Raw genomic sequence first — 52,874 nt, forward strand, 5'->3', positions numbered from 1 at the left:
TGTGGCCGATCTCCCAGACCAGATGTGCGACGGCCGAGAACAGCACGTATCTCCGGAGAACCAGGAGCCAGTCTGGTGCGGATGCTCCGTGAGTGGCCGCGCTCGTCATCTGACCAGCCCCAGGACACGATCCAGAAGACCCGGCTCGGGCGGGCGGACGTTGCTCAAGCCATTGATGTAGAGGACCATGTTCACATAGCCGAACTCCTCACCGTGGAAGATGCCGGCGTGACGCCCGCCGCGGTCGAGAACATGGGCCTCGGGGCTGATCTCTTCGCGCGAGGAAAGCTCGGCAAAGCGTGTCGCCAGGGAAGCGGCTGTGGCGCCGTTGGACGGGTCTACGGTGATGAGGTTTGACGCGGCCGGCTTCTCGCCGCCGTCGCCGCCCTCGGTAACCGCAACGAACGAAACCATGTCGCGCATCGGTGTGACGTTCACCGCCTCCCGGACCCGAGCGAGCAGCGCCTGCTGCGCGGCGCAGGGATCCCCGCAGCCTTCGGGCACGAAGCTCAGGACCACGATCTGATCCGAGAGACCGCCGAGATCGAACGGTTCGCCGGAACCATCCACGACGTCGAGTTCCGGCGGACGCCGGACATCCGTGGCTTCGAAAGCAGGCTCCTTCTCCGCCACGGCTTCGTCGAGCCGGTCTTCTGGATGGTTGGCCAGGGCCGGCCCGGCAAAAAGCAGCACCACGAGGAAGATTACTGATTTCATGGCCGTTCCTCCGTGGGGCCCATCGCACCGGGGCCGAGGACCGGAACGTCCACCGTCACATCGCCTGTGCCTTCGAAGACCAGCGTCATGGGGAAGCTCTCCCCCTCCTCGAGCTTCCGCGAAAGGTCCATCAGCATCAGGTGCGAGTCGCCTGGGGCAAGCGTCACTGGTGTACCGGGAGAAACGTCCAGTTCTTCGATGTGCACCATGCGGGTGACGCCCGCAGAATCGGTCGCGACTCCGTGGAGCATCACGTGTCCGGCCACCGGGCTCGTCACTTCGAGCAACCGATCGGGCGCATCGCTGGTCAAGGTGAGGTACGCGGCGCTTGGCCGCGAGGCGAGAACGCTGGCGCGGGCCCAAGGGTCGGTGACAATGATCTCGGCCTGCGCTGCCAGCGGCCAGGCGAAGGTAAGGAGGGATGCGGTGAGCAACTTCATTCCTGCTGTTCTTCCTTTGCGATCTGCATGAGGATTTCCTCGGCGACGGCTTCAGGCGGCTGGTCGCGTTCCTGAAAGACAGCCTCGAACCGCCCGTCTGGATCCATCAAGTAGATGTGGCCGGCATGCGCCATCATGTAGCCGTCGGGCGCGGTCTTCTCCTCGACCCGCTCGTACCAGGTTCGGAAGGCTTGCGCCGCCTCGGCCACCTGCGCCTCGGTCCCGGTCAGGCCGACAAGGCGGGGATGGAAGGCGGAGACGTATTCGGCCATCACCGGAACCGTGTCGCGCACCGGATCGACGGTGATGAAGAGCTGCGCCACACGGTCTGCCTGAGGGCCAAGCAGATCAAGCACGCTTGCCATGTAGGCCAGCGTCGTCGGGCAAATGTCCGGGCAGTGGGTGAAGCCGAAGAATACAAGCTGCCATCTTCCGGCGAAGTCGGCCTCCGTCACGGCACGGCCGGTATGTTCCATCAGCGCGAACTCCGAGCGGATGTCCGCTTCTCCGACAGAAGTCGCTCGGGGTGCTGGCGGCGCCATGTACGTGCGCACCGTCAGCGCGCCGCCTGCCAGGAGCAGGAGAGCAGCCGCGCCGGCCCAGAGCGCCAGCCGGACGTGCCGGAGAGTTTGCGTGGTGGGTTTTGAAATCATTGTCCAACTCGGGATGGTCCGCCCGGGCCGGAACCCGGGCGGAGTGGTGTCAGCCGTCCTGCGGCTCGGCTTCCGGGGCCTGCATCTGGTCGGTCTTGGCCTGCATCATCTCGGTGCAGGCCTCCATCATCGGTCCCATTTTCTGCATCATCTCCATCATCGGCATCATGCCCTCCATACCGGACATATTCCCGCCCATCATGTTTCCGGGCATGCCGTCCTGGTTCTGCATCGTCTGACCCGATGGCTGGTCCCCGGCCTCCTGAGCGAGGGCGGCCGTGGTCAGGAGCGCCGCCAGAGCGGTCGCGGCAAAGCCGAGCTTGCGTGTGGTATTCATTGTCGTCTCCTTCAGGGTTTTGGGTTCAGTTCTTCGTCGGGTCCGGCTCTCCGGCCGGATTGCTCTTGCTCGCGCAAGATTTCGAGCCGCCCATCATGCAGAGCCCCAGCCCGCACATCACGGCGCAAGGTGCGAGGCTCAGGATCAGCGGCGCCGCACCCACGGCGGTGAGCCAGCCCCAGTTGAAGGCGATACCTGCGCCGATCAGCGCCATCGCGGCGAGCATCAGGCCTCGACGGCCTAGCGGCAGTCGCAGCGGGACGGCCCGTCGCGTTGCCGGCATGGTTGTCGTCTCGGTCATGGCCTATTGGCTCCTTTCGTCGATGAGGGACTGGATTTGGGCGACGGCTTCAGGGCTGTCCCATTGGGCCGGGCCGGCAAGGCGACCGCGCTCGTGCCCCGCGCGGTCGATCAGGATCGTCGTCGGCAGCCCCACCACGGCGAAGGCAAGCATCGCGCGAATGTTCTCGGCGAAGTACATGTCGAGGTGACGAACGCCTATCTCTTCGTAGAAGCGGCGCACGGGCTCGAGTCCCGCCCGATCGATCGATAGCGGCACGACGTGGAAGTCCGGCCCCCCAAGGCGTGCTTGAAGCGCGTCGAGCGTCGGCATCTCCTCGCGGCAGGGTGCGCACCAGGTGGCCCAGATGTTCAGGAGCACGACGCGCCCTTCGAAGTCAGCAAGCGTCAGCTCGTGCCCGTCTCCGTCCACGAAAGGCGGCGACAGGAGATCGCGCGGAGCTCCATGCAGGGGCATCGTTGGCCGTGCGGCCGCGGGAGTCGCCGCGAGGGCCATCATTCCAGCGAGGAGTTCGCGACGCCTCATGAGCCGCGCTCCGACTGCAACCGGCGCACGACCGGCAGGATGTCGTTCTCAAACACGCGCCTGTCGAAGGGGCCGACGTGCTTGTAGGCGATGCGTCCTTCGGCATCGATCACGAAGGTCTCCGGCAGTCCGTAGACGCCCCAGTCGATGGCTACGCGTCCCGATCTGTCCGCTCCGATGCGCGTGAAGGGATCGCCGAGCTCTTCGAGAAAGGCCAGCGCCTCTTCGGGATCGTCCTTGTAGTTGATCCCGTAGATCGGGACGGTGCCTGCTTCGGCCAGTTCCACGAGAAGCGGGTTCTCCGTGCGGCAGGGAACGCACCACGATGCCCACACATTGACGAGGGAAACCCGGCCCTGCAGGTCAGCCGAGGACAGGCCATCCTGCCGCCCTTCGATTGGCGAGAGCGCGAACTCCGGGACCTGCTTTCCGATCAGCGTCGAGGGCAATCGCTCGTCGTTGTTCCAGAGGCCCCAGTAGAAGGCCGCGGCCAGCACGCCGAACACCGCCAGCGGCAAAAGCAGAACCAGCCGGCTCCCCCGGCGTCGAGGCTCTTGCTCGACATCCTCGCTCATGATCCGCCCTCGTCGTTTGCGGTGACGTCCGCCTGAAAGGCACGCTGGCGGTCCGGCCATGTGCTCTTGATGAAAGCGAGCACCGCCCGGATCTCCGCGTCCGTCAGCACGCCCTCGAAGGCGGGCATGTCGCTCTCGTAGCCCGGCACGACGCCGCCGACCCCGAGCTTCGTGATGGTGAAGAGCTGCCGGTCGGCATGGTGCCAGGTATGCCCGGTCTCGTCGTGCGGCGGAGCCGGCATGCGGCCGCTGTCGAGCCGGCGCTTCCAGTCGGGTTGACCCTCGAGATCGGCGCCGTGGCACGACGCGCAGTTCGCAGCATAGAGGTCCTGCCCAAGGGCGAGTTCGTCCGCCGTCACGGGCTCGCCGAGGAAGGTCACGCCGTCCATGTGCGCCTCGCCACCCTGCTGTTGCGCAAGCGCGGCGATGGCCGCCAGGCCCGCAACAGCGGCGCCGAAAAGGACGGTCGCTTTGCGCTTCATCGCGGCCCTCGCAGGTATTGCACCAGCGCCACGAGGCTGAGGACGAGGACTACGACGACCAGAAGCAGCACCAGCCCGCCACCGATCATCATCGCGCCCATCATTGGCCCGTTCATCATTCCCATGCACTCACTCATCGGAATAGACGGTGACCCCGTCCTCGCCGAAGGCGTAGGTCTTCAGAGTGCCGGTCTTCTCGGGCGCCATGCCGGGCGCGTTCGCCGGCATGCCGGGGAGCGTGATGCCGGCAATCTCCGGACGTTCCGTCACCAGCCGCTCGATGATCTCGGCGGGGACAAGGCCGCTGACGTAGTAGCCGTCGATCTCGGCCAAATGGCAGCCGAGTCCCTGCTCCGGCACGCCTGCCTCGACGGAGCGCCGGTCGAAATTTGGGTCGTCGATGCGCGTCACCTGATAGCCGTTGCCTTCGAGGTATTCGGCGTAGGCGTCACAGCATCCGCAGCTCGGGTCGCGCCAGATCGTGATCTGTTTCGAGGGCACCGCCTGTTCCGTGGCGGCAGCATCAGTGGTGGTCGTCCGACCCGAGTCCTGTGCCGAGGACAGCGTGGCGAAGGCGATGCCACCCGCGACCGCGACGGCTGCAATTGAGGTGAATGCAAGTGCGTTCTTCATGGTGAACTCCTTCAGGTGGCCGCGAGCGCGGACCAGGTGGCGCCGCCGTCGCGGCTCTGCTTCAGGCCGCCATCCAGCGCAGCGACGATGTGGTCGGGATCGACCGGGTGCACCGCCACCGCGACGGCGAACCCGACCGCGAGGTGCGACCAGACGACGCCGCCGTCGCGGGAGGTCCAGATGCCCGACGGCAGGGCGGCATAGAGCATTTCGGGCGCGGCCGGCGCGCTGGCCAGCGCATGGATCGGCTCGCCCGCCGGAAGCGGCGCCTCTGATGGCGGCGCATCGCCGGAAACCAGAGCGTCCATCGCGTCGCCCGGCTGGACATCCTGCCAGCGACAGAAGCAGTCGGGAACGCGGGTCAGGCCCGCTGGGGTGCCGGCATAGATCCAGATTCCACCCATGCCCGAAGCCAGATCCACCGAGGTGAGTGCGAGCAGGTCGCGTTCGGCGTCAGCGAGCCAGGGGCGGTCCATGGCAAGGCTCCAGTTTTGACCGGCGTCCTCGCTCTTCCAGAGCCCGTCGCCCTGGACCGAGGCATAGATCATGTCAGGCTGCCCGGCCGCGATGGCCACAGCGTCGACTTTGCCTTCGGCGAGACCGCGGGAGCGGCCTTCCCAGGTGCGTCCACCATCTTCAGACAGCGCGACGCCGCCAGATGCGAGACCGGCAATGATGCGGCCGGGCCGTTCGGGGTGCGTCGCGAGAGCCAGGACGACGGCAGGGACGGGCAGCGCCGTCCATGAGCTTCCGCCATCATCGCTGCGGAGCAGGTCTGAACCCGCCGCAAGCAGAGCGTCACCGTCGAAGGCGAGCGCCACCATTGCCGGCCTCAGCGGTTCAGCGGAATGCAGAACCTTCGGTAGCGCCAACACGCCGACCGCAGTGCCGGAATACAGAAGGAAACTGCGACGTGTCAGCCTCGGATAAGTTGGGCCGGGCATGGTAACTCCTGATCAAACCCTTGGTCCTCCGCCGCGGCCGGAAGGCACGCGACGCGGGAAAGGACTGCACTTCGGGGCGCATCCGCCGCCGAGGCGCTCGATGACGTGCCGGCTGCGCGCGTGCCGCCGGGCGTCAGATCAGATGAGGGTTCGAGGAGGGTGCTTGGCTGGGGGGCTAGAAAGGCCGCAGAAGTCCTGCGTCACCGCGGGCCCAAGCGCCTCACGTGGAGACGAAACGATGCCGTTTGCCAGCGGCGCAACCACAGCTGCGAAACTGCCGGCTCCGCAGACGAGTTCGCACGCGAGACCCATCTCGCCCGCGCCGGTGTCATCACAGGCGGCGCAGTCGGACATCGGCATCACAGCATCACCGGAGGCGATCATGGCGGCAGCCATATCTGCCGAGCCCGCAGCATGCGCAACCGGACTCACCGCGAACACCGCGAGGACGGCAACGAGAATCAGGCGGGCTACGAACTTCATCTGAGTACTCTATTCTGTATGGAGCCCGGTTTCCACTGCGCGGTGTTCGCAATCGGGTGAATGGCTGGACTTCATCGGTCTTCGGATATTTGGTCCATTCAGGCCGTTCCGGAACGTGCAAGGTCGTTCATGATGGGACAATCGGGACGGTCGTCGCCCTGACAGCGCGTGACCAGATCACGAAGCGTCGCGCTGAGTGCCTGCAACTCACCGATTTTTTGATCAATCCGCGCAAGGTGAGTCTTCGCGAGCCTCTTCACGTCTGAACTTGATCGATGGCGATCTTCGTAAAGGGATAAGAGCGTCCTGCATTCTTCTATGGTGAACCCGAGCGACCGGGCGCGGGCCAGGAAGGCCAGCTTGTGCAGGTCCTGAGATCCGAACTCCCGGTACCCGTTCTCGCTGCGCGAAGGCCGAACAAGCCCGATGTCTTCGTAGTACCGAATGGTCTTGGCCGGCAGGCCGCTCCGTTCCGACACATCTCCGATGTTCATGGCCGCGCCACCTTTCGCTCTGTCCTTGGGCGAGCACATAGGGCTTCCACTTACTGGAAGGTCAAGAGCGCAATTTGAATCTTTTGGCATTGACCTTCCATCCGCTGGAAGGCCTACCTGTCGATGCGATATCAACCGGAGGACCGAAGATGGATGTCGCGCACGCTTCAACGGGAGTGGCCAGAGACCCCGTCTGCGGCATGGTGGTCGAACCGAATGACAGCGCCCTTCATCATGAGCATGAGGGCCACGTCTACCACTTCTGCTCCGAGAAGTGCCGGTCCAGGTTCGCCGCCTCGCCCGACGACTTTATCGAGGCCGTCGATCCGGTCTGCGGCATGTCGGTTGATCGGTCGATGGCTGAGCACCTGTCGAAGCACGCGGGCGAGCGATTCTACTTTTGCTCGGCTCGGTGCAAGGACAAATTTGACGCCGCGCCGGAGATGTACCTGAAGGCAAAGCCGACGCCGGAGCCGATGCCGGCAGGCACGATCTACACCTGCCCGATGCATCCCGAGATTGAGCAGGTCGGACCCGGAGACTGCCCGATCTGCGGCATGGCGCTGGAGCCGAAGGGCGTTCCCACCGGCGAGGAGGGACCGAACCCCGAACTCGTCGATTTCACCCGCCGCTTCTGGATCGGCGCGGCGCTGACCATCCCGGTCGTGCTGCTGGCGATGGGCGGCTATGTCGGCATGCCCATCCGCGACTGGACGGGGGAGAGGCTTGCGCACTGGTTCGAGCTGATCCTGGCCACGCCGGTGATCCTTTGGGCGGGCTGGCCGTTCCTCGTGCGCGGCTGGAAGAGCTTTCGCACGCTGAACCTCAACATGTTCAGCCTGATCGCCATGGGCGTCTTCGCGGCCTGGGCCTTCAGCACGGTTGCGGTGATCGCGCCGGGCCTGTTCCCCGCGGGCTTCCGCGACGATCAGGGCAATGTCGGCATCTACTTCGAGGCCGGCGCGGTGATCGTCGTGCTGGTCCTGCTGGGCCAGCTCCTGGAGCTTCGGGCGCGGGAACGCACCGGCTCGGCGATCCGGGCGCTTCTGGACCTCGCGGCGAAGACCGCGCGTGTCATTCGCCCGGACGGGAGCGAGGAAGAAGTGCCGCTGGAGGACGTCCATATCGGCGACCGCCTGCGCGTCCGGCCGGGCGACAAGGTGCCGGTGGATGGCGAGGTGGTCGAGGGCCGCTCGTCTGTGGACGAATCCATGCTGACCGGAGAGCCGGTGCCGGTCGAGAAGGTCGCGGGCGATCCGGTCACGGGAGCGACGATCAACGGCACCGGCAGCCTGATCATCGAGGCGCGGCGCGTCGGCAAGGACACCATGCTCGCGCAGATCGTCGAGATGGTGGCCTCGGCCCAACGGTCGCGCGCACCGATCCAGAAGCTGGCGGATTCCGTGGCCGGCTATTTCGTGCCGGCGGTGATCGGCATCGCGGTCCTGTCCTTCATCGCCTGGGCCATCTGGGGCCCCGAACCCGCGCTTGCCTACGGGCTCGTCTCGGCCATCGCGGTCCTCATCATCGCCTGCCCCTGCGCACTGGGGCTAGCCACGCCCATGTCGATCATGACGGCCACGGGGCGTGGCGCGCAGGCCGGCGTGCTCATCAAGAACGCCGAGGCGCTGGAGGCGTTCGAGAGGGTGGACACGCTGATTGTAGACAAGACCGGCACTCTGACGGTCGGCAAGCCCGAACTGGCCGCCGTGCTACCCGAGGCGGGGCATGACGAGGCGGAGATCCTGCGCCTTGCCGCCAGTCTCGAACGCGGATCCGAGCACCCCTTGGCCGAAGCCATCGTGCGCGGGGCAGAGGCGCGGGGGCTGACGCTTGCCAACGCCGAGGCGTTCGAGGCCGTGACCGGCATGGGCGTGAAAGGAGTCGTCGATGGCAAGGCCGTAGCCCTCGGGAATGCGAAGATGCTGGCGCAGCTGGGCGTCGAGGCGCCTGCAGCGACTGCGACCGCGAATGCCCGGCGCGACGAAGGCGAGACGGTGATGTTCGTCACCGTCGATGGCGCCGTCGCGGGCCTCGTCGGTGTGGCCGACCCGGTGAAGGAGACGACCCCGCAGGCACTGAAGGACCTTCACGCGCTCGGCTTTCGCATCGTTATGGCGACCGGCGACAACGAACGCACCGCCCGCGCCATCGCCGGCCGCCTTGGCATCGACGACATCCGGGCCGACGTGCTGCCCGAGGACAAGGCCCGCATCATCCGCGAGCTTCAGGCGGAGGGGCGCAAGGTAGCGATGGCGGGCGATGGCGTGAACGACGCTCCAGCACTGGCGCAGGCGGACGTGGGCATCGCCATGGGAACCGGCGCCGACGTCGCCATCGAAAGCGCCGGCTTCACACTGGTCAAGGGCGACCTCGGCGGGATCGTGCGGGCGCGGCGGCTGTCGCTGGCGACGATGCGCAACATCCGGCAGAACCTGTTCTTCGCGATGATCTACAACAGCGCCGGCGTGCCGATCGCGGCAGGGCTGCTCTATCCGTTCTTCGGGCTCCTGATCTCGCCGATGTTCGCTGCGGCCGCGATGAGCCTCTCGTCCGTCTCGGTCATTGGCAATGCGCTGAGGCTGCGGGCCGTGCGACTCTGATCGAGAGCTTCTCGCTCAAGCGCGGGCGCGGGACGGTTCATGCTCTTGCCGGTTCCGGCCTCCCGTGCTCTCGCCGCCGCCGCGGAAGTGCAGCCAGAGAAGTGCCGCGGCCGCGGCCAGGAAGGCGAGGTTCAGGAAGAAGGTGTAGTCGATCGCGAACCGCACCATCTCCTGCAGCGACGGCCGCTCGGTCGGGATCATGCCGAGCAGTGCGAAGAGGTAGTGCACGGTGACGCCTGCCGCGACCATGCAGACGTAGAGCAGGCCCGAAAGATAAAGGGCGTAGCGCCAGCCGTAGTACTTGGCGTGGACCCAGATCACCGTCGCCGCCACGAGGTCGGCTCCGAGGAACGCCACCACGCCGCCGAAGGACGCATCGCGCGACCAGAGCATCGCCGTCAGCGGCACGTTGCCCATCGATCCGATGAAAGTGAAGAACGCCACGACCGGCGCGACGAGTGCGTTCTCCAGCACGATGAGGAATCCCGGGCTGTCCTGCGCGCCGCCGTCGCTGATGAGGAAGATCGCATTCCAGAAACTCTGCGGCACGAAGACCGAGATGAAGCCGGCGATGGTGAAGCCGAAGAGGATCTCCTTCCAGACCATCTTCCATTCCATGAAGAACGCCTGGGCGATCCGTCGCCAGCCCTTGCGGGAGAGGAGCTTGTTCCGAAACGAGCCCTTCATCCCGTGGTCCATGTCCATTCCCTCGCTTTTCTGGGCCTTCTCGCCGTGCTCCTTCGCCTCATCGACGAGGCCCGAGGGAAACCAGAGCGCGGTCAGGATGTAGGCGTAGACGATCATCAAGATGCCGAGAAGGAAGTTCGCGAGGGTGAACTTCCAGCCGAGCAGCACCCAGAGGACGATGCCGAGCTCGATCACCAGATTGGTCGATGCGATCAGGAACGCCATCGAGTTCATCGGATGCGCGCCCTTGACCAGGACCGAGCGCGATGCCGCGAGCGCAGCGAACGAACAGGACGAAGAGATGAAGCCGAAAAATCCGCCGATGCCAGCCTCTTTTGGCCCGCGTTCACCGAGGATCCTGGCCATCTGTTCGCGAGTGACGAGGACCTGGATGCCGGCCGAGATGATGTAGCCGAAGATCAGCGCCCAAAGCGCTTTCCACAACATCCCGGCGCCAGTGGTGAAGGCTTCTACTATCTGATCCACGGCGCGCCGCCTCTATTGCTCATCTATACCTGTCCGGTTAACCCGGAGGGGAACCGCTCCGTTCCTCTGCGGGCCGCAAGGTTCAGAGCATCGAGCCGATGTCCGATGCGCCCGTGGGATATGCGAACATCGTCGATCTCAGCTGCTCGGCCGTCAGCCCATGGCGAATGGCGAGCGCAAAGATGTTGATGACTTCGTCGGCGTGCGGCCCTACCAGGTGTGCGCCCAGAATGCGATCGGTCTCCTCGTCCACCAGAACCTTGAAGCCGTAGACCTTCTCAGCCGCCTGGCGCGCGGTGAACCACCCCTCCGCTCGCTCGCTTTTTACGCGGAAGTTCAAGCCCTTCTCCCGGGCGTCCGCCTCGGTGAGACCGACGGCGGCGATCGGAGGGACCGTAAATGCGACGCTGGGAACCCCCGTGTAGTCGGGCTCGTGCTTGTTGCCCTCGAGCAGATTGGCGGCCACCACCTTCGCGTCGTGGCTCGAGACCGGCGTCAGCGGCGGCCCCATCTGGGCAGCATCGCCGGCGGCGTAGACCGCCGGATTGGATACGCTCTGCAGGTGCTCGTTCAGGACCAGCCGGCCATCCTTGTGCCTCACGCCGCCGGCGTCGAGATCGAGACCGTCGAGAGCCGGCTTGCGCCCGGCCGCATGAACGACGAGATCGGCGTCCACGGTCATCTCGCCATCCGGCCCCTTCGCTGCGACCCGGTAGCCCTCTCCGGCTCCTTCGACCGACGTCACCTCCGCCTCAGTGCGAATGTCGATCCCCACCTCGCCGAACTTGTCCATCAGCCAGCCGACAAGGTCGGGGTCGAAATGCTTCAACATCCGCTCGCCATGCTGAAGGATCGTGACTTTGGCGCCGGCGCGAGCCGCGATGTGAGAGAACTCCGCCGCGATGTAGCCCCCGCCGACGAGCACGATGTTCTTCGGCAGGCTCTCAAGATCGAGGAACGCCTCGTTGTCGATGAGATGCTCCTCGCCCGGGATGCCAAGCGGCACCGGCTCCGCGCCCGCCGCGATCAGGATGTGGTCGGCTTCAACCGCTTCTCCCTCGATGTTCAGCGTGTTCGGCCCTGTGAACCGGGCGCGGCCATGGAAGGTGTCTATGCCTTTCTCTGCGAAAGTGTTCCGGCGCTTTTCGGGCACTGGATCAGTGAAGCCGCGCTTGAAGTCGAGGAGTCCGCGCCACTCCAGATGCGTATCGCCTTCGACCCCGCGCCCACTCATGCGCCAGGCGTGATCCGCCGCTTCGGCGCCGCCGACCATCATCTTCTTTGGGTCGCAGCCCCTGAGAGCACAGGTCCCGCCGAATGGTCGAAAGTCGATAACCGCGACGCTCCAGCCTGCCGCGCGCACCCGCATCCCAGCCACCATGGCCGCCGTACCCGTCCCGACCACCACCAATTGATACTGCTTCGCCATTCGAGTTCCTTCTTCGTACTACCATTTCGGTCCAGGCATCCGGGACGGACCTCATCCCGCGCAGCAGGACAACTTGGCCACGTCCTGCCCGAAACTCTGCGCGGCCAGCTTCAGCCCCTCAACGTTGGTGAGATAGGGAAAGATCGTCTCCCCAAGGGCCTGCGTCGTCACCCCGAACTTCAACGCCATGGCCAACGTCTGGATACTGTCGGCCCCCTCGGGCGCAAGAATCTGGCCTCCGAGCAGCCGATCGCTCCTGGCGTCGGCCACGAGCTTGATCAGCCCGCGCGTATCTCTGGCCGCCAGTGCCCTCGGCACCTGATCGAGCGGCACGATCGAGGTCTTGACCTCGTGCCCCGCCGCGCGCGCTTCCGCCTCGGTCAGGCCAACGCCCGCGACTTGCGGATCGGTGAACACGACCCAGGGCATGGCCCCGTTGTCGTAGACCAGGCTGTCGCCGTTCAGTGCGTTCTTCGCAGCAAGCTTCGCGCCGCAGGCCGCCATGTAAACGAACTGGTCGCGCCCGGTGACGTCGCCCGCGGCGTAAACGCCGGGCCGGGTGGTCCGCAAGCGGTTGTCGACGATGATCGCGCCGCGCCGGTCGAGTTCGACGCCGGCGTCAGTCAGGTTCAGTCCTTCTGTATTGGGATGCCGGCCGGTCGTCGCCAGAACGCGGGCGGCGGTCAGTGTCTCTTCCCCGCCTTCCGAGAGCACGGTGAGCACGACCCCTTCTTCGCGGCGCGCGATGCGGCGGTAGAAGACTCCGGTCCGAACCGTGACGCCCTCATCGCGGAGATAGCGGGTCAGCGCCTCCGTAACCTCGGGCTCGGCTTCGGGCAGCAGTCGCGACCGCGTGACGAGCGTCACCGCCGTTCTCATGCGCGCAAACATCTGCGCGAGCTCGCAGCCGATGTAACCGCCGCCGATGACGAGGAGCGAGGCAGGCCGCTCGGTCAGCTCCAGCGCCGTCGTGCTGGTCAGGACCGGCACGTCCCCGATGCCGGCGATGTCCGGCATGGCCGGCGATGCGCCGGTGGCGATGATGGTTTTTCCGGCGCGGAGCGGCGCGCCACTGACAAGGAGAGCATCGCCGTCGAAGCGCGCCCGGCCTTCGATGTAGTCCACCCCTTCGTAGTCCGGCAGCAGGTCCGCGTACTTCTTCTGCCGCAACGTCGCGACGAGATCGTCCTTCGCTGCGATGAGCGACGGCCAGTCGGTCACGCGAGCTTCGCCGGCGAGCCCCGGAAACCGCGTAGCAGCGCTGGCGCCGTGCAGCGCTTCCGCCGCGCGGATCATTGTCTTGGACGGCACGCAGCCGACATTCACGCAGGTGCCGCCGATCGTTCCGTGGCCGATGAGGGCGACGCGCGCACCGAGATCCGCGGCGGTGATGGCGGCCGAGAACCCGGCCGAGCCGGCACCGACCACAGCGATATCGTAGGGGGAATTGCGCAATTCTGAGCAGCAGGCGTCCATGTCAGCTTCTTTCGTCCAATGGCATGTTCAGGTGCGGCACTTCGCTGCAGCGCAGAACGCCGCGTCAGGGTGTCGCCGAGCCTAAGGAAATCTCGGTTTCCTTATTCGGGCATCCCAGCCGCCGGGGTGGCGGGATAGCCCGCATTCATCGAGGCCGCGGCGATCGCCTCGGGGTCCGTCAGGGCGGGGTCGAAGACCACGGTGGCGGACTTGGTCTCGAAATCGACCTCGGCCGATCGCACGCCTTCGACGCCTTCCATCGCCAAGCGGACGGTGATCGGGCAGCTGGCGCAGGTCATGTTCTCGACCGAGAACGTCGCCGTCCGGAGGGCGGCCTCCGTGGCAGGCGCCTGCGCGAACGCAGGGGTGGTTGCGCTCATCACGAAGGGGCCGAGACCGAGCATCAGAGCGGCAGCAGCGTTTGTCAGGCGAACGTGCATTAAACGGTTCCTTCCAGGGGTTCAGTAGAGGAGAGGCGCCCACCAGTTGAGCGTGAGCGAGGCGATCACGAGCACGGTGGCGGACCAGAGGGCGATCTTGACGACGATGGCCGACTGCGGCCGGGAACAAGAGGATCCGGGGTCGCAGACCGTGTGCGGGCGGAAGTAGATCTGCAGGAATCCCAGCCCGATGAACACGAGCGCGATGGTTGCGAAGATCGGCTTGTACGGCGTCAAGGCGGTCAGGTTGCCGATCCAGGCCCCGGAGACGCCGAGCGACAGCAGCACCAGCGGGCCGAGGCAACAGATCGAGGACAGAACCGCGCCGCCGAGACCACCTGCGGCCAGCCAGCTCCTTTTCTGGTCGGACGGGTCGGCCGCGCCCTCCCTGACGGGCGCTGCTTCGGTTTGCGTGCTCATCCTTGTTCTCCCTCGATTTCGAGTCGTAGGATGCGTAAGGTCTGTAGCAACTACAGGCTCAAGAGGGTTTTTGGCGATGACTGATCACGTATCCGGGAGCGGGTTGCTGCGCGCGGAGCTGGCGCGGCGGACCGGCTGCAACCTCGAGACCATTCGCTACTATGAGAAGATCGGCATGATGCCTGACCCGCCGCGCACGCCGGCGGGGTACCGCGTCTACGACCCGGATCATATCTTGCGGCTGAGGTTCATCCTGCGTGCCAGAGAGCTTGGCTTCTCGATCGAGGAGATTCGCGGGCTTCTCGACCTCGTCGACGGCGGCGACCAGACCTGTGTGGAGGTCAAGGAACGCACCGAACGCCACCTCGCGGACGTACGTGCAAAGATCGCAGACCTCAGGCGGATCGAGAAGGCGCTGTCGGCGACGGCGGCACGGTGCTCGGGCGAGGCAGTCCCCGAGTGCGCCGTGCTCGAGACGCTCGAAGGCCCATAAGGTGCGGCGCTGGGACCTGCCGCATCGGCCTCAGCGACCCGCGGCGTTACACGCCCGCGCCTGTAGTCGGCGGCATCTCGGCGACAGCCGAACCCTGCGGGAACATCGCGAGCTTGTCGGCCGCTCCGGCCTGCTGGAGCTGCAGGAATAGTTGATTGCGCAACTACTCCTGTTTGGCGAGGGTGTTCCTCGCTGCTTCGGCCGGGGCCCGCGCGAGTGCTACTCGGCTCCGGACCAGCACCCACAGGCGGCCGAGAGCCGTTAGATCGAGCGCTGGTTGACGCGCTTCGACAGCTGCTCGGCGCTTTCCACCCGCTCGGAGTAGCGATCGGTCAGGTAGGCCGAGCGGTCGCGCGTGAGATGGGTGAACTTTACGAGTTCTTCCATCACGTCGACGATGCGGTTGTAGTAGGGTGAAGAGCGCATCCGGCCGGCATCGTCGAACTCGCCCCACGCCTTCGCCACCGAGGACTGGTTCGGGATCGTCACCATGCGCATCCAGCGGCCGAGGATGCGCATCTGGTTGACCGCGTTGAAGCTCTGCGAGCCGCCCGACACCTGCATGACCGCGAGCGTCTTGCCCTGCGTCGGCCGCACCCCTCCGAGCGACAGCGGCAGCCAGTCGATCTGCGCCTTCATGACGCCGGTCATCGCGCCATGGCGCTCGGGCGAGCACCAGACCATGCCCTCCGACCAGGTCGCGAGCTCGCGCAACTCCTTGACCTTCGGGTGGTCGGGACCTTCCGCGTCCGGCAGCGGCAGGCCGGACGGGTTGAAGGTGCGGGTCTCGGCGCCGAACCAGCGGAGGAGGCGCGCCGCCTCCTCCGAAGCGAAGCGCGAATAGGAGCGCGTCCGGAGCGATCCATAGAGCATCAGGATGCGCGGCGGATGCGTGGGCGCGTTTGGCCCGGCGAGCGCAGCTACGTCGATCGGCCTGAGCGACGCGGGGTCGATGTTCGGCAGGTCTTCGATCGGGACAGGATGGTCAGCCATGCCGGGCGCCTCCGGCATCCGCGGGAAAATGATGCCGCGTCCGGTTGGCGAAGGCGACCAGCGACAGCATCACCGGAACCTCGACAAGAACGCCAACGACCGTGGCGAGCGCGGCTCCGGATTGCAGTCCGAAGAGGCTGATCGCGACGGCGACCGCGAGCTCGAAGAAGTTCGACGTGCCGATCAGCGCGCAGGGCGCCGCAACGTTGAAGGGCACGCGCCAAGCCCAGGCGGCGGCATAGGCGAGCGCGAAAATGCCGTAGGACTGGATGAGGAGCGGAGCGGCGATCAGCGCGATCAGCAGCGGCTGCTCCAGGATGATCTGTCCCTGGAAGCCGAAGAGCAGCACGACCGTCGCCAGAAGGCCGATCACCGAAAAGGGTTTCACCGCCGCCGTGAAGCGCGCGACCGCCGCCTCGGCATCCGTCCCCCGACGATCCCGCGCGAGCCACTGGCGCGTGGCGGCGCCGGCTGCGAACGGAATGAGGATGTAGAGCCCGACCGACAGGATCAGCGTCTCCCACGGCACCGCGATATCGGTGACGCCGAGCAGCAGCGCCACGAGGGGCGCGAAGGCGAAGATCATGATGACGTCGTTCACCGAGACCTGCACCAGCGTGTAGGTCGCATCGCCGCGCGTCAGCTGCGACCAGACGAACACCATCGCCGTGCAGGGCGCGGCGCCGAGCAGGATCAAACCGGCGATATATTGCTGCGCATCGGCCGGTGCGATCAGGTCCGCGAACAGGACCTCGAAGAACAGGACGGCGAGGCCGGCCATGGTGAAGGGCTTGATCAGCCAGTTCACCACGACCGTCAGCACCAGACCCTTCGGTCGGTCGCCGATATGGCTGAGGCTCGCGAAATCGACCGCCACCATCATCGGATAGACCATCGCCCAGATCAGGACGGCGACGACAAGATTGACCGACGCGATCTCCAGCCCCGCGAGTGTCTCGAACAGGCCCGGTAGCGTATTGCCGAGCAGCAGCCCGGCGCCGATGCAGAGCGCCACCCAGACCGACAACCACTTCTCGAATAAGCCGATACCGGCGGGCGGCGCTGCGATTGCCTCGGCCGTGGGCGCGTAGGTGTCGTCGCTCATCGGGCGGCGCTCTCGTCCACGCGGCGCCCGTCGGCGTCCACCACGAGATCGCCGTCCTCCTTGCGGAATTCGCCCTGCTGCGGATTGGGCAGGATGTCGAGCACGACCTCGGACGGACGGCAGAGCCGGGTTCCGAGCGGCGTCTCGACGATGGGCCGGTTGATGAGGATCGGATGCGCCAGCATCAGGTCGATCAGCTCGTCGTCGGAGAACTTCGGGTCGTCGAGCCCGAGCTCATCATAGGGCGTGCCTTTCCGGCGCAGGAGGTCGCGCACCGAAATTCCCATAGCGGCGATCAGCGCCACGAGCCGCTCGCGGCTGGGCGGCGTCTTCAGGTATTCAATAACCTCCGGCTCCTCGCCGGAATTGCGGATCAGCGCCAGCACGTTGCGCGACGTGCCGCAGTTCGGGTTGTGATAGATCGTGGGGGTCATGCGGTCTCTTTCCGTGCGGCGGCGGTCGGGGGAGCGATCCCGCATGCTGCCGGGTCGCCGGCGCAGCAATGGCGGGTCAGGTAGTCGATCAGGCCTGTCATGGTGGAGAAGCTGGCCGAGTAGATGAGCGAGCGGCTCTCGCGCCGGACCGTCACCAGCCCGGCATGCTTCAGCTCCTTGAGGTGGAACGAGAGCGTGGCTGAAGGGAGATCCAGCGCCTCGCCGATCCGGCCCACTGCGCGCCCTTCCGGGCCGGCCTCCACCAGAAGACGGAAAATGTCGAGACGCGTCTCCTGAGAGAGCGCGGCCAGCGCGGCCAAGGTGTCCTGTTTATCCATATCTCCATGATAATGGAGATGTAAGGAATGATCAATCTCCGGAGTACGGCAGCTCAGTTCGATCTTCAATGGCCCTGCACGCCCGTGCCTGCTCGCGCAGTACGACATAGTCGCTCATCATCTCCGCCAGCACCGAGCGTTCCGGCAGCAGCAAGACCTCGTCGGCCGCACGCGACTGGAGATCGCGACTGTATTCCACGACCGGCGGACATGCAGAGATGCCGCCAGGTTCAGAACCGACCGTCGCGCAGCCGCTCAGCAAGCTCGTCGCGATCGCGAGGGCGGCGAGCTGCCGCTTCCAGCATCTGGCGTTGGACATCATTGGCCTTCTCCGTGGTCTCAAGACGTTCGGCGAGGCGTCCCGCTCGCTCACCGGACCGCCGAAACGAAAGCAGGAACAGGAGCACGGCGAGGACGCTGGCGGCGTAGCGCAGCGTCGCCCGCATCCACGGGCCGGCCGCGATCCCGGTGATACGCGCGGCGATCACCGCCGCCCCCGCTTCCAGTCGTCCAGACGCGCGTAGATCGTGACAGCGATCCCGCCGAGCGCCACTGCGATGAACACCCAGCGGAGCGTATCGAGATACGGGACCAGCGGCAGGACGGCGCTTTGCGTCTCTGCCAGCACCTGCTGGGCCACCTCCACCCCGGCCGCGCCGAGCGTCGCGACACCCGCCGCACCGCCGCCCTTCATGGTGCGGCTGTCGGCCAGCACTTCCCGCGAAGGCGGCGCTTCCTTGACGAACGGCACCGCACGCGGCGGGAACCGCTCGCCCCACTGCCGCGCCGGCCCCAAATCGACATGCATGAAGCCCGAGCGCGGATAGAAGCCGAAGCCGAGGAACCCGACCTCCCGCGCCGCCACCTCGAAGGCCACCGGGTCGTGGTTCGTCATGGCGATGTCGAAGGCGGCGCCGTCGAGGTGCTTGGATCGGGTCGCGCCGCCGACCGCGCGGTTGTGCTCGGGACTGCGATAGGCGGAACGGACGATCAGCGGCTTGCCGAGGCGGTTGCGCAGCGCCTGCAGCTTGTCGAGCGCCGGCTCGTTGACAAGGAGCTTGCCGGTCCCGCGGCAGGCGATCTCGGCCGGGCTGAAGTTGGGCCAGCTCCAGATACGGTCGGGCACATCTCGCCAGTGGCGGTAGAAAGTCGTCGTCATGGGGATCCTCCGGAATCGAAAAACCCGCCTCGAAGGGCGGGTGCGGTCGGTCGAACGGGCGGATGGCGCAGGGTCTACGGGCTGCCGCCGAAGATACGGAGCTTGATGGCGATGCCGGCGAGCAGCGCCAGCATCACGCCTGTGGTGATCATTCGCACGGTGGTCTGCACCGCAGTGCGGCGCACGAGCCGGATGCATTCGACGAGCGAGCGCAGGTCGCGGATGTCCAGCGCCGCCTCCTTGCCCTCGAGTCCGACGTCGGAGAGCGCGCGCTTTGCCCCTTCCTCGGCCGCGCGGGCGAGGATCGTCTCGAACTCCGACTCCGGGACCCGCACGAAGCCCTGATCGTTTCGGCGTACCGTCATGGCGTCCTCCTCGTCAGCCGATCTTGCAGCCCCAGAAGGACGTGTGATCGGCGGCGAAGTAGCCGTCCGCGACCCGGAAATACCCCTGCAGCTCGACGGTATCGCCGGCCGTCAGCGGCACCATGGTCTGCAGCCAGATGGCGGTGGCGAGCGAGACGTGGGTCGCGGAGATTTCGCCGAGGGAGCCACGGATTTCGGTGGTGCCGTTCAGGACAAGCCGTCCGCGCATGCGGGCCGTGGCGCTGGCGTTGATCTTGTAGAGCAGCGTCGCGCCGAAGAGGTAGGTGCCGTCGACCGGCGCCACGAAGTGGTTGTTCGCGGCGTCGAACGCGCCCTGGTCGTTGTAGTCGGTGTTGTTCAGGCCGATCTTCGTCCAGGTCCCGATACCGACATAGTTGTCGTAGTTCGTGTACGCCTTGAAGCGCGGCAGCCGGGGCTGATCGACGATGCCGGTGGTGTTGTCGACGCTGAGCCCGTCGAAGAAGGTGCTGCCGTCGGCCGAGACCGCGAGGCGGAACCTGTCCGAGCCGAACAGCCCGACCAGCGCCTTCGTCACGAAGCCGGTCTGCAGGGTCAGGCCGAGGTCATCGCCTGCCGCCTCCTTGTTCATGGTGTAGAAGAGATCGCCGGTGCCGCCCTCAGCCACGGTCTTCGCCGTCCAGAGCGCGGCGTTGAGCTTGGCCGCGAACGGATTGGCGGCATTGGCGGTAGTGCCGATACCAAACAGCGCCATGTTCTGCAGCGCCGCGGGCGTGGTGCCGACCCAGCCTGCGCCGTCGTAGACCAGCAGCAGCCCCTCGTCCTCGACCCATGCCCGCCAGCCCGTGCGCGGCGGCAGGCGTAGCCAGGCGCCATCGGTCCAGAGCGCAACGTTCAGATCCCAGCCCGCCCAGTCGCCCGTCGCGCCCGAGCCGACGATGTATCGGTCGCCATCGGCAGGAGAACCGGGCGGCGCTGTCAGATCGCGGTCGAGCACGGAAAGCTGGACGAGCCCGTCGAGGATCCGCAGCGCCTCGTTGTGGGTGACATGCTTCTGGGCCTGCGCCGCCAGGATGTAGGGCAGCAGGAGATGGGTCGTGGCGTCGGACATGGGATGGCCTTCAGAGCATCAGCGTGACGGTCTTGGGCGCGCCCCGCCCGACGAGGGCGGAGAGCTGGAAGATGCGGACGTCGAGCGTGTCGCCCGGTCCGAGCGGCGTGCCCCAGTCTTCGGTCTGCTGGGCGGCGGTGTAGACCGAGCGGGTCATGGTCGCAGACAGCACCCGCCTCACCGCGGCGCCGTCGAGGATCTCGACCTCGTAGGCTTCCAGTTCCTCGGCCAGCGGCACCTCAAGCCCGCCCCAGCTGTCCGCCGCGAGCGCGCGCGACCGCCGTGCCCAGCGGATTGTCAGGTCGCCGGGCGTGCGCGGCTTGCGCCACGGCTGCTCCACATGGGCCACGGAGAACGGACGCAGTCCGATGCCCTCGGGCGCGAAGGCCTGCGCGACGTAAGTCTCGTCGCTGACCGGGCGGCTCGCGGGGCCGATGCGCCAGTTCCACGGGATGCCGAGATCGGCCTCAGCGATCGACAGCGATGCGAGCGACGCGTCCAGCACCACGACCCGCGCCCCCGCCGGCGCGGGGTTGCCCATCGCACCCTCGGTGCCGCGCTGACCGCGCAGGAGCCGGGTCAGGAGATACCGGCCGGGCGCCAGCAGCTCGGCCGCGCCCGCCTGGACGATCTCCCAGACGCCGGGCGCGCTCTCGATCGCCAGCGCGTTGGCGCCGCCGAACAGGGTCAGGTCCGTGACGCTTTCCAGCGTGCCGGTCAGCAGATCAACCACCAGCGAGTTGCCGAGGTCGAAGCGCGAGGTGGGGCCAGGATAGAGGTCCGACACCATCGCCCCGATCCGGGCGCGGCCGCCGAAGCTGGTGAGCAGTTCGAAGCCGTCGGTCGACGGACTGCGGAACACCGCGATCTCGCCCGGCCAGGGAACGGCGTGCGCGGCGACCAGTGGCCGGTGTGCGGGCTGGTCCTCGGTGAGCTGCGGCAGGTCCATCAGCACCGCGTCCGGCGCGCCGAAGACGACGGCGCGCGTCAATGACGCCGCGCGGGGATCGCCGGGCGGCAGATCGTAGGTCGCCCTGTCCTGGCGGACCGCCTCGATCCCGCGCGCCTCGGCGTCGGCGATGGAGACGAGCCGCAGATCGACCAGCCGCCCGTCATGCGCGAGCTGGATCGCGTCGGCCGGATCGAGCGCGAGGCGCGACGGCGGAAGACGGAACGCCGCCGTCTCCCGGCCCACCCAAGCCTCCATCAGCGCGCGACGGCAGCGCCGTTCCGCTTCCTCGGGCGGCACCGCCATCGGGAAGGACTCGGAGGCGATGCGCGTGGTGTCCACGGTGATGCGCCGCGCCTCGACGAGGGCTGCGTCGTAGTCCTCGTCGGCGCGGGCGACCTGCCACTTCAGCGCCTGCGGCAGTTCGGTTTCCTGGCCGCGCGTCAGTTCAAGCACGTCGCCTTCGCGGGTGGCGACCAGATCGTCGGGCGCGAGGATGGCGACAGACGCCCGGCCGCGCATCACGAAGCGGATCACCCCCTCGGTTTCCACCGCGTCGAAGCCGAAGTGGCGCGACAGCGTGGTGATCGAGGCGCGCGGGCTTTCCAGCGCCGTGATGGCGTAGCCCTCCACTGCGCCCCAAAGCCCGGTGACGTCGATCCGGGACTCGACCAGCCCCGCACGCAGGCAGAGGTGCCGGACGAGTGCGGCCAGCGACACCGCGCCGAGCCGCCCGGTCAGCCAGTGCCCGAGCCGCCAGTTCGCGCCGTCGGTCCAGACGTCGGTCAGCGCGGGAAAGAACGGATAGGGTCGCGCGTCCCAGGTCCAGGCGGCGCATTCCGGCACATGCACCATCCGGCCGCCGTAGACCGATGAAACCGGGTTGTTCGCGGCGTCACCCCACCAGAGATACGTCGCCTCGAGATAGGCCCGCTGGATCGCGTCGTCCCGCCAGCCCCGCGAGAAATGCGGCGTGAAGCTCTCGGACGATTTCGGGTCGAAGAAGACGTTGGGCTGGTTGGTGCCCCGGTCGATGGCCGGACAGCCGAGCTCGGTGAACCAGATCGGCTTCGACTGCGGCGCCCATGCGGTCGGTGTCCCGCTCTCCACCCCGCCCGGGCGGTCGTAATGCGCGTTCGACCACCAGGCGCGCAGATCCTTGTAGCGGAACACCCACGGCTTGGCCGCCGCGCCATCGGTGATCGGAGTCCGGTCTTGCGCGCTTCGGTCGGAGGCACTGGCGTAGAACCAGTCGAAGCCTTCGCCGCCCGCGATGTTCGCCTGCAGGTAAGCCCGGTCGTAGATCGCGGGCCAGCCCTCGGCCGCGTCGAGATGCTCGAACCCGTCGCGCCAGTCCGAGAGCGGCATGTAGTTGTCGATCCCGACGAAATCGATCTCCGGATCGGCCCAGAGCGGATCTAGGTGGAAGAACACATCGCCGCTGCCGTCGCCCGGTTGGTGCCCGAAATACTCCGACCAGTCCGCCGCGTATCCGATCCTGGTGCCGGACCCGAGGATCGAACGCACATCGGCAAGCAGGTCCCGATAGGCCTGCACAGCCGGGTAGGTGCTGGCGCCCGAGCGGATGGTCGTCAGCCCCGGCATCTCGGTGCCGATCAGGAAGGCGTCGACCCCACCCGCCGCCGCGCAGAGATGGGCGTAGTGCAGCACCATGCGCCGCAGGCCCCAGTCGCCGGGCGTGCCGGTCCAGCTGACGCTCTCGCCCGCCACGCTGAAGTTGGCGGGCGTGGCCGCGCCGAACAGCGCCGCGACCTGGCTTGCGGCCGTGGCGGTCTTGTCCACGGTTCCGGCGAAACCTGCCGCCGGAGAACAGGTGATCCGCCCCCGCCACGGGAACGCGGGCTGCCCCGTCCCGGCTGCGTTGTCTGAATACGGGTTCGGCAGCGTGTTGCCGGGCGGCACGTCCATCAGGGTGAACGGATAGAAGGTCACGCGTAGCCCGCGCGCCTGCATCTCCTGGATCGCCTGCACCACGGCGAAGTCGGACGGCGTGCCGCCATAGACGGGCCGATCCTGATCGTCGCGGCTGACGAGGAAGGCATTAGCGCGGCTGACGCCATTCACCGACCATGTGGCGGGCGTGGTCGACTTGGCCGTCACCTCGACGCCCGGCCGCACCTCGCAGGAACCTGCGCGCAGATCGTCGCCGAACCACGCCACGACGAGGCTGACACTCTCGACCGCAGGCGCCATCGCCTGCAGCCGGTCCAGCGCCTCCACCATGTCGGTGGAGTCGGCGAGCGCGTTCAGGTTCTCGGGCACCGTCGCGCCGCCATCGGTCTTGCGGATCGCCTGCGTCGCGTAGGTGAACTCGCCCGAGGCCGGGATCATGGTGACGGCGCGGGTCAGCCCCTCGGCGGTGTCGGGATCGGCCAGTGGCCGGAACACCTCGAAGGAGAGCTGCGGCAGGCGGTTACCATAGGTGGAAAGCGCCAGCTCCTCGAACACCACATACGCGGTGCCGCGATAGGCGGTCGTGCTGGCAGCCCCCATCTTCGCCGCGATGAACGGATCGGCGGACTGCGCCTCGTCGCCCGGATACCAGCGCCAGGTGACGCCGGAGAGGTCCATGGGCTTGCCGTCGGCCCAAATGCGGCCGATGCCGGTGATCGGGCCCTCGCAGAGCGCCACGGCGAACGAGGCATAGTAGAGATACTCGGTCGTCTTGACCTTTCCTCCGCCGCCGCCCTTGCCGCCGCCCTGCGTGGTGGTCTTGGTCTCCTCACGAAAATCCGTCGCCCAGATGATGTTGCCGCCCATGCGCATGCGCCCATAGAGCCGCGGGATGACCGCCCCTTCGGTGGCCGAGGTGATGCGCAGCGTGTCGAGACGTGCACCCTCGATGCGCTGCGTCGGCGCCAGCGACGAGATGATCCAGCTGTCCACGACCGAGCCGATGGTGGAGCCGATGAAGCCGCCTATGGTGGCGGCGCTCACGCCGAGGATCGCGCCGCCAATCGAACCGCCAATGGCGGCGCCGGCCGCGCCGAGAACGAGGGTGGCCATGTCGAGGTCTCAGCGTTGCGGGAACAGGAAAGCGAAGGCGATGCGCCGCCGCCAGCTTTGGGTGAGCGGTTCCTCGATCACGCCGAGCCGCTCGTAGGCGTGGAGGAAGCTGTCAGGGCCGGTCAGGATCCCGACATGCTTGGCGATGGCGCAGGGCTTCATGCGGAAGAGGACCAGCGCGCCGGGACCGGCTGCCGCCGGTTCCACTTCGATCATCATCCGCCGCGCGCCTTCGGCCAGAACCTCGCGCGGGCCGGTTTCGCCCCAGTCCCGGCTGTAGGGCGGGATCGGGAACGGCTCGGGGCCGACGACCTCGCGCCACACGCCCCGGGCCAGCCCGAGGCAGTCGCAGCCGACGCCGCGAAGGCTCGCCTGGTCGTGATACGGCGTGCCGAGCCAGGACCGCGCGACGGCGATGACGCGCGTGGGATTGGCGTTCACAGCACGGACCCCTCGTGGCCGCCGTCCTTCGTGGCGTAGCGCAGCACGGCGTCCTGGCCGGGGATATGCGGGAAGCCGCGGAAGTTGAGGGTATTCGCGAACTTCGCGCCGCAGGTCTCCATCCGCTTGTCGCAGCCCGCGCGGATGGTGAAGGCGTCGCCCTCGGCGATCGCACGCACCGGCGCTTCGAGCAGGGTCAGCACAGCGATGCCGTCCGTCACGTCATGGTCCAGCACCTCAGTGCGCCGCCCCGCGTTTGCGCCGCTCGTCCACTCCAGTGTGCCGAAGGTGAACCAGCCGGAAACGAACCCGCCGAGCCCCGAGGCGGTGAACGCCCGGTCCCGCAGGAGATCGATCACAGCGCCTGTGCCCTTGACGGCCGGGTCCTCCAGATCGACGCCGCAGCGCCCATCGCCGAGCGCCGCGTCGCAGGCCGCCTGGAAGGTCCGCCCGACCGTCTGGCCCAGCACATGGGCGAGCGAGCGGACCTCCGCGACGAAAGCCAGCCGGCCGCGCCGGATCTGGCCGATGGCACCGCGTCGCATGAGGACGCGATGGCCGGTGTCGGACCAGTTCACCCGCCAGACCTCGACCTCGGCGTTGTCCCAGCGGCCATCCATGATGTCGGTCTCGATGATGCGGTCGGAGGTCAGCACGCCCTCGGCGTCCTGCGCATCGACCGAGAGGTCCGAGCCGGAGCGGACCTCGGACGCCGTGAGCCCGCTCTCGGGCTCGAAGTTCGTCCCGTCGAAGCTGAGCGTCCGGTCGTGGTCGGTAAAGCCGAAGGTCACGCCGTCGGCGCGCGCGATCCGCCAGCACCAGGCGAGCGTCGTCGTGCCGGCGTCGAGATGGGCCTGCAGGGCGGGAGTGAGGGTCTTCATCGGCGGAGTTCCAGAAGCGGGATTGAGGTGATCGAGCCGAGCCGCTCGAGGTCGAGCGTCACGTCGAGCGCATCGGTGTCGAAACGAACGGGCACGTCGAACTCGAAGCCCGCGGTGATCGCAACGCCGGAACCCGGCGCGGCGCTGAAGGTGACGACGCCGGTGGCGGTGTCGACCGACCACCCGGAGGACTGCTCGACGCCCGACAGCGCGATGCGCACGCTGCCCGCAACCGGCTTGGCGATGGCGCGCGTCCAGGATTGCGCGCCCGAGGCGTAGCGCTTGACCAGCTGGAAGGCGATCGTCGTGCCGTCGCCGGTGCCGATTGATTGATCGGTTGGCCCCGGTATCTGCGACGGCAGGCAGGACTTGTGGTCGCCCCAATCCTTGAACCGGAAGCCGTAGAGCCGCCCGTTGCGCGCCTCGAAGAAGGCGACCACTGCCGCCAGATTGTCGGCGCGGCGGATGCCGTAGGCGACGTCGTAGCGGCGGCGCGAGTTGGCCCAGCTGGCGTTGCGCTCCTCGTCTCCCGAGGCGAGCTCGACGATCTGTGTGCGCCTTTCGGGGCCGCCGCGCGCGCCCCGGCTGATGTTGTCGGGAAACCGGACCTCTTGAAACGTCATCATATGCCCCTCCGCCCCAGCGACACCGCACGGGCGATGTCCGCCGCGACCTGCGTGCGGGACTGCCGGAAGCTCTCGGCGTCGCGGGCCATGATGGTGACGTTGACCCCGCCGCCCGCGCCGTAGCTCTGTGCCTCGCGGCGCGACAGCACCCGCTCGCCGCGCTGCAGGATTGCGGGCACCTCGTCGTGACGAAGCCCGGGCATGCCGCCACCATGCATCCGGGGCGCGGCAGCGAAGGCCATGGCCGGGACCATCCGCGAGGGTCCGGCGGATCCGACCATCCCGCCCGCATGCAGGACGTTGGCGAAGATGCCGCCAGCACCGGAGAACACGCCGGAGAGCGCGTTGGCGATCGGCCCAAGGATGAAACGTCGCGCCGCCAGCTGGGCGAGATCGGCCAGCAGCGAGGTGACCAGGTCGCGGAAGTTCAGCTTGCCGGTCTTCACGAACTGGCCCACGGCGTTCTCCGCCGACTGGAAGGCGCCGACGAGGCTCTGGCCTATGTCGCCGCCAATGTCGCGGGCCTTGCTGGCGTAGTCGGACAGCGCCGCCGTGACCGCCTGCCAGCCGGTGACGGCGGCCTCGGTTGCGGGCCCCGCCGCATCAGCGGCAGCCCCGGCCGCCGCGCCTGCATCTGTTGCAGCGCGCCCGGCATCGCCGAGCGCCGTCTCCAGCCGCTCGGCCGCTGCGGTGGCCTCGGTCAACGCATCGGCACTCGCCTCGTCGGTGCCGCGCACCGCGTCGCGCAGAGCCTGCCAGCTTTCGAGCGGCGCACGAGCCCCTTCGGCCAGATCGCGTGCGGCTCCGCGATAGAGGTTCGCGGACTCGAGCGCGCGGTTCGCCGCGTCGGTCAGGCCCAGATCGGGCGCGGTGAGCGGGTTGTCCTCGAAGGCCCGGTCGAACGCCGCCTGCGCCGCCGTCGTGGCGGCGCTGGCCGCGCCCTCGAAGCGGTTCTCGATCTCGCCGAGGTCGAGGTCGGGCACCAGCGAGATGCGGCGCTCCGACCCGAGCGCTTCCAGCCCCTGGTTGATGCCGCCGATGAATCCGTTGATGCGCGAGACGACGCCGTTCAGCATCGCCTCGACGCCGTCGACCAAGCTGTTCGCCGCCTGGAACGCCAGATCGCCGATGGCCGCGGGCAGCAGGCCCCAGATCGCCTTGATCGCCTCATAGGCGCCCTCGAAGGTGTTCGCGGCGGTGTTGCCGAAGCCCACGACGCTCTCGATGGCGCTCTGCATGCCCGACGCCGCATCGGCCTTCAGGTCGAAGAACATCGCTGTGGCGGCGGCACCCGCCGCTGCGGCGCCCATCCTGATGCGTTCCCAGACCTCGACCGCGAGGTCCTTCAGGAGCGACATCGCCTCGCCGAACCCACCCGCACCGGAGACGAGCCGGGTGAACTGGTAGACGAGTTCGCCCGCGCCGACGATGAGCGCCCCGATGCCGGTGCGGATCAGCGCACCTCGCAGGACGACGAGCGCCGTGGCAAGGCCACGGACCGAAAGGGCAGCAGCGGCCATGCCAGCCACCCAACGTCCCGTAAGCAACGCCGCGAAGGTGGCGGCATAGGTGGTCAGGCGGCCGATGTTGTCGAAGAGACCGCGGATCGCGATGCCGAGCGGCCCGGTGCGGCTGGCGACTGCCGCCATGGCATTCGCGACCGCTTCCAGCGCCGGAGCCGCTGCGACCGCCAGCTGGTTCGACAGCCCGCGCCAGATGAGGCCGAGCCTTGAGATTGCATCGTTCGTCCGCTCGATCTGATCGGCGTCCTGCTCCGAGACGACCACTCCGAAGGCAAGGACGTCCTCGGTCGCCTGGCGCAGCGTCGCGGTGTCGATCCGCGACATGGCGATGGAGCCTTCCTCGCCGAAGAGCTGGCCCGCAACGGCGGCACGTTCGGCGGCGGGCACGAAGCTCTCGATCGCCGCGTTGATCGCCCCGACCCGCTGGTCCAGCGGCAGGGCGATAAGCTCGCTGGCCGATAGTCCCAGCCGGTCCAGCGCGTCGGCGGCAGGACCGGTCCCGGCGGCCGCCTGGCTGAGACGACGCGTCAGATCCTTGGTGGCCTGCTCGATGCCGGACATCGACACGCCCGCCAGTTCGCCCGCACGCTCGAGCGTTTGGATCGAGGCGACGGTGGTGCCGAGCGACTGCGCCAGCTTGGCCTGCGCATCGACAGTCTGCAGACCGGACCGGATCATCGCCACGCCTGCGGCGGCAGCGGCTGCCACGGCGGCGGCGGCAGCGACGCGCACCCGCCGCGAGAAGGCCGCGAGCCGGGCGTTGGCCGCTTCCATCTCCCGGCTCAGCCGCCCGAAGCCGCGCGACCCGGCTTCACCCACGCCTTCCAGCTCGGCGCGCACCTGTCGCCCGCCCACGGCCGCGAGGCGGACGGACACTCGCTTTTCAGCCATCAGGTCGTTCCATCTGTTCGTTAAGCTTGGCGACCATCACCGCTTCGATGACGGGCAGCAGTTCGGCCATGGCGAGCGGCGGCACGCCGAGCGCATCACCGAGCGCCAGCGCTGCCGACATGTCCCATCCGATCACCGCGCCCGGCAGCACGCGAAGCTGACCACCGAGACGGCCGACCAGGTCCCAGACCTGCCAGCCCTCCGGCGTTTCCGGACGGTTCAGCCGCGCCGGGCAGTCCGGGCAGGCTTGCTCGCGGCCCTCGTAGGGTGCGCAGGCCTGGCAGTATCGCTCGCCCCCGCCGAAGGACCATTCGGCGAGAGCGCAGAGGCGTTTTTTTCCTGTTCCAGCAGCAGGCCCTTCGAGACGTAGGTGAGCTGGAAGGCCTCGAAGATCGGCCAGACATCGAGCAGCGCGTCGATGGCCTCGGGGCTCGGGTCGATGGGATTGCCGTCGGCGTCGCCGATGCCGTCCCAGGCGAGCACCGCCCGCCGCGCGAGAGCCTTGGCGAAGGCGACCGCGCGCTCCTCGTCGGAAGCCTCCTCCGGAACGGCCTCGACGGCCGGATCGCTGCGGGTCGCCACCATCAGCGCCGTGGTCAGCGTGCGGAGTTGCACCCGAACCCCGGGCGCCAGGTCGTGCCAGTGCGGGGCGTTGGTCAGGTCGAGCGTGAGCATCAGTACACCTCTATGTCGTTGATCAGGGTTGCGGTGCACATCCGGCCGATGACGCCGTCGCGCGCGGCCTGCCAGTCGAAGGTCGCCTGCACGCCCTGCGGCCCGGAGATCTCGATCCGTGGGCGCGGCAGGTAGACGGCGTGCACGGTGAAGGTGAAGCTTTCGCCCGAGGGCAGAACGTAGGCGAACTCCATCTCGCAGGCTTCGCCGTTGATGGCCTGCGTCACCAGCGTCTGGTCAGCAAAGCGCACCTCGATCCGGCCGGTCAGTGCGGCGATGGAGGGGTCCGCCCCGTCGATGCGGCCGTCGTTCCGGATGGTCTCGATCCGGTCGAGATTGTTGGCATAGGTGATCTCGGCCGAGACCACGTTGCCGAGCGCCGTCCCGTTCCGGGTGATCGCTCCGTTGAAATGCCCGAAGCGCTTCAGCTCCAGCGCGGCGGGCGTTCCGGCGCTCGTGGTCGTGCCCACCGTCTCGCCCTGCGCCACCAGCCGCGCGGTTGCCGTCAGCAGGCCCGAGCGCTGCATCTGCCAGGTGATCTGGTCGAGGACGCAGCCGGAATACATCGCATAGCGCGGCACCTCCGGCATGCCGGTCTCGATCGACATCGAGGGCAGCGTCCAGGACCCCGACTGGAACTCGTGGCTGTACGGCGCCTCCGCGCCGGTGGTCGTGGGCGCGCCGAAGGCGGCCTTCAGCCAAAATCCGAAAGCCTCGGCGTCGAGCGGCACGACGACATCGCCGTCCGCCGTCACCGCGTCCTTGATCGGCGCCAGCGGATCGCGGCCGTATCCCAGCAGCTCGGAGTTCAAGAGCGGCTGCTCCGCGCCAAGCGAGGAGCTGGCGAAGGGCATACGTCTGAAGCCGCTCGCGGGCGGCGTTCCATAGGTCGTCTCGAACGCAAGCGCCATCAGCGCCCGCGCCCCCTGGGCTCGTGCCATCGTCGTCTCCTGTGGTCGTTGGGTCAGGCCAGCGGGTCGGCCGTGGAATAGTGCAGCACCACCGGGATCACGGCGGCCTTCAGGCTCGCCGCGCCCTCGACCGGCAGATCGACCGGGCGCGGGGCTTCGGCCTCGACCCAGTAGCAGAGCCCGCCCAGTGTACGGTCGGCGGCGAGCGCGGTGCCGATGCTGGCGGTCAGCGTGTCGAAGGCGACGTCACGCGCCGCGCCTTGAACGACCGCCTCGATCTCGGCGCGGTGCTGGTAGTGGTAGCGCAGGGGCGACAGCGTGACCTCCGGCTCGCCCGGCTCGCCATCGCGCAGGATCAGCAGGCCATCGGGTGGTATGCGCTCGGGCAGCACCTCGCCGCGCAAGGCGGTAGCGGCCAGCGCCGAGAGCCGCGCGTGCAGCGCGGCGAGGATGGTTTCCCGAGCGGTCGGCATGGATGGTCATCGCACTTGCTGAAGTCGAAGCATTGTGAAGGTCGATAGTATAGGGTAGGCTCCTATCCCATGAGTCACTCCGTCGAGAAAAAATCGAAGCTCCTCGCCCGGGTCCGCCGTCTCAAGGGCCAGATGGAAGCCATCGAACGCGCGCTGGAGGTGGAAGCGTCCTGCGCCGAGATCCTCAACCTGGCCGCCTCGGTTCGCGGGGCGACCAATGGCCTCGTTGTCGAGCTGCTCGAGGATCACCTGCGCAATCACGTTGTCGATGCGGAGAGCGACGCTCTCCGAAGCTCCGGAGCGGCGGAACTGATCGAGGTCATGAGAAGGCACCTGAAATGAGCCGAGACACCGCCACCGTCGGTCCGCACGAGCATGTCTTTCTGGGCGAGGACCACGCGCGCAACGAGCGGCGCACCTGGCTGGTGATCGCGCTCACCGCGACCATGATGGTCGCGGAAATCACGGCTGGAACGGTCTTCGGCTCAATGGCGCTGCTCGCGGACGGGTGGCACATGTCCACCCACGCCTCGGCGTTGCTGATCACGGCGCTCGCCTACCGCTACGCCCGCAGGCATGCGCGCAACCCGCGCTTCACCTTCGGGACCGGCAAGCTCGGCGATCTCGCCGCGTTCGGCAGCGCCACGGTTCTGGCCATCGTCGCCCTGCTGATCGGCTGGGAAAGTTTCGTGCGGCTCCGCAATCCCGTGCCGATCAGCTTCGACGAGGCGATCGTGGTGGCCGTGATCGGCCTCGTGGTGAACCTCGTCAGCGCTTGGCTGCTCAAGGACGACCATGCCCATCATCACGGACACGGGCATCACCACCATCATCACAATGACCACGCGCACGAACATGATCAGGACGGCTCCGCGCGTGCCGGTCACCGCGACAACAACCTGCGCGCCGCCTATTTCCATGTTCTCGCTGACGCGCTGACCTCAGTGATGGCGATCGTCGCCCTGCTGGCGGGACGCAGCTACGGCTGGGTCTGGCTGGATCCGGTGATCGGCATCGTCGGCGCCCTTGTCATCGCGCGGTGGTCGTGGGGCCTGCTGCGGGACAGCGGGGCGGTTCTGTTGGACTATGCCGCTGAAGGCGAAGACCTGCCGGACGAAGTCCGCGCGGCGATCGAGAATGAGCATGATGAGATCATCGACCTTCACGTCTGGCAGCTTGGGCCGGGACATCACGGCGCCATCATCTCGATCCTGAGCGCCGAGCCGAAACCGGTCATGGAGTACCGGAAGCGGCTGGAAGGGGTACATGAACTCGCGCACGTGACGATCGAGGTTCACGACAGAGCAGCCTGAAGGATCACATCCGTCCTTCCAACCAGTTCGCCACGATCAGCCCCGGCACCGCATCATGCGCGCGCTCTGCGTCCCGCGCGAGATCAAGCCGCTTCGGCAGCTTGACCTGCGGCACGAGAAGGAAGATCGGCGCCGTCACCTGGCCGCGGCCGGTCTTCGCGCGCGACACGACCGCCTGGCCCTTCGTGTTGAGCCGTCCCTCCGCCACCAGCAGGCTCGGACCCGTCCGGCGATAGACGAAGCGCAGGCGCAGGCCACGGCGGCGTTCCCATTCGCCGGGCGTGATCCTGCCGCCGCGGAGGGACTTGCCCGCCGCGGGCAGCGGGATCGCCAGCCAGAAGCCATTTTTCGAGCGGATCAGCGGGCCGGTGTCATGCGCGCCGACGATGACCGGCGCTTTCGACCAGACCAGCGCCGCGGCGTCGAGACTCTCGCCCGACCGCGGGAAGTTTTGGCTTCGGATCGAGTTGGCCAGCCGTGTGCCGAGCCCTGAGCCGCTGATCTGCAGCCTCCACGCGGTCTTCAGCCCGGTCCCGGCCACACGCATCGCGGCCGTCACAGCGCGTTCGCCCGCCGCGACCTCGGCCGCCATCATCGCCACGATGTCGGGATCGATGTCGAGCTTCAGTTTCACGCGGGCCTCAGATCCACGGTCCAGACGAGCCGCTCGCGGTCACGGACAGGCTCTCCCTGAATGAGGAAGACCTCGCTCTCGATCTCGACCCGGTCGCCGGGGCGCGGGTTCGGAACCTCGGCGATGCGCAGGTCAAGCCGGGCCGATTCCGACCAGAGCCGCGCATCGCCGAAGGCCGTGGTGTCATCCGGCCGCCGAACGATCGCGCGCACCGGCGCCGGGGTGCCGCCATCGGCGGTGTAGGCGACGTCGCGCGCGAGATGGGCGTCCGCAAACAGTGCATCGAGGGCGGTGGTGAAGGCGCTCATCAGGTTCGCCGTGCGCTCCGCAGTACCTGCGGCCGGGTGCAGATCGGCAGCGGATTGCTCTCAATCTCGAGCCGCACCCACTCGTCGCGGTCCCGGTCGGGGATTGAGCGCGCGTAGAGCGGCAGGCCGAGCGTGTTGACCGTCTCGAACGTGTCCGCCGGCGCGTAGTAAATCTCGAAGAGCCCCTCAACGCCTTCGGGATAGAAATATGCCTTGTCCGGCGGCACGCCGAAGGCGGCATTGCCGCGGTAGCGCCGGAAGGTGATGCCGCCGAAGCTGACTTCTTCCGAGGGGCGGCTGCGCAGATCGGCCGCGGCCGCGGTGTTCAGATAGGTCTCGCGGACCTCCTTGTGCGCGACGAGATCGGCAAAGAAGGCCGAGCCGCATTCCGCGCGCAGCTGCACCGCCCCGGTCGAGAGGCCGCCAAGGCTGTCCTCGACATCCTCGATCAGCGCCTGACATTTCTTGCGCAGCGCGCCCGAGCCCGGCGAGGCGTTGTCGAGGTCGAAATCGACCTCGGCGGCCGGCGTGATCGCGAACTCGGTGAAGTAGTCGATCACCGTCGCCCCGTCCTTGGGGTCGAGCACCCGGCCCTGGATGCCGTTCAGCAGGTGGAACTCGAAGGTGGCCTCGGCGTCGGAGCGGAGCCGCCGCAGCCGGCGCGCCACTTCGACTTGGATCTGCTGGGTCTCGCTTTCCTGGCCAAAAGCGCGGATGCCCTGGATCTCCGAGGCCCAGAGCACATCCTGCTTCTTGAACTGCCGGCAGACGAAGGCGCGCACGTCCCGGCGCTCGGGCACCTGCTGTTCGTAGGCCGAGCCGCGCTCGGAGAACGGGATCAGCGACAGCGTGCCGTCGCGGCTCTCGATCACGACGGTGCGCGTGCGCACGCCGCGGTCGGAGAAGAGGCCGGAACCGGAGAGGGTGGCGGGCTTGAAGGGGATGTTCTCGAGTGCGCGGGTGAGCTCGATGACCGAGAAGGCGTCGGTCTCGAAGATGTCCATGGTGGCCATGGCGGGTCTCCTTGGGAAGAATCAGCGGACGAGCACGCCGGCGGCGAGCAGGTCGGCATGGGCGGCGGCGATCTCGGCCTCGCTCGGCGTGCCGGCAAAGACGAGGTCGTGGCGGTTGACGATGGCGGGCCCGCGGACCAGGGCGACGGCGGGTACCTCGCCGCCCGAGGCGTCGGCCTTGCCCCAGAGCACGGCAACGGCGGTCTCGGTGCCGTCGACGGCGGCGGGGTCGTGGGCGGCGTAGTTGCCGGACGCGGTGATCTTGCCCAGCACGGTGCCGGGCTCGAGCATGCCTGCGGCGATGGTGACGACCTCGCGGCAATAGTCGCGGAAGGCCTCCCAGACGAGGAAGCCGCCGGTATGCGGGCCTTCGGTCAGAACTTGGGCCATTTCGGATCATCCTTTTCGCTTGAAGGTGCGGGCGATCACGTCGCCCCAGGGCCAGGCCTCGCGACCGGGGCCGGGTTGCGGATGGCTGGCGCTGATGTCGGGCTCGGCCTTGGCGCGGGCATCGATCAGCGTCTTGCGGATCTGCTCGAGGTCGGCCCCGTCGGCGAGGAAGCCGGCCGCCATCTGCGGCTGACCGGCGAGCCGGCAGAGGTCGACGACGGCGCGCGCGTAGGCCAGCGCCTCATTCCGGACCGTGGCGAGATCGGGCGACGGCTCGGGCGCGGCAGGCTGCGCCGGCTCTGGCCCTCCGCTGCAGCCCGGGGGATCGGCCGCGGACTGGGACGCGTGTCCCTGGGCGTCATCGTCGTCCACTTCTTCCGCGGCATCGTCCGTCTGTCCGTCGTCCGCGTCGTCTGCGGCGTCGGAGCTTTCCACCGCCTCGACCAGATCGGGCGGCGCATTGCGAAACCGCCGGATGTCGAAGCTGGCGGCGAGCCGGACCGGCTCACTCATCCGGTCGGCGAAGCCGAACTCCACCGCCTCGGCGGCATCGAGCCAGGTCTCCTTGGTCATCAGGGCGACGATCTCCTCGTCGGACCGGCCGGACTTCGCGGCGTAGCCGCGCACCAGGCTGCCCGCGATCTTGTCCAGCGCCTCGGCGGTGGCGCGCATGTCGGCGGCGGTGCCGAGGACCATGCCCGAGGGGTCGTGGATCATCAGGAAGGCGTTCTCGGGCATGACGACCTCGTCGCCCGCCATCGCGACGTAAGAGGCGGCCGAGGCGGCGATGCCGTCGATGGTGACGGTGACGGTGCCCTGGTGGCGCTTCAGCGCGTTGTAGATCGCGACGGCGTCGAACACCGAGCCGCCCGGGCTGTTCAGCCGCAGATCAATGGGCGCGGCCTCGGGCAGCGCACCGAGCTCGGCGAGGATGTCCTTCGCCGAGACCCCGTAGGCGCCGATCTCATCATAGATTGCCACTTCCGCACCCGCCCCCCGGGCGCGGATCGCATACCAGCTTGCCATGTCGTCACTCCTGTTCGGTGGCCGGATCGGTCGCGGCGGCGCCATCGCCCGTATCATTGCCGCCGCCATCGCCGGGCTCGGCCCGCGTCGCCGGTGTCGCCCGCGCGCCTTGTGTCTCGCCGGGACTGGTGCGGTAGCGCAGGCCGAGGCCCGTCGCGCGCGCAGCGTCGGCGGCGTTTTCGCGGTCGACTTCCTCGATGTCGTAGCCGGTGGCCTCGACGACCTTCCGCCGCGAGGTGATGCCGGCCTCCATCGCCAGCACCTGCGCCTGGATGTCCTTCAGCGGATCGACCCAGTCCCAGCGCGGCGGGATCCACTGCACCGGCCGGGCAGTAGCAGGATCGGCATCGAGCGCGCCCGAAAGCACCGCCGTCTCCAGCCAGCGGAGCCAGACCGCGCGGCAGAGCTGGTGCACGATCACGCCGTGCTGCAGCTGGCCGATGCGGCGGCGGAACTCGACGAGCTCGGCGCGCAAGGATGAGTAGTTCGCCTGCCGCACATCGCCGGTGACGAGGTGATAGGGCAGTCCCAGCGAGGCCGAGACCGCGAGAAGCGTCCGGTATTGGAAAGCCTCGTAGCCGCCGCCGACATCCGCCGGCGACGAGAACTTCACGTCCTCGCCCGGCAGCAGCACCTGCATCGTGCCGGGCTCGAGGCTCGCGATGGCCGCCCCATCCAGATCCGCCTCGGCCTCGCCCATCATCGGCTCTTCCGGCGCGGTCTTGGTGATGAAGCCCGCGAACATCGCCGCTGTCTTCTTCCGGTCGAGTTCCGCGTCGTCGTACTGGTCGAGCAGGAACAGCCGCACCATCGCTGGCGCGATATGCGGCAGGCCCCGGATCTGACCTGCGTCGATGGGGCGGTAGATGTGCAGCACGTCCGCCGCCGGCACGCGCACCGTCTCCGGGACCACCGCGCCCTGGTCGGTGCTGTCGCCCGGGTGGCGGCGGCGGAAGTGGTAGGCCACGCGCCGGCCGATCGCATCGAACTCGATACCGCAGCGGATGCGGTTGCCGTTCGCCGCGGTCTCGGTCTTCTCGAAGGGCAGCATCTCCGACTGCAGGAGATGCAGTTGCAACGGGACCAGCAGCCCGTCGTCTGCGCGCCTGGGCCGAAGGCGGACGAAGCATTCCCCGGCCACGAACATCTCGCGCGCGACCATGGCCTGCAGGCCGTAGAAGTCGGTCAACCCGTCCGCATCGGCCTCGTCGGTCCAGGCGAGCCAGAGCCGCTGCACACGATCCCGTACCGGCCCATCCTCGATCAGCGACGAAGGCTTGATCCCGTCACCCACGAGATTTGCGGCGAAGGCCTCGCAGGCATTGGCGGCGTAGCCGTTGGTGACGACCAGCTCGCGGGAGCGCGCCAGCAGTCGCGGCCCGCCCGAGGCCACCAGCGCGTTGATGTTCTCCAAGGGCGGGTTCCACCCGCGGAGCCGGCGTTTCGCCATCGCGCCTTCGAGGCGGGCGCGCATTGCGTTCGGGCCGCCGGCGGTACGGCGGCGGAACCGATCGAAGAAGCTCATCGCGTCAGAGCCCCTTCGCGGTCGTCACGCGGATCTGCCGCACCATCCGTCGCCCCTCCGCCGCCGCGATCTCGCGCTCGAGCGCCTCGATGGCCCGGTCGATCTCCGCGACGCTGCGATAGTCCACGGTCTTGCCGTCGTAGCTCACCCGCGCGACGCCCGAGGACCGCTGTGCGGCTAGCGCCTCGCGCCGGGCGCGGAGCTCTGCAGGCGTGGACATGGAACTCACCTCATGTAGCTGGAGCGCACGGTCTGCCGCCGCGGCGCCGTCCGCCTCGATGCCGGCGCGGTCGAACCCGACCCGGCTTCCGGTGCGTCTTTCGCCGCGACGCCGAGCTGAGCCTCCAGATCGGCCCAGCGCGCCTCGGGCCAGCGGTCGGCCCCGAGGATCCACGCCGCGGCGCGCGCGTAGACCCTCGTGTCCAGCGCCTCGTTGCGTTCCCTGAGCTTCTGCCATTCGAGCCGGGCGAAGCCGCGCTTCGTGCGGACCGTCACCAGCTGCTCGGCGGTCAGCTGCTTCAGCCATTCGCCGTCCGCCCAGTCCGGCAGGTGGATGGTGCCGGGCGGGCACAGCGCGCCCGTCTGCTGTTCCTCGCGCGTCGGCCGGTCCTGCCGCAGGAACCGGTAGGTCTCGGCCTTGAAGGTCGAGGTGGCCACCGTCCAGAGCCGCGCCCCGCGCCGGAGCCGCTTGCCCGCGACGGTCGCATCGACATAGGTCGGCCCCGTCACCGGGCTCGTCCGGTTGAACCCCTCTACGCCCTTTACCGGCGCCACCTGCGCGAAGCCTACCTGGCGCGACCAGGCATAGACCGCTGAGGTCTCGTAGCCGGTATCGACGGCGAGCCGCGCCAGCGCCATCGGCTGACCCGAGGCATGCGCCCATGTCCGGCCGAGCAGGTCCGTCAGCTGCTGCCAGCAGCCCGGATCACCGGGGCCGCCCTCGAGAACGAGGTGGTCGACGAGCCAGCTTTCCAGCCCGCGGCCCCAGGCCCAGACATCGACCTCGATCCGGTCTCTCTGCACGTCGGCGCCCGCAGTCAGGAACAGCCCGCCCGCAGGAACGGTGCCAGACGGCCACGCCTCGCGCCGGTCCGCCAGACGCTGCCAGTCGGGCGCCTCTCCGGTCTCCATCCAGGTCTCGCCGAGGATGGTGTTCCGGAACGCCCGCATCGCTTCGTCCGATCCCCGTGCGGCCTCGTGCGCCCGCGCGATCCGCGGCCAGCTCAGCCAGCCCACCGGCGAGTAGAGCGCCGACAGGTGATAGCCGATGGTCGTCGGGTCGGCCGAGGTTGCAGTCGCCCGCCACTCGCCCGCGTCCAGCATCGCCGTCTTGTGATGCTCGGCGATCGGCTGTTCGCAGCCCTCGCAGTGGTATTCCGCTGTTTCCGGCTTGCCCTTGTCCCAGCGCAGGCGCTCGAACTTCAGCCACTGCATCGCGCCGCAGTGCGGGCACGGCACGAAGAACCGCCGCTGATCGCTGGCCTCGAACTCGCGCTCGATCCGGCTGATCCCCCGGATCGTCGGTGTCGAGACGAGGAACACCTTGCGCCGGTGGGCGAAAGTCAGCGACCGCGCCTCGGCCAGCGTCACCGGATCGCCCTCCTCGTCGGCTGAGGCCGGATACGCGTCGACCTCGTCGAGGAAGATGTACCGAGCTGGCGTCGAGCGCAGGCCCACCGCCGAGTTCGCGCCCGTCATGATCAGGATGCCGCCCGCGAATTCCTTCGACAGCATCGTGTTGCCCGCATCCCGCGAGCGGGCGGGCTTCACGCGCTCCCGCAGGTCCGGGCTCTCCTCGATCAGCGGATCGATGCGCTGGCGCGAGTTGCGCTTGGCGAGTTCCACAGTCGGCTGGACCGCCAGCATCGGGCCCGGCGCCTGGTGGATCGCGAAACCGATCCAGTTGTTGCCGGCCTCGGTCGCGCCGACCTGCGCGGCCTTCATGAAGACGATCCGCTGCATTGGATCGCCCGGGCTCAGCCGGTCCATGATCTCGCGCATGTAGGGCGTGCGCGCGGTCCGGTACCGTCCCGGCTCGGCCGAGGCGCGCGAGGCTAGCATGCGGTGCCGGTCGGCCCAGCCCGAGACCGTGAGGTGGGGATCGGGACGGATTCCCCGCGACCAGGCGCGGATCAGCGCCTCGGCGCCGTCGAACCCGAAAGTCGCCTCATCCAAGCCCGGGCCGGATCTCCGCGAGGTTGTCGAGCTGGGCGCGGACATGGGACTCCAGAACCTTCTGCATCAGCGCCACCTCCACTCCGATCCCGTCTCCGAGCGCCGCAGTCAGTTCCGCGGCCATCAATGCCGCGACCCGGGCGGGCCAGGTCACCCACGCGTCGCGCTCCTCGCGCGCAAGCCGGAACATCAGCGTTTCGGCCCGCGCCCTCTCGACGAGCTCGCCCTTGAGCTTCTGCAGCCGGAGCCGCCGCTCCTGCGCCTTCATTACCTCGTTCGCGGTCTTGGCCTGCAGGAACGTGGTGCCGCCGCCGACTGCCGGCGCGGCAAGACCCTGCTCGCGCAACGTGTCGCCAACCGCGGCCACCGCCGCTTCGGGCACCGGCTTCAGCTTCGCGTCGGGTGCATTTCTGGTCTTGGACGGGTCAGTCGTCTCCGCACGTCGCCGGTCGGAGGCCGCGGGATCGATGCTGCCATCCTCGTGTAGGACCAGCCGCCCGGCGGTCTTGGCCTTCTGGATGGCGCCCCGCGAGAGCCCGACATGGGCGGCGTACTGGCGCTCGCTCATGCCCACCATCGTTCGCTCCGATTTCCATGCAGTTTCAGCTGCTTATTGAGTTGATAAGCCTCGGGACCGGAGCGAACGTCCGTCCGACGACGCGATGCAACACGATCCGGAGCCGCCACCATGACCCGCCCGAACCCGATCACCACGCCCCGCCACGAGCAGTGCGCCGAGAAGGCGCAGCGGAACGAGGAAGCCGCGCTGAGCGCCTTCATCGCGAAGAAGGACGAGATCGACGTGATGCTCGCCCGGCTGCAGGCGCTCAGCGACGATCACTTCAACGCCCACCCCGACGAGATCAATTGGGGGCACGTCGGCACCCTCGAGCATTATGCCAGCCTCCTGAAGCGGATCACCGACAGCGCCTTCCGCGAAGGCGAGCACGCCGAGTAGCCGATAGTCCTCTCGAGTCCCGCCCGCCGAGTGGCGGGCTCGACCTCGTAGAAGGGCCCGCATTCCGCGCGCCCCGATACGACGGAGACGAACGATGACCAAACTTTCCGACACCCAGCTCCTAATCCTGAGCGCGGCCGCGCAGCGCGACGACCGCAACGTCCTGCCGCTCCCCGGCTCGCTGCGCGGTGGCGCGGCGACCAAGGTGGTGGGCGCGCTGCTTTCGCGCGGTCTGATTGCCGAGACCGCGACCGACAGCCAGACCAAAGCCGACGCGGCGCTGAACCGCATCTGGCGGAACGACGAGGACGGTCGCGCCATCCTGCTGCACATTTCCGAGGCGGGCCTCGCCGCTATCGGCGTCGAACCCGAGGGCGCGCCGGACGGCGGCGACACCGCGCCGGGGGGCGCCACGGAGGCGCCGACGACCGACCCGGCGACGGAGGCCGCGGGCGACGCCGCATCCTCGCCCAAGGCGCGGAAGCCGCGCGAGGGCACGAAACAGGCCCAGCTCATCGCCATGCTGCGCACGCCCGAGGGCGCGACCATCGACGAGATCGTCGCCGCCACCGGCTGGCAGCCTCACACGGTCCGCGGCGCCTTTGCCGGCGCGCTCAAGAAGAAACTCGGCCTCGAGGTGACCTCCGACAAGGTCGAGGGGCGCGGGCGGGTCTACCGGCTCGAAGCCTGATCCCGACCCGGCGCGCCGCCAAAGTCCCGGCGGTAGGGAAACCGGACCGGAACTGAGCCGCCGCTCGTCCTGAGCGGCGGCTTCGCCGCTCTGACGCGGATTGCCTCGAACAGCCGCCGGAGGCCGAACGACCGCGCGATGCTGACCACGGTGAAGACGGCGCCCATCTGCAGGTTTTGGGCCAGCGTCGTGTGCAGGCCGAAGACCGGGAAGATCAGGATCTGCGTCACGACGGCGACGCCGTAACCGATGGCCACGTTGGCGAAGGCCTCCACGAGCGACATGGCCCGGCTCTGCTTCATGCCACCTCCTCATCCGTCGGCCAGCAGCTGAGCTGCGAGAGTTCGGAGCGCATGCGCCGCGACCAGCGGAACCACTCCGTTGCCACAGAGCCGAAGCCGGTCCACCCGGTGGGCCAGCCCATCAGCGCCTCGACGAACAGCGGGTTCAAGGTCCGGGGCGTGTCGCAGGAACTCCCGCCAGGCATCGGCGTCACCAGGACCTGGCGGCCAAGCAGCCCGTTCACCGGCGTATTCGCGAGGCTCGTCGCCCCGTCCTTGTGATCTCGCGCCGTCGGCGTCATCCACAGCCGCGTCGCTTCGCAGAGCGTCGTCCCGTCGTTGCGCGGGCGCGCCGTCTCGCTTCGATTGCTCGTCCGGTTCCGCGTCCCCTTGCTGTCGCCGGCCAGCGGCGTCGGCCAGAGCCGCATCATCTCGGTCCGGTTCCCGCCGCTCGAACGCGTCCCCGAGCAGGCGCGCGGGGTCGGCCAGGTGGTCGCGCTCGCGGTGGGCGAGGATGAAGAGCCGCTCGCGCCGATGGGGCGCGCCGACTTCCGCCGCCGTGAAGAGGCCCGCCGCAAGGCTGTAGCCCATGTCGACCAGTCCTCCGGCGACTTCGGGGAAGCCGATGCGGAGATGATGGGCGACGTTCTCGAGAAACACGAAGGGCGGCTGGGCCTCCCCGACGATGCGGGCGACATGCGGCCAGAGGTGCCGCGGGTCGTCCGCTCCGCGCCGCTTGCCCGCGACGGAGAACGGCTGGCACGGATAGCCCGCAGTGACGATGTCCACCGCGCCGCACCACGGGCGGCCGTCGAATGTGGCAACGTCGTCCCAGACAGGCGCGCGATCCAGGGTCGCGTCTTCCATCCGCGCCACGAGGATGGCCGCGGCGTAGGCGTCCCGCTCGACATGACCCACAGTGCGAGATCCGGGGAGCGCGAGGTGAAGCCCGAGGTCGAGCCCGCCGGCGCCGGAGCAGAGCGAGAGGCCGAACAGGCACGCGTCGCCGGCTCCGGCAGACAGACCGGAGGAAGGTAGAGCCACGCCATCCACGTCGTCAGGCCGCGTGGGCCCCCTCGGTCGCAGCCGGGGCGTCGCCACCCAGCCGCTCGGTTCTCACCTGCGCGAAGGTCCGGCCGTCGCCGTCGAGGATGGCGTGCTTGCCGGTCTCGGCCTGCCAGCGCTCCACGGCCACATCGACATAGGCCGGGCTGATCTCCATCGCGAACACACGTCGGCCATTGGCCTCGCCCGCCATGATCTGCGAGCCGGAGCCGGAGAACGGCTCGTAGCAGAGCCCGCCGCGCGTGACGTGCTGGCGCATCGGGATCCCGAAGGCGTCGAGCGGTTTCGGCGTCGGATGGTCGGGACGGTCGTCTTTGGCGAAGCTGGGCAGCGCCCATGTCGATGGCAGCGTTTCCTCGGCCACCTTCGGCGGACGGTTGGGGCGGCGCCAGCCCATGAAGCAGGGCTCGTGCTTCCAGAGGTAGTGGGAGCGGGTCAGGACACCCCGGTCCTTCACCCAGATGATCTGCTGATGCACGAAGGCCCCAGCCTTCTCCCAACAGGCCTCGAGCATCGCCTGGCGGCGCGAGGCATGCCAGCAGTACCAGGCCGCATCCTCGGCGATGGCTTCCGCCACTGCCGCCGCGATGAACCCGTCGTAGAGTTCCGCCCCTTGGCTGCTGTCGTCCCAGGTCGTGCCGTAAGACGCCGACCAATCCTTGTTGCGGGTCGGATGGTTCGAGCCGTCGTAGTCCACCAGATACGGCGGATCGGTGGCGAACAGGATCGCGCGCTCGCCGTTCATCAGGCGGCGCACATCGACGGCGCTGGTGCTGTCACCGCAGAGCAGCCGGTGGTCGCCGAGGATCCACAGATCCCCCGTCTGCGACGCCGGATTGCGCGGCGGCTCGGGGATGGTCACCGGCGGCAAGGAGCCCCCGGCGCCACCGTCTTCCCCGTCCCCCTCCGGCACGAAGGCCAGCAGCTTGTCGAGCTCGCCGTCGGAGAAGCCGACCAGCGACAGGTCGAAATCCTCGGCCAGCAGGTCGTTCAGTTCCGCCGACAGCAGCGCCTCATCCCACGTCCCGAGTTCCGTCAGCTTGTTGTCGGCGATCCGATACGCCCGCCGCTGCGCCTCGGTCAGATGACCGAGCACGATCACCGGCGCCTCGGTCAAACCGAGCTGCGTCGCCGCCAGCACGCGCCCGTGGCCTGCGATCAGCTCGCCGTCCTCGCCGACGAGGCAGGGCACGGTCCAGCCGAACTCGGCCATGCTGGCGGCAATCTTCGCGACCTGGTCCGGCCCGTGCGCCTTCGCGTTCTTCGCGTAGGGCTGGAGGCGCGACAGCGGCCATGTCTCGATCGCGTCCGGGGCGAAGCTCAGCGTCATGGTGGGCAAGGTTCCTCGATCGGGTGGATGCCGGTGGCTTCCGGACTCCGGATGCCGGGCTGGACTCCGCGCGGGGTCCAGCGGCCACCAGCGGTGTCCAGTCGGAAGGCCAGCGTTCATTGGTGTTTGCGCGGGGCGCGCGTGGGTCCGGCTTCCGGGTGGCTTCCCAAAAATCCGGCCCTGTCGCTGGCGATGTCCCGCGCTTCGCCCGCCAGCATACGAAATTCGCCAGGAAGGAACCAAGAACTCAATGGGTTAGCCCATCGGCCCCCGGCTGGACCCTTCACTTGACCCCGAAAGCCAGCGGCGCGGCGTCGGCCTGCGCGCTCCTCTCCCGAGCATATTCGTTTTCTAACGGCCTCGACGAAATGTGTAAGGCCCTGCGATGTACACCCGAAAATTTCCTCAGAGGACGATTTTTCTTGACAGCCGATTGGCGTTTTCGATGACGAATTGCTGCGAGCGTCGGGGCGACGGCACGCGACCGTTCAGCCGCCAGGTGATCACCGCAAGGCCGTACTGCCAGCGCTTGGTCGCGGCCGTGCGCGACAGACCGAACTGCCAGCAGATCGGCTTCCACGCCATGCCGTCGGCGCGGGCCCAGACCAGGCGCCCATCCTCGGGCTCGAGCCAGCGCAGCCAGAGCATCGCTTCCTCGGCCTGCGTGATCTGTCGCGGGCTGGGCCTCGGTCGACGCATCTGCGGCTCCTGACCGACCTTGTCGGCGAAGCTGTGGAAGTATTCAGGCCAGGCGTTGAAGAAGCCCTGCGGCATCACGCCCGGCATCTGCCGCATCACGCCGGCCGCGAGCTCCAGCCGATCCTGCACCTGCGCTGTGGTCCACTCACCCATGACGCGCCTCCCGTTCCCGCTTGCCGTAGAGCCGCTCGCCGAGCTGCCGGACCAGCTCGCGCTCCGGCCAGGTCAGGCGGTGGTCGTCGATGGCGACGGCGAGCAGGCCCTGTTCCTTCCAGCCGTCGCGCTTGACCTCGTCGGGATTGCGGCGGCGACCGCCGTAGCCCTTGGGCGTGAACCGCATGCCGCTCATTGCACACCTCCCCGGGTCTCCAGCGCCCAGAGCAGGATCGCGATGGCGTCGGCCTCGTTGTCGTCGGCGGGCGAGAAGCCGCGCGCCCGGGCGGCCGCCATCATGGCGTCCTTGTTCGCGTTGCCCTTGCCGGTGGCGTGGCGTTTGATGGTGCCGACCGGTACGCCCTCGTAGGGAATGCCGCGCATCTCGGCCCATGCGGTCAGCGTGGCCATCAGCCCGCCATAGACATGGGCCGCGTCGGTGGCCGCGTGGCGGCGGACCTCCTCGAACCAGATGGCGGCGACGGGCCCCGACAGCCGGTCGATTTCGGTGAGCCAGTTGGTGAAGCGGAGATACCGCATGCCGCCGCCATCAAACCGCCCGGGGCGGAAGGACGCCGTGCCGGAGGTGATCAGCCCATCGATGCCGTGCAGCGCCCAGCCCGTGGCGGTGCCGAGGTCGAGCGCCAGTATCACCTGGTTGGCGCGGACGACGGGCCGCAGATCGGGGATTGCCTCGCGGCTGGAGGTGGCGAGAGTCAGGTCAGCCATGGGTGGTCTCCTCTTCTGGTTGGCTGCTCGGGTGGAAGACGACGGCGGTCTGGTGCTTGGCGGTACGGGGCCGCCGTCGTCGGATCGGAATGTGCAGGGAGCGTCGGAGCCCGCGCGCGGACACCCTCGACGTATGGGAGGAGAGGCCAAACCTGCCGGTTGGCCTCCCCATACGTAGTATGGGGGCTTGCCCACTCGTCTCATGTTTTGGCCGCAAGTCTCTGTTCCCGTTGATTTTTCAAGGCTCAAGGGATGAGGCGGGTCGATGAGGAAGACCTTTCTCATCCTTATCACCAACCCATTGATTTCATTGGGCCATGAGGAAGGGACGAGAATGAGGAAGGCCGCGCTCATGATGAGAAAGTCAGTCATGGGCCTCCTCCGGATAGACCCAGACGGAGGGGTTCTCGACCTCTCGCGCGCGGCCGGAATGGGGGCATTTGTAGTGGGTCGGCAGCACCGCGACGCCCTCGGCAAGGACCTCTCCGGTGTCCGTGTCGATCACGGGATCGCGGCCGAAGCGCATGTCCCTGATCACGAGATATCCGAAATGCGATTGCGTCCCGGCGTACCCGTGCTCCGTGAAACTCCGGCGGAACTTGATCAGGCCCTTGGTGGCGAGCACCGACAGCCGCTCACGGATGCTGTAGCGCCCGCCGAGATCGTGCTGGTTCTCGAACGCCTCCGCGAACTGCGTGGCGGTGTAGAGCCGACCCTCGGCCGCCTCGTCGAAGATCATCCCCAGGACGACCTGGTTCTTCCGATCCCGCTCGGCATCGTGCCTGGCGCCGATGTCCTGGCGCACGAGGCGCTCGTTCATCGGGTTGATCTCGACCCATTGGCCGCGCACCTTGTCGATCAGCTTCGAGGGCAGCGCGGGACCGTTGCGCAGCTCGATCTCCAGCTTGCGCTCTGACGCGTCCTCGTCGGGGCGGTGCAGGATGAGGCCGGAGGTGTAGAAGCCCCGCAGGGCGCTGGCGCCCGAAAGCGCGAGAAACGGATCCTCCTTCACCTGGTGCTTGCTGAGCTTCTTGGTGTGGTGGATCAGGATGACCCCGCAGTCCGGGTCGATGTGGTCGCGCAGAACCTCGACCCGTTCCTTGAGGAAGAACATCATGGCGGTGTTGTCGTTCTCGCCACCGCCATCGGGTCCGCCATCGAAGAGGTTCCGGATCGGGTCGACGCAGAGGATGTCGGGCGGCGCATCCGGGAATGCCGTCCGGATCGCGCGGGCAACCCGCACGCTGCCCTCGTTGTCGAGCAGCATTTTCAACTTGGGTGTGGCCACGAAGGTGTCGCGCGCGGCGGCCAGCACGTCGGGCGGCAGGGCGATCTGCTTCAGCCGCTCGCGCAGATAGTGATACTGGATCTCGGCCTGCAGATAGAAGATCCGCAGCGGCCGTGGCGGCGTGAAGCCGAGGAAGGGCACACCGGCGGCCATGTGGACAAGCCAGGAGATCAGCAGGTCGCTCTTGCCGACCTTGGGCGCACCGCCCAGCACCAACAGTCCGCCCGGCGTCAGCACCCGGGGCGCGATGATGTCCTCCGGCATCGGGCTCTGATCTTCCAGCAGCGCGCCCAACGTGAAGGCGGGCATCTCGACCGGTCCCGGTGCGCCGGAGTCCAGCCGGATCAGCGGCGGGCCGTATTTCTCGACATGCCGTTCCCAGAGCCGCTCGGATTCCCGCTTCAGCCGCTCGACCGGCCACTGCGGCCGCAGCATCGCGGCGTTGTAGCCGCAGATGCCGATCCAGCCCTCGTCCTTCGTCATCCGGCCCTCGTGGACCATGCGGATGAAATGCCCGATCGCGGCCGACGCGCCCTCGAAACGGGACCAGTCGTCCTGCGCGCCTTCCCGCACCGGCGTGACCAGCACTTCGTCCATGGCGGGCTTGTCGGGATGGGTGAACGCAGGCTGCAGGGACACGCCCGGTGCGGGCGGCATGTCGGTTACGGCTTCGATGAATTCGGCCAGATCGCGTTCGCGGTCGGCGTTCAGTTCGACGATGCGCACCTGCGTCTTGAGGTTGTTCTTGTAGTAGACCGAGCCCGCCACCCGGATCGGCTGATGGGCGGAGCGGAAATGCATGTCGCCGCCGACCTTTGCGGCGATGTCGCCGCGCAGACGGCAGACGCGGGCCATGTCGTCGCCCTCGGCGGGTTCGGTCAGCGCCCACCAGACGTGGCACTTGCGCTGCCCTTCGGCCGTCACGCCACCGCTTTCCACCACCATGCTGGCCGCGCCGAGGTGGCGCTCGAGGTGCGCGCGCTTGGCGGCGATGTCACCGGTGTCGAGATCGACCACCACCGTCTGCATCTGCAGAATATCGGCGGCCTTTGCCTGACCGGGCGCGGCCACGGTGCCGGGGATCACATAGACTGCCGCGCCCTCGCGCGAGGCCCATGTCGCGAAGGTCGCCATCTTCTCGGGGGCGGAATGATCCGCTTCCAGCCAGATGTTGTGCGGGCGACCATCGATGCCCTGACCCTTGTCGATGAAGCTGCGGACAGGGATCAGACCGTCGCAATACCCGAAGACGACCTGCATGAATTGCGCGATCTGCGCAGGGTCGGGCTCGTCGCCGAAGACGTCGATCTGCGGGGCGGCATCGTTGAAGTCGCGCCACGGGTTGAAATGGACGATGTTTTCCTTGGGCTCGTCGGGCGTCGTGTCGTCGCGCATGGCTGGCTCCTGATCGGGTTCGGATGGCTCGGTGGGCTCGTCGGTCATGCAGCCAGCCCCCAGCACCGCTCGGCATGAGCGCAGAACCGGCATTCGAAGAAGTCGCGGCTGGCGGCGATGCGGGGCAGCAGCTCGCCCGCTTCGGTGGCTTGCAGGATCCGCACCGCGCGGTCGGACATGCGCTGCGCCAGATCGGCATCGAAGGCGACCTGCTCGTGATGCAGTTCGGCCGTGTCCTTGTTGATCGCGGTGAAGAGTGCGGGGGCCGTGGAAATCCCCGGCACCGAGGGCTCCATGTAGGCCTGGTAGATCGCGATCTGGGCGGCATAGACGGGCTTGGAGACGGCGACCCCGTCCTTGACGCAGGCCCGCCAGTTCTTCGCGTTCATCGTCTTGCATTCCCAGAGCGCCGGGGTGCGCAGACCGAGCGCGGCCGGGGCGCCGGCCACGATCCCGTCGACATGGCCACGAATGCGACCGCCCGCGACGGAGAATCCGAACTGATCCCCATCGGGCCGATTGCCCTTGCGGGTGTAGAGGTCGAGCCCCGCCGCCCGCAGCCAGCGGATCGCCAGATCCTCGAGCTGGTGACCGATCTCGAAGATCCGCAGAGTCTGCCCGCCGAAATCCGCGCCCTCATCCCTGGGCGCGCCTGCGAACTCGAACTGCAGCGCGCGTTCGCAGGCATGCCCGAGACGGGACGCGCCGAGATAGGTTCGGGGCGGCGTGGCCTCCCGCTCGGCGATCAGCGCGGCGTCGACCAGCGCGTTGATCCGCTCGGCCATGGAGGGGCGCGGGTTGAAATCCAGCATCAGAACGGCACCTCGCTCCTGGCGGCGATGCGCGACATCTCGGCGCCATAGCCCTCCAGAACCTCCTCGATCAGCGCGGTGACCTCTGTCGCATCCAGATCCCGCAGCCGCTTGTCCCAGCCGATTTGGTCCATGGTCGTGCCGAGCCGCTTCATCACCATCGCTATGGCGAGGCGTTCTCCATCGGTCGTTCCCTGCATGGTCAGTCCTTTCCGGTGGCGGGCCGCGAAGAACGCCTGGCAGTGCATCGAGCAGAACCAGCGGTGTTCACGGGGGCGGGGTTTGTTGGGGTTGAAGAAACCGAAGCCGCGCGCGGGGCGCAGACAGACGGCGCAAGGCTTGAGGTGCGGGTGCCAGAGCCGAATACGCTCCGGGCAATCCGCAGGCGCTGCGGGCGGGGATTGGACTTGCGCGACATGATTCACGCCGCCCTCCGCTCGGGCTCGGCCGCCGTGACGAGGCGCCGGATGTCGCGCTTGTTGAACTGGAACGAGATCAGCGCGGAGGCGCGATATCTGGTCAGGCCGTAGTCGCGCCGGAACTCGGGCGGCAGGCAGTTCAGCTGCTTTTCCGTCGCGTCGTGCTTCAGCCAGCCCTTCGACTTGAAGGCGCTCTCGTCGGTCTCATGCTCGTTCAGCCAGTCGTCGGCCTGCGCGAGACAGACGATGCGCTCGCCCACGCTCAGGAGCCGCGTTGCCTTGCCCTTGGCGCCCCCGACCGCGTGCCAGCGGCCCTCGAGGAAGAACACGCCGCCCCAGGCGTGAAAGCCGTTGGCCATTAGCGCCGCGTCGTCACCGAACAGGTCCACCCACGCGAAACTCGATCGCTCGAGAAGATCGAGCTCGGTCATGACGAAGCTGTCGATGGGCTCCGCGCCTTCGCGCGGCAGCTCGCACCCGCAGATCGGGCATTCGGTGACGGCGATCGGGATCTCGGCCTTGCATTCGGGACAGATTTTCGTGGGGGCTTCCCCCGGCGTCGGAATGCGCCCGTCGAGATCGACATCCTGTTCCAGCGTGCCGTGCGTGAGGCTCGACGTCCCGAAATCCAGCACGACGCAGTCGGTCTTCACGATGCCAGGATGTTCCTCGGGATCGACGGTGCGCAGGCCGCGCCCGACCATCTGGATCATGGTGGACTTGTAGGAACTGGGCCGCAGCAGCACGACGCAGGAGGTGGGCGGATGGTCCCAGCCCTCGGTCAGCACCGCCACGTTGACCACGACGCGGATGTCGCCCGCCGCGTAGTCTGCGAGGATCGCCTTGCGGGTCTCGGCCGCCAGATCGCCGTGGATCAGCGCGGCGGAAACGCCCGCTGCCCTGAACGCCTCGGTGACATGCTCGGCGTGCGCGACGGTGGAGCAGAACACCACGGTCTGCCGGTCGCCCGCCTTCTCCTTCCAGTGGCGGATCACCTCGTCGGTGACGGGGGCGCGGTCCATGATGCCCGCCACTTCCGCCATGTCGAAATCCGACATGTTCTTGCGGACCGAGCGCAGTTCGTCCTGCACGCCCACGTCGATGACGAAGGTGCGCGGCGGCACCAGATGGCCCGAGGCGATAAGCTCGCCCAACTGCACCTGGTCGGCGACATTGTCGAAGACCTCACGCAGCCCCTTCCTGTCGCCCCGGTTCGGCGTCGCCGTGACCCCGAAGATGCGGGCGTCGGGATTGGCCTCGCGCACCCGATCGATGATGCGGCGATAGCTGTCGGCCACCGCATGGTGCGCCTCGTCGACGACCAGCAGGTCGAGGCGCGGCATGTCGGCCAGGTTCGAGGCCCGCGCCAGCGTCGGAACCATCGCAAAGGCGACCTGGCCGGTCCACGATTTCTCCGTGGCGTCGATCACCGATGTGGCGACGCCCGGCACCACGCGCTGGAACTTGGCGCGGTTCTGCGCGGTCAGCTCGTCGCGATGGGCGAGCACGCAGGCCTTCGCGCCGTCGCCGATCATCTCGCCAGTGACCGCCGAGAGCATGATGGTCTTGCCCGCGCCGGTGGGCGCCACGCCCAGCGTGTTGCCGCGGGAGGCGAGCGCAGCAACGCTGCGCTCGACGAAGGTCTTCTGGCGGGGGCGCAGGCGCATGGCCGGTCTCCCCCTTACTGCGCCCAGCTCGGCCGCCCGGCGAACCCGGGAGCGGAAGCGGGCTGGCTGGGCTGATGTGACGGTGCCGCAGAGGTGGTCTGCTGCGGGGCATGTCCGGCAGCACCCTGTCCGCCGAACTGCAGCGCAGCCGTCCCCATGACCTGAGCGTAATCGCGATGATCGGGCGTGACCGCGCTGCGGATCTCGTTCTTGTCGTCGCCGCTGGCGTCGGTGCCGATGTCGATGCGGGCGATGAACTCGATCCCGTCGAGATCGGCGAAGCCGTTGATGCGCCGCGCCGCCTGCGCCTCGGCCGACATGTCCTTGTCGGAAATCCCGCGCGCCGAGTTCAGCATGCCGCGCACGAGGCTGCGGCCCATGTTCGCCCAGTCGGGCCCCTTGGGGCTGTAAAGCCCGATCAGGGTGAAGATCTTGCGCCGGGCGTACTGCCCCTCGGTCACCGTGAACTCGCCGTTCAGATAGACCGCGCCGGTCGAGCCACGCGTGGCATAGCCGCCGGTCCAGCCCTGCGAGGCATCGTCGAAGCCGCCCGGGCGGATCGTCAGGCGCACCTTTGCCAGCGTGCCCTTCGGGATCAGGTTGGTGTTGCTCTGCGCGTCGTTGAAATCGTTCCAGGAACCCATGGGGAACCTCCTTTTCTGATCAGGATTGCGGTTGGGATTGGGCGTCAGCCGCCGGATCGGCGGGTGGCGGGGTGTAGGTCAGGCGCTTGGGCGCTGGCGCGACAGGGGCGCGGATCTTCGTCATCAGGCGGCCGAGGTGAGGCTCCTCGACCTGATCCAGACGGCCGGAGCGGTCCTTTGCCGGAAAGCCCCAGGGGTTGATCGTGTGACAGACGAAGGCGCGATAGGGATCGCCGTCGGCCTTCAGCTCCGCCATGGTGATCACCTCGTCGACGATCCCTGGCAGCTCCAACCCGGTCTTCGAGCCGTCGATCTGCGGCTGGAACACCTTGCGATTGAAGTCGTCGAGCTTCTCGTCGAGGATCCCGACGAACCAGACGTTCTTGGCCCGCGTGTGCTGCAGATGCGTGAGCCAGCCGATCATCTCGCGGCCATGGAGCCCGTAGGCCCCGCGCACATCCGGCTTGCCGGTCTTCTCCGACAGCGCCTCGGGCTGGCCCTTGCACCAGCCGAAGCAGAGCCGCCCCGCCACGGTGATCGAGTCCACGAAGATCGTGTCGTAGCGGTCGAGCGCTGTCGGATCGCCGAAGCGGTCGCAGACCGCTCTGTAGTGCGCCGGGCTGTAGGGCTGCTCGTCGCGCAGCGCCGGGTTGGGCCCGCCGATGAACACCGCGAAATCCCGGCATTCCGTCCAGGTTCGCGGCCGGATGCTGTCCCCCGCCCAGCCCTCGATGGCGAGATCGCCCGCCTCGAGGTCCATGAACAGGGTGGTCGACGCGTTCAGCGTCCAGAGGAGCGAGGTCTTCCCGATGCCGGATTTGCCGAAGATGCAGCCCTTGATACCCCGCGGCTCGGCCAGCCGCTGGTCGGCGCTGATGATCGGGAGGCTCATTGATCGGCCCCCTGCGGGACGATCTCGATCTTCAGCGTGCCGGGCCGGACGGTGCGCGCGGGCTCGAAACCGGCACGGATCGCATCGGGCCAGGCGGCGTATTTGCGCTCGGGCACCTTGAACGCGATGTCGACATACTGGGCGGGATCGTCCCCGACGGCGCGGATGCGCTCGACCATGGCGGCGAGGCGATCCTGGTCCCAATCCACCCGCTTCGGCAGATCGGCAACCACGGTGAAATCGCCGTCGTCGAAGCGGATCGTGCCGGCGTCCTTGCCCGCCGCCTGCCGTTCCTCGGCGGCGCGGGTAGCGTAGCGGACGCTCAGCGCCCCATCGAGGCGGGCCTTCGCGGCCTTGTCCCGCTTGATGCGCTCATCGACGTCGCGCTGCAGGATGGCCAGCAGTTCGACGGGCAGCTGGGCGATGTCCTGCAGGCCGAGGCCCGGCAGGTCGTCGACGGTGGGGGTGTTCGCGGGGAACGGCATGTAAGGGTCTCCATGATCAGCAAAAGGGATTGGAAGGCGGCCATCACGCGGCCTCCTGCTCAGCCAGCAGCAGCGCGGACAGTGAGACCGCCGCGGCCTTCGGTTTGGGGCGGGCGACGGCGATGTAGGCGAACTGGTCGGGGCCCGTGCGCTCCTGCACCAGGTGCACGAGACCCTGTTCGGCGGCCCAGAAGGCGCGCGACCCGAGCCGTGCCAGTTCCGCGCGCTGCTGATCCGGCAACCGGGCGAACATCGGGAAGATGTCGAGAACCAGAAAGCCGCGATGGTATTCGAGCCGGTCGCCCGGCACGGCCTGCGCCACCCAGGCGCAGAACTCGATCTCGGTGAGCGGTCGGCGGGCGCGGACCGTGATGAAGGGGGTGGTGCCCATGAACATGATCTCCTCCTCTTGCCTCTACTCAGGCCGCCGCGAGATCGTCCCAGGCGGGACCGAGACCGTGGGCGGTGAGGACGTGGCGGAGA

Annotated in this window: 66 protein-coding genes and 1 pseudogene (1 of these 67 running past the window's edge); 6 read left to right on the forward strand and 61 right to left on the reverse strand. The window is 68.1% G+C overall.

Annotated features, from left to right (window positions below; genetic code table 11):
* Positions 1-105: 105 nt before the first annotated feature.
* From JM664_RS00020 to cueR, 13 genes are all read right to left on the reverse strand, one after another.
* On the reverse strand, positions 106-717 hold the full coding sequence (locus JM664_RS00020) for a hypothetical protein (RefSeq protein ID WP_093359459.1): 612 nt from the start codon (positions 715-717) through the stop codon (positions 106-108).
* A complete protein-coding gene (locus JM664_RS00025) occupies positions 714-1,157 on the reverse strand; it encodes a copper chaperone PCu(A)C (RefSeq protein WP_093359460.1) in 444 nt (147 codons plus the stop codon). The genes JM664_RS00020 and JM664_RS00025 overlap by 4 nt, the downstream gene beginning before the upstream one ends.
* Positions 1,154-1,810, reverse strand: coding sequence for an SCO family protein (locus tag JM664_RS00030; protein ID WP_093359461.1), 657 nt, complete (start codon positions 1,808-1,810; stop codon positions 1,154-1,156). Before JM664_RS00030 ends, JM664_RS00025 begins: the two co-directional genes overlap by 4 nt.
* 49 nt (positions 1,811-1,859) lie before the next feature.
* Positions 1,860-2,147 (reverse strand): hypothetical protein, encoded by a 288-nt coding sequence (locus tag JM664_RS00035; protein WP_093359462.1) that lies wholly within the window; start codon positions 2,145-2,147, stop codon positions 1,860-1,862.
* Positions 2,148-2,172: 25 nt separating this feature from the next.
* Entirely contained in the window at positions 2,173-2,448 is a 276-nt protein-coding gene (locus JM664_RS00040; RefSeq protein WP_227417876.1) for a hypothetical protein, read from the reverse strand.
* A 3-nt stretch (positions 2,449-2,451) separates the two neighbouring features.
* On the reverse strand, positions 2,452-2,973 hold the full coding sequence (locus JM664_RS00045; RefSeq protein ID WP_227417877.1) for a TlpA family protein disulfide reductase: 522 nt from the start codon (positions 2,971-2,973) through the stop codon (positions 2,452-2,454).
* Complete coding sequence (locus JM664_RS00050; protein ID WP_177208247.1) at positions 2,970-3,548, reverse strand: DsbE family thiol:disulfide interchange protein; 579 nt, start codon at positions 3,546-3,548, stop codon at positions 2,970-2,972. Before JM664_RS00050 ends, JM664_RS00045 begins: the two co-directional genes overlap by 4 nt.
* On the reverse strand, positions 3,545-4,030 hold the full coding sequence (locus JM664_RS00055) for a c-type cytochrome (RefSeq protein ID WP_093359464.1): 486 nt from the start codon (positions 4,028-4,030) through the stop codon (positions 3,545-3,547). The genes JM664_RS00050 and JM664_RS00055 overlap by 4 nt, the downstream gene beginning before the upstream one ends.
* A complete protein-coding gene (locus JM664_RS18600; RefSeq protein WP_264465426.1) occupies positions 4,027-4,155 on the reverse strand; it encodes a hypothetical protein in 129 nt (42 codons plus the stop codon). Before JM664_RS18600 ends, JM664_RS00055 begins: the two co-directional genes overlap by 4 nt.
* A gap of 4 nt (positions 4,156-4,159) precedes the next feature.
* Positions 4,160-4,663: a DUF411 domain-containing protein gene (locus JM664_RS00060; RefSeq protein WP_093359465.1), complete on the reverse strand. Its 504-nt coding sequence runs from the start codon at positions 4,661-4,663 to the stop codon at positions 4,160-4,162.
* Between the two features lie 11 nt (positions 4,664-4,674).
* Positions 4,675-5,487 (reverse strand): beta propeller repeat protein, encoded by an 813-nt coding sequence (locus JM664_RS00065; protein ID WP_227417879.1) that lies wholly within the window; start codon positions 5,485-5,487, stop codon positions 4,675-4,677.
* Positions 5,488-5,745: 258 nt separating this feature from the next.
* Positions 5,746-6,090: a hypothetical protein gene (locus JM664_RS00070; protein ID WP_093359466.1), complete on the reverse strand. Its 345-nt coding sequence runs from the start codon at positions 6,088-6,090 to the stop codon at positions 5,746-5,748.
* 98 nt (positions 6,091-6,188) lie between these two features.
* Positions 6,189-6,584: a Cu(I)-responsive transcriptional regulator gene (gene cueR, locus JM664_RS00075; protein WP_093359957.1), complete on the reverse strand. Its 396-nt coding sequence runs from the start codon at positions 6,582-6,584 to the stop codon at positions 6,189-6,191.
* Between the two features lie 149 nt (positions 6,585-6,733).
* On the opposite strand from cueR, the gene JM664_RS00080 reads away from it, so the two are divergent.
* The gene (locus JM664_RS00080; RefSeq protein WP_093359467.1) at positions 6,734-9,187 is read left to right on the forward strand and encodes a heavy metal translocating P-type ATPase; all 2,454 of its coding nucleotides are present in this window, start codon (positions 6,734-6,736) and stop codon (positions 9,185-9,187) included.
* Positions 9,188-9,202: 15 nt separating this feature from the next.
* On the opposite strand, the gene JM664_RS00085 is transcribed toward JM664_RS00080, so the two are convergent.
* The 5 genes from JM664_RS00085 to JM664_RS00105 all read right to left on the reverse strand — a co-directional run bounded on the left by JM664_RS00085 (position 9,203) and on the right by JM664_RS00105 (position 14,125).
* Entirely contained in the window at positions 9,203-10,360 is a 1,158-nt protein-coding gene (locus JM664_RS00085; protein WP_227417880.1) for a permease, read from the reverse strand.
* An 82-nt stretch (positions 10,361-10,442) separates the two neighbouring features.
* Positions 10,443-11,789 carry a dihydrolipoyl dehydrogenase family protein gene (locus tag JM664_RS00090; RefSeq protein WP_093359469.1) on the reverse strand — a complete coding sequence of 449 codons (1,347 nt, stop codon included), beginning with the start codon at positions 11,787-11,789 and terminating at the stop codon, positions 10,443-10,445.
* Between the two features lie 51 nt (positions 11,790-11,840).
* Entirely contained in the window at positions 11,841-13,265 is a 1,425-nt protein-coding gene (merA, locus tag JM664_RS00095; RefSeq protein ID WP_093359470.1) for a mercury(II) reductase, read from the reverse strand.
* Between the two features lie 101 nt (positions 13,266-13,366).
* Entirely contained in the window at positions 13,367-13,645 is a 279-nt protein-coding gene (locus JM664_RS00100; RefSeq protein ID WP_227417881.1) for a heavy-metal-associated domain-containing protein, read from the reverse strand.
* Positions 13,646-13,726: 81 nt separating this feature from the next.
* On the reverse strand, positions 13,727-14,125 hold the full coding sequence (locus JM664_RS00105; RefSeq protein ID WP_093359472.1) for a mercuric transporter MerT family protein: 399 nt from the start codon (positions 14,123-14,125) through the stop codon (positions 13,727-13,729).
* Positions 14,126-14,201: 76 nt separating this feature from the next.
* Between JM664_RS00105 and JM664_RS00110 the strand changes: the two genes are divergently transcribed.
* Entirely contained in the window at positions 14,202-14,618 is a 417-nt protein-coding gene (locus JM664_RS00110; RefSeq protein WP_093359473.1) for a MerR family transcriptional regulator, read from the forward strand.
* 261 nt (positions 14,619-14,879) lie between these two features.
* On the opposite strand, the gene arsH is transcribed toward JM664_RS00110, so the two are convergent.
* From arsH to JM664_RS00200, 18 genes are all read right to left on the reverse strand, one after another.
* The gene (gene arsH / locus JM664_RS00115) at positions 14,880-15,611 is read right to left on the reverse strand and encodes an arsenical resistance protein ArsH (RefSeq protein WP_093359958.1); all 732 of its coding nucleotides are present in this window, start codon (positions 15,609-15,611) and stop codon (positions 14,880-14,882) included.
* On the reverse strand, positions 15,604-16,716 hold the full coding sequence (gene arsB, locus JM664_RS00120) for an ACR3 family arsenite efflux transporter (RefSeq protein ID WP_093359474.1): 1,113 nt from the start codon (positions 16,714-16,716) through the stop codon (positions 15,604-15,606). Before arsB ends, arsH begins: the two co-directional genes overlap by 8 nt.
* The gene (gene arsC, locus JM664_RS00125) at positions 16,713-17,150 is read right to left on the reverse strand and encodes an arsenate reductase (glutaredoxin) (protein ID WP_093359475.1); all 438 of its coding nucleotides are present in this window, start codon (positions 17,148-17,150) and stop codon (positions 16,713-16,715) included. The genes arsB and arsC overlap by 4 nt, the downstream gene beginning before the upstream one ends.
* Positions 17,147-17,557 carry an ArsR/SmtB family transcription factor gene (locus JM664_RS00130; protein ID WP_454824302.1) on the reverse strand — a complete coding sequence of 137 codons (411 nt, stop codon included), beginning with the start codon at positions 17,555-17,557 and terminating at the stop codon, positions 17,147-17,149. The genes arsC and JM664_RS00130 overlap by 4 nt, the downstream gene beginning before the upstream one ends.
* Positions 17,520-17,687 carry a hypothetical protein gene (locus JM664_RS18820; RefSeq protein WP_319637509.1) on the reverse strand — a complete coding sequence of 56 codons (168 nt, stop codon included), beginning with the start codon at positions 17,685-17,687 and terminating at the stop codon, positions 17,520-17,522. The genes JM664_RS00130 and JM664_RS18820 overlap by 38 nt, the downstream gene beginning before the upstream one ends.
* A 31-nt stretch (positions 17,688-17,718) precedes the next feature.
* A complete protein-coding gene (locus JM664_RS00140; protein ID WP_227417882.1) occupies positions 17,719-17,934 on the reverse strand; it encodes a hypothetical protein in 216 nt (71 codons plus the stop codon).
* A gap of 38 nt (positions 17,935-17,972) precedes the next feature.
* On the reverse strand, positions 17,973-18,647 hold the full coding sequence (locus JM664_RS00145) for a YcbK family protein (RefSeq protein ID WP_093359479.1): 675 nt from the start codon (positions 18,645-18,647) through the stop codon (positions 17,973-17,975).
* Positions 18,648-18,721: 74 nt separating this feature from the next.
* Positions 18,722-19,012: a DUF6127 family protein gene (locus JM664_RS00150; protein WP_093359480.1), complete on the reverse strand. Its 291-nt coding sequence runs from the start codon at positions 19,010-19,012 to the stop codon at positions 18,722-18,724.
* A gap of 13 nt (positions 19,013-19,025) precedes the next feature.
* Positions 19,026-20,102 carry a DUF2793 domain-containing protein gene (locus JM664_RS00155; RefSeq protein WP_093359481.1) on the reverse strand — a complete coding sequence of 359 codons (1,077 nt, stop codon included), beginning with the start codon at positions 20,100-20,102 and terminating at the stop codon, positions 19,026-19,028.
* A 10-nt stretch (positions 20,103-20,112) separates the two neighbouring features.
* Positions 20,113-24,078, reverse strand: a complete 3,966-nt coding sequence (locus JM664_RS00160) for a baseplate multidomain protein megatron (RefSeq protein ID WP_227417883.1) — start codon at positions 24,076-24,078, stop codon at positions 20,113-20,115.
* Between the two features lie 9 nt (positions 24,079-24,087).
* Entirely contained in the window at positions 24,088-24,519 is a 432-nt protein-coding gene (locus JM664_RS00165) for an NlpC/P60 family protein (RefSeq protein WP_227417885.1), read from the reverse strand.
* Positions 24,516-25,400: a DUF2163 domain-containing protein gene (locus tag JM664_RS00170; RefSeq protein ID WP_093359484.1), complete on the reverse strand. Its 885-nt coding sequence runs from the start codon at positions 25,398-25,400 to the stop codon at positions 24,516-24,518. Before JM664_RS00170 ends, JM664_RS00165 begins: the two co-directional genes overlap by 4 nt.
* Positions 25,397-26,023, reverse strand: a complete 627-nt coding sequence (locus JM664_RS00175; protein ID WP_093359485.1) for a DUF2460 domain-containing protein — start codon at positions 26,021-26,023, stop codon at positions 25,397-25,399. The genes JM664_RS00170 and JM664_RS00175 overlap by 4 nt, the downstream gene beginning before the upstream one ends.
* Positions 26,023-28,440 (reverse strand): phage tail tape measure C-terminal domain-containing protein, encoded by a 2,418-nt coding sequence (locus JM664_RS00180; protein ID WP_227417886.1) that lies wholly within the window; start codon positions 28,438-28,440, stop codon positions 26,023-26,025. The genes JM664_RS00175 and JM664_RS00180 overlap by 1 nt, the downstream gene beginning before the upstream one ends.
* Entirely contained in the window at positions 28,433-28,591 is a 159-nt protein-coding gene (locus JM664_RS00185) for a DUF7697 family protein (RefSeq protein WP_227417887.1), read from the reverse strand. Before JM664_RS00185 ends, JM664_RS00180 begins: the two co-directional genes overlap by 8 nt.
* Positions 28,592-28,659: 68 nt before the next feature.
* Positions 28,660-29,115: a hypothetical protein gene (locus JM664_RS00190; RefSeq protein WP_093359488.1), complete on the reverse strand. Its 456-nt coding sequence runs from the start codon at positions 29,113-29,115 to the stop codon at positions 28,660-28,662.
* A complete protein-coding gene (locus JM664_RS00195) occupies positions 29,115-30,056 on the reverse strand; it encodes a phage tail tube protein (protein WP_227417888.1) in 942 nt (313 codons plus the stop codon). Before JM664_RS00195 ends, JM664_RS00190 begins: the two co-directional genes overlap by 1 nt.
* A gap of 23 nt (positions 30,057-30,079) precedes the next feature.
* Complete coding sequence (locus JM664_RS00200; protein ID WP_227417889.1) at positions 30,080-30,499, reverse strand: acyl-CoA transferase; 420 nt, start codon at positions 30,497-30,499, stop codon at positions 30,080-30,082.
* 69 nt (positions 30,500-30,568) lie between these two features.
* On the opposite strand from JM664_RS00200, the gene JM664_RS00205 reads away from it, so the two are divergent.
* Both JM664_RS00205 and dmeF read left to right on the forward strand, forming a co-directional pair.
* Positions 30,569-30,841 (forward strand): metal/formaldehyde-sensitive transcriptional repressor, encoded by a 273-nt coding sequence (locus JM664_RS00205; protein ID WP_227417890.1) that lies wholly within the window; start codon positions 30,569-30,571, stop codon positions 30,839-30,841.
* The gene (gene dmeF / locus JM664_RS00210) at positions 30,838-31,812 is read left to right on the forward strand and encodes a CDF family Co(II)/Ni(II) efflux transporter DmeF (protein WP_227417891.1); all 975 of its coding nucleotides are present in this window, start codon (positions 30,838-30,840) and stop codon (positions 31,810-31,812) included. Before JM664_RS00205 ends, dmeF begins: the two co-directional genes overlap by 4 nt.
* Positions 31,813-31,816: 4 nt before the next feature.
* On the opposite strand, the gene JM664_RS00215 is transcribed toward dmeF, so the two are convergent.
* From JM664_RS00215 to JM664_RS00255, 9 genes are read right to left on the reverse strand one after another with little or no spacing between them, the layout of a single operon-like run.
* Entirely contained in the window at positions 31,817-32,446 is a 630-nt protein-coding gene (locus JM664_RS00215; protein ID WP_227417893.1) for a DUF6441 family protein, read from the reverse strand.
* Positions 32,443-32,754, reverse strand: coding sequence for a head-tail joining protein (locus JM664_RS00220; RefSeq protein WP_227417894.1), 312 nt, complete (start codon positions 32,752-32,754; stop codon positions 32,443-32,445). The genes JM664_RS00215 and JM664_RS00220 overlap by 4 nt, the downstream gene beginning before the upstream one ends.
* The gene (locus JM664_RS00225; protein ID WP_227417895.1) at positions 32,754-33,767 is read right to left on the reverse strand and encodes a major capsid protein; all 1,014 of its coding nucleotides are present in this window, start codon (positions 33,765-33,767) and stop codon (positions 32,754-32,756) included. Before JM664_RS00225 ends, JM664_RS00220 begins: the two co-directional genes overlap by 1 nt.
* Before the next feature lie 21 nt (positions 33,768-33,788).
* On the reverse strand, positions 33,789-34,157 hold the full coding sequence (locus JM664_RS00230; protein ID WP_227417896.1) for a head decoration protein: 369 nt from the start codon (positions 34,155-34,157) through the stop codon (positions 33,789-33,791).
* Positions 34,158-34,163: 6 nt separating this feature from the next.
* Positions 34,164-35,183 (reverse strand): head maturation protease, ClpP-related, encoded by a 1,020-nt coding sequence (locus JM664_RS00235; protein WP_227417897.1) that lies wholly within the window; start codon positions 35,181-35,183, stop codon positions 34,164-34,166.
* A 4-nt stretch (positions 35,184-35,187) separates the two neighbouring features.
* Entirely contained in the window at positions 35,188-36,708 is a 1,521-nt protein-coding gene (locus tag JM664_RS00240; RefSeq protein ID WP_227417898.1) for a phage portal protein, read from the reverse strand.
* Positions 36,709-36,712: 4 nt separating this feature from the next.
* On the reverse strand, positions 36,713-36,928 hold the full coding sequence (locus JM664_RS00245) for a phage head-tail joining protein (protein WP_227417899.1): 216 nt from the start codon (positions 36,926-36,928) through the stop codon (positions 36,713-36,715).
* 5 nt (positions 36,929-36,933) lie between these two features.
* The gene (locus JM664_RS00250) at positions 36,934-38,928 is read right to left on the reverse strand and encodes a phage terminase large subunit family protein (RefSeq protein WP_227417900.1); all 1,995 of its coding nucleotides are present in this window, start codon (positions 38,926-38,928) and stop codon (positions 36,934-36,936) included.
* Positions 38,876-39,460 carry a hypothetical protein gene (locus JM664_RS00255; RefSeq protein ID WP_227417901.1) on the reverse strand — a complete coding sequence of 195 codons (585 nt, stop codon included), beginning with the start codon at positions 39,458-39,460 and terminating at the stop codon, positions 38,876-38,878. Before JM664_RS00255 ends, JM664_RS00250 begins: the two co-directional genes overlap by 53 nt.
* Positions 39,461-39,571: 111 nt before the next feature.
* Here JM664_RS00255 and JM664_RS00260 point away from each other — a divergent pair, with 111 nt between their 5' ends.
* Entirely contained in the window at positions 39,572-39,841 is a 270-nt protein-coding gene (locus tag JM664_RS00260; protein ID WP_227417902.1) for a hypothetical protein, read from the forward strand.
* A 94-nt stretch (positions 39,842-39,935) separates the two neighbouring features.
* The gene (locus JM664_RS00265) at positions 39,936-40,532 is read left to right on the forward strand and encodes a DUF3489 domain-containing protein (protein WP_227417903.1); all 597 of its coding nucleotides are present in this window, start codon (positions 39,936-39,938) and stop codon (positions 40,530-40,532) included.
* Here JM664_RS00265 and JM664_RS00270 read toward each other — a convergent pair.
* The 16 genes and pseudogenes from JM664_RS00270 to JM664_RS00345 form a co-directional block, all read right to left on the reverse strand.
* Positions 40,514-40,834, reverse strand: coding sequence for a DUF7220 family protein (locus JM664_RS00270; protein ID WP_454824303.1), 321 nt, complete (start codon positions 40,832-40,834; stop codon positions 40,514-40,516). The genes JM664_RS00265 and JM664_RS00270 overlap by 19 nt on opposite strands.
* Complete coding sequence (locus JM664_RS00275; RefSeq protein WP_227417932.1) at positions 40,831-41,241, reverse strand: hypothetical protein; 411 nt, start codon at positions 41,239-41,241, stop codon at positions 40,831-40,833. The genes JM664_RS00270 and JM664_RS00275 overlap by 4 nt, the downstream gene beginning before the upstream one ends.
* A gap of 115 nt (positions 41,242-41,356) precedes the next feature.
* Positions 41,357-41,914: pseudogene (locus JM664_RS00280) on the reverse strand (DNA cytosine methyltransferase); the annotation flags it as partial.
* On the reverse strand, positions 41,871-43,208 hold the full coding sequence (locus JM664_RS00285) for a site-specific DNA-methyltransferase (protein WP_227417904.1): 1,338 nt from the start codon (positions 43,206-43,208) through the stop codon (positions 41,871-41,873). The pseudogene JM664_RS00280 and the gene JM664_RS00285, both read right to left, overlap by 44 nt.
* A 405-nt stretch (positions 43,209-43,613) precedes the next feature.
* Positions 43,614-44,060 (reverse strand): DUF6362 family protein, encoded by a 447-nt coding sequence (locus JM664_RS00290; RefSeq protein ID WP_023851473.1) that lies wholly within the window; start codon positions 44,058-44,060, stop codon positions 43,614-43,616.
* Complete coding sequence (locus tag JM664_RS00295) at positions 44,053-44,256, reverse strand: hypothetical protein (RefSeq protein WP_425593243.1); 204 nt, start codon at positions 44,254-44,256, stop codon at positions 44,053-44,055. Before JM664_RS00295 ends, JM664_RS00290 begins: the two co-directional genes overlap by 8 nt.
* The gene (locus JM664_RS00300) at positions 44,253-44,789 is read right to left on the reverse strand and encodes a hypothetical protein (protein WP_227417905.1); all 537 of its coding nucleotides are present in this window, start codon (positions 44,787-44,789) and stop codon (positions 44,253-44,255) included. Before JM664_RS00300 ends, JM664_RS00295 begins: the two co-directional genes overlap by 4 nt.
* Before the next feature lie 364 nt (positions 44,790-45,153).
* The gene (locus JM664_RS00305) at positions 45,154-47,520 is read right to left on the reverse strand and encodes an AAA family ATPase (protein ID WP_227417906.1); all 2,367 of its coding nucleotides are present in this window, start codon (positions 47,518-47,520) and stop codon (positions 45,154-45,156) included.
* Positions 47,517-48,284, reverse strand: coding sequence for a hypothetical protein (locus JM664_RS00310; protein ID WP_227417907.1), 768 nt, complete (start codon positions 48,282-48,284; stop codon positions 47,517-47,519). Before JM664_RS00310 ends, JM664_RS00305 begins: the two co-directional genes overlap by 4 nt.
* Entirely contained in the window at positions 48,284-48,709 is a 426-nt protein-coding gene (locus tag JM664_RS18825; RefSeq protein WP_227417908.1) for a DUF6511 domain-containing protein, read from the reverse strand. Before JM664_RS18825 ends, JM664_RS00310 begins: the two co-directional genes overlap by 1 nt.
* Positions 48,706-50,370 (reverse strand): DEAD/DEAH box helicase, encoded by a 1,665-nt coding sequence (locus JM664_RS00320; protein ID WP_227417909.1) that lies wholly within the window; start codon positions 50,368-50,370, stop codon positions 48,706-48,708. Before JM664_RS00320 ends, JM664_RS18825 begins: the two co-directional genes overlap by 4 nt.
* A gap of 14 nt (positions 50,371-50,384) precedes the next feature.
* On the reverse strand, positions 50,385-51,014 hold the full coding sequence (locus JM664_RS00325) for a hypothetical protein (protein WP_227417910.1): 630 nt from the start codon (positions 51,012-51,014) through the stop codon (positions 50,385-50,387).
* A gap of 19 nt (positions 51,015-51,033) precedes the next feature.
* The gene (locus tag JM664_RS00330) at positions 51,034-51,906 is read right to left on the reverse strand and encodes an ATP-binding protein (RefSeq protein ID WP_227417911.1); all 873 of its coding nucleotides are present in this window, start codon (positions 51,904-51,906) and stop codon (positions 51,034-51,036) included.
* Complete coding sequence (locus JM664_RS00335) at positions 51,903-52,391, reverse strand: hypothetical protein (protein ID WP_227417913.1); 489 nt, start codon at positions 52,389-52,391, stop codon at positions 51,903-51,905. Before JM664_RS00335 ends, JM664_RS00330 begins: the two co-directional genes overlap by 4 nt.
* A gap of 43 nt (positions 52,392-52,434) precedes the next feature.
* Positions 52,435-52,788: a hypothetical protein gene (locus tag JM664_RS00340; RefSeq protein ID WP_185961871.1), complete on the reverse strand. Its 354-nt coding sequence runs from the start codon at positions 52,786-52,788 to the stop codon at positions 52,435-52,437.
* 22 nt (positions 52,789-52,810) lie between these two features.
* Positions 52,811-52,874, reverse strand: the 3' portion of a protein-coding gene (locus JM664_RS00345; protein WP_227417914.1) for a sigma factor. Its footprint extends 530 nt past the window's final position; 64 of the gene's 594 nt are visible here — the last part of the coding sequence; the start codon falls outside the window, past its right edge — the gene reads right to left on this strand; the stop codon is at positions 52,811-52,813.

It is taken from the genome of Roseitranquillus sediminis, from assembly GCF_016918935.1.
In the GTDB taxonomy this organism is placed as follows: Bacteria; Pseudomonadota; Alphaproteobacteria; order Rhodobacterales; family Rhodobacteraceae; genus Roseitranquillus; species Roseitranquillus sediminis.

Coding starts and splice junctions, on each gene's coding strand:
- JM664_RS00020 (WP_093359459.1), bottom strand. CDS start 717: ATGAAATCAGTAATCTTCCTCGTGGTGCTGCTTTTTGCCGGGCCGGCC.
- JM664_RS00025 (WP_093359460.1), bottom strand. CDS start 1,157: ATGAAGTTGCTCACCGCATCCCTCCTTACCTTCGCCTGGCCGCTGGCA.
- JM664_RS00030 (WP_093359461.1), bottom strand. CDS start 1,810: ATGATTTCAAAACCCACCACGCAAACTCTCCGGCACGTCCGGCTGGCG.
- JM664_RS00035 (WP_093359462.1), bottom strand. CDS start 2,147: ATGAATACCACACGCAAGCTCGGCTTTGCCGCGACCGCTCTGGCGGCG.
- JM664_RS00040 (WP_227417876.1), bottom strand. CDS start 2,448: ATGACCGAGACGACAACCATGCCGGCAACGCGACGGGCCGTCCCGCTG.
- JM664_RS00045 (WP_227417877.1), bottom strand. CDS start 2,973: ATGAGGCGTCGCGAACTCCTCGCTGGAATGATGGCCCTCGCGGCGACT.
- JM664_RS00050 (WP_177208247.1), bottom strand. CDS start 3,548: ATGAGCGAGGATGTCGAGCAAGAGCCTCGACGCCGGGGGAGCCGGCTG.
- JM664_RS00055 (WP_093359464.1), bottom strand. CDS start 4,030: ATGAAGCGCAAAGCGACCGTCCTTTTCGGCGCCGCTGTTGCGGGCCTG.
- JM664_RS18600 (WP_264465426.1), bottom strand. CDS start 4,155: ATGGGAATGATGAACGGGCCAATGATGGGCGCGATGATGATCGGTGGC.
- JM664_RS00060 (WP_093359465.1), bottom strand. CDS start 4,663: ATGAAGAACGCACTTGCATTCACCTCAATTGCAGCCGTCGCGGTCGCG.
- JM664_RS00065 (WP_227417879.1), bottom strand. CDS start 5,487: ATGGTGGCGCTCGCCTTCGACGGTGACGCTCTGCTTGCGGCGGGTTCA.
- JM664_RS00070 (WP_093359466.1), bottom strand. CDS start 6,090: ATGAAGTTCGTAGCCCGCCTGATTCTCGTTGCCGTCCTCGCGGTGTTC.
- cueR (WP_093359957.1), bottom strand. CDS start 6,584: ATGAACATCGGAGATGTGTCGGAACGGAGCGGCCTGCCGGCCAAGACC.
- JM664_RS00080 (WP_093359467.1), top strand. CDS start 6,734: ATGGATGTCGCGCACGCTTCAACGGGAGTGGCCAGAGACCCCGTCTGC.
- JM664_RS00090 (WP_093359469.1), bottom strand. CDS start 11,789: ATGGCGAAGCAGTATCAATTGGTGGTGGTCGGGACGGGTACGGCGGCC.
- merA (WP_093359470.1), bottom strand. CDS start 13,265: ATGGACGCCTGCTGCTCAGAATTGCGCAATTCCCCCTACGATATCGCT.
- JM664_RS00100 (WP_227417881.1), bottom strand. CDS start 13,645: ATGAGCGCAACCACCCCTGCGTTCGCGCAGGCGCCTGCCACGGAGGCC.
- JM664_RS00105 (WP_093359472.1), bottom strand. CDS start 14,125: ATGAGCACGCAAACCGAAGCAGCGCCCGTCAGGGAGGGCGCGGCCGAC.
- JM664_RS00110 (WP_093359473.1), top strand. CDS start 14,202: ATGACTGATCACGTATCCGGGAGCGGGTTGCTGCGCGCGGAGCTGGCG.
- arsH (WP_093359958.1), bottom strand. CDS start 15,611: ATGGCTGACCATCCTGTCCCGATCGAAGACCTGCCGAACATCGACCCC.
- arsB (WP_093359474.1), bottom strand. CDS start 16,716: ATGAGCGACGACACCTACGCGCCCACGGCCGAGGCAATCGCAGCGCCG.
- arsC (WP_093359475.1), bottom strand. CDS start 17,150: ATGACCCCCACGATCTATCACAACCCGAACTGCGGCACGTCGCGCAAC.
- JM664_RS00140 (WP_227417882.1), bottom strand. CDS start 17,934: ATGCGGGCGACGCTGCGCTACGCCGCCAGCGTCCTCGCCGTGCTCCTG.
- JM664_RS00145 (WP_093359479.1), bottom strand. CDS start 18,647: ATGACGACGACTTTCTACCGCCACTGGCGAGATGTGCCCGACCGTATC.
- JM664_RS00150 (WP_093359480.1), bottom strand. CDS start 19,012: ATGACGGTACGCCGAAACGATCAGGGCTTCGTGCGGGTCCCGGAGTCG.
- JM664_RS00155 (WP_093359481.1), bottom strand. CDS start 20,102: ATGTCCGACGCCACGACCCATCTCCTGCTGCCCTACATCCTGGCGGCG.
- JM664_RS00160 (WP_227417883.1), bottom strand. CDS start 24,078: ATGGCCACCCTCGTTCTCGGCGCGGCCGGCGCCGCCATTGGCGGTTCG.
- JM664_RS00170 (WP_093359484.1), bottom strand. CDS start 25,400: ATGAAGACCCTCACTCCCGCCCTGCAGGCCCATCTCGACGCCGGCACG.
- JM664_RS00175 (WP_093359485.1), bottom strand. CDS start 26,023: ATGACGTTTCAAGAGGTCCGGTTTCCCGACAACATCAGCCGGGGCGCG.
- JM664_RS00180 (WP_227417886.1), bottom strand. CDS start 28,440: ATGGCTGAAAAGCGAGTGTCCGTCCGCCTCGCGGCCGTGGGCGGGCGA.
- JM664_RS00190 (WP_093359488.1), bottom strand. CDS start 29,115: ATGCTCACGCTCGACCTGACCAACGCCCCGCACTGGCACGACCTGGCG.
- JM664_RS00195 (WP_227417888.1), bottom strand. CDS start 30,056: ATGGCACGAGCCCAGGGGGCGCGGGCGCTGATGGCGCTTGCGTTCGAG.
- JM664_RS00200 (WP_227417889.1), bottom strand. CDS start 30,499: ATGCCGACCGCTCGGGAAACCATCCTCGCCGCGCTGCACGCGCGGCTC.
- JM664_RS00205 (WP_227417890.1), top strand. CDS start 30,569: ATGAGTCACTCCGTCGAGAAAAAATCGAAGCTCCTCGCCCGGGTCCGC.
- dmeF (WP_227417891.1), top strand. CDS start 30,838: ATGAGCCGAGACACCGCCACCGTCGGTCCGCACGAGCATGTCTTTCTG.
- JM664_RS00220 (WP_227417894.1), bottom strand. CDS start 32,754: ATGAGCGCCTTCACCACCGCCCTCGATGCACTGTTTGCGGACGCCCAT.
- JM664_RS00225 (WP_227417895.1), bottom strand. CDS start 33,767: ATGGCCACCATGGACATCTTCGAGACCGACGCCTTCTCGGTCATCGAG.
- JM664_RS00230 (WP_227417896.1), bottom strand. CDS start 34,157: ATGGCCCAAGTTCTGACCGAAGGCCCGCATACCGGCGGCTTCCTCGTC.
- JM664_RS00235 (WP_227417897.1), bottom strand. CDS start 35,183: ATGGCAAGCTGGTATGCGATCCGCGCCCGGGGGGCGGGTGCGGAAGTG.
- JM664_RS00240 (WP_227417898.1), bottom strand. CDS start 36,708: ATGAGCTTCTTCGATCGGTTCCGCCGCCGTACCGCCGGCGGCCCGAAC.
- JM664_RS00245 (WP_227417899.1), bottom strand. CDS start 36,928: ATGTCCACGCCTGCAGAGCTCCGCGCCCGGCGCGAGGCGCTAGCCGCA.
- JM664_RS00250 (WP_227417900.1), bottom strand. CDS start 38,928: ATGTCCGCGCCCAGCTCGACAACCTCGCGGAGATCCGGCCCGGGCTTG.
- JM664_RS00255 (WP_227417901.1), bottom strand. CDS start 39,460: ATGGTGGGCATGAGCGAGCGCCAGTACGCCGCCCATGTCGGGCTCTCG.
- JM664_RS00260 (WP_227417902.1), top strand. CDS start 39,572: ATGACCCGCCCGAACCCGATCACCACGCCCCGCCACGAGCAGTGCGCC.
- JM664_RS00265 (WP_227417903.1), top strand. CDS start 39,936: ATGACCAAACTTTCCGACACCCAGCTCCTAATCCTGAGCGCGGCCGCG.
- JM664_RS00270 (WP_454824303.1), bottom strand. CDS start 40,834: ATGAAGCAGAGCCGGGCCATGTCGCTCGTGGAGGCCTTCGCCAACGTG.
- JM664_RS00275 (WP_227417932.1), bottom strand. CDS start 41,241: ATGCGGCTCTGGCCGACGCCGCTGGCCGGCGACAGCAAGGGGACGCGG.
- JM664_RS00285 (WP_227417904.1), bottom strand. CDS start 43,208: ATGACGCTGAGCTTCGCCCCGGACGCGATCGAGACATGGCCGCTGTCG.
- JM664_RS00290 (WP_023851473.1), bottom strand. CDS start 44,060: ATGGGTGAGTGGACCACAGCGCAGGTGCAGGATCGGCTGGAGCTCGCG.
- JM664_RS00295 (WP_425593243.1), bottom strand. CDS start 44,256: ATGAGCGGCATGCGGTTCACGCCCAAGGGCTACGGCGGTCGCCGCCGC.
- JM664_RS00300 (WP_227417905.1), bottom strand. CDS start 44,789: ATGGCTGACCTGACTCTCGCCACCTCCAGCCGCGAGGCAATCCCCGAT.
- JM664_RS00305 (WP_227417906.1), bottom strand. CDS start 47,520: ATGACCGACGAGCCCACCGAGCCATCCGAACCCGATCAGGAGCCAGCC.
- JM664_RS00310 (WP_227417907.1), bottom strand. CDS start 48,284: ATGCTGGATTTCAACCCGCGCCCCTCCATGGCCGAGCGGATCAACGCG.
- JM664_RS00320 (WP_227417909.1), bottom strand. CDS start 50,370: ATGCGCCTGCGCCCCCGCCAGAAGACCTTCGTCGAGCGCAGCGTTGCT.
- JM664_RS00325 (WP_227417910.1), bottom strand. CDS start 51,014: ATGGGTTCCTGGAACGATTTCAACGACGCGCAGAGCAACACCAACCTG.
- JM664_RS00330 (WP_227417911.1), bottom strand. CDS start 51,906: ATGAGCCTCCCGATCATCAGCGCCGACCAGCGGCTGGCCGAGCCGCGG.
- JM664_RS00335 (WP_227417913.1), bottom strand. CDS start 52,391: ATGCCGTTCCCCGCGAACACCCCCACCGTCGACGACCTGCCGGGCCTC.
- JM664_RS00340 (WP_185961871.1), bottom strand. CDS start 52,788: ATGTTCATGGGCACCACCCCCTTCATCACGGTCCGCGCCCGCCGACCG.